Source organism: Paraburkholderia sp. BR14320, from assembly GCF_040948665.1.
GTDB lineage: Bacteria > Pseudomonadota > Gammaproteobacteria > Burkholderiales > Burkholderiaceae > Paraburkholderia > Paraburkholderia youngii.
This window is the reverse complement of sequence record NZ_JBFPKG010000008.1, coordinates 57,076-113,816: the sequence shown is the minus strand read 5'-3', so window position 1 is coordinate 113,816 and position 56,741 is coordinate 57,076. Positions and strand designations below refer to the sequence as shown.

Below are 56,741 nucleotides of genomic sequence, written 5' to 3'. Positions count from 1 at the left end.
GCCCGCGAAGCCCGATACGACCGTCGCGAGCGCGTCGCCGAGAAACGCGCGGCCGATGTAACGGTCGAGGTTCTGTCCCGTCATCGCGCTGACGGCCTTGATGTGGCCGAGGTTTTCGGCGACGAGGATCACCGCGATCGGCGCGAGCAGCGTCATCGCGTGCGGGTCGAACACCGGCGACATGAAGTGCGGCATGCCGAACCACGCGGCGTTCTGGACGATCGAGAAATCGATCGGCTTGCCCATGCCGAGGCCGTTCGTGACGATCGCGTAGATGACGTAGGCGAGCAGCAGGCCGATCAGGATGAGCAGACGCTGCAGCATGCCGCGCGTGAACACCGCGACCGCGCCGACGCACAGCACCGTGACGAGCGCCATCCACGATTCGAAATTGCTGCCGCTCACGCCATGCACGGCGATGGGCGCGAGGTTCAGACCGATCACGCAGACGATCGCGCCGGTCACGACCGGCGGCATCAGCGTTTCGATCCAGGCCGTGCCGACCGCCGACACGATCAGCCCGATCACCCCGTACGCAACACCGCACGCGATGATGCCGCCCAACGCGACCGGAATGTTCGGGTTCGCGCCGTGTCCACCGTAGCCGGTCACCGCGATCACGAGACCGATGAACGCGAAGCTCGAACCGAGGTAGCTCGGCACGCGCCCGCCGACGAGCACGAAGAACAGCAGCGTGCCGATGCCCGACATGAAGATGGCCAGGTTCGGATCGAAGCCCATCAGCAGCGGTGCGAGCACGGTCGAGCCGAACATTGCGACGACGTGCTGGACGCCCATCGCGAACATCTGCGGCCAGCCGAGCCGTTCGTCGATGCCGACGATGCCGCCCTCGGCGGCGGCAGGCTGGCGGCGCCAGCGGGGGAAATAGGATGCGGCCATCGCGGGGATTCTCCTCAGGGTCGGCGTGGTGTATGCCGATCACGCGCTGCGGCGTGGGTCCGGCGAAGTTACGCGCGAGTTTACGGAGAGCGATAAGGGCTGGCAAGCAGGCTATGAAGCGGGCCATGAAGCGGGCCATGAAGCAGGCCATGAAGCGGGTTGACAAGCACGGCTCGGGTGCGCGTCACTCCGCGCCGCGCGCGTCGATATCCGGCGTCACAGCGGCGCTGGCCGGCGAAGAGTCGCCCATCGTCGCGCCGTACGCCATCACCCGATTGCGACCGGCATCCTTCGCGCGATACAGCGCCTGGTCGGCGGCGTCGACCAGCGCGCGGCTGGTCGCGAACGCCGCGCCCTGAGCGGTGGCCGCTCCCGCGCTCACCGTCAGCACGTGATGCGTGCTCGCCACATGGCGGCATTGCAGCGCCTGCACCGCCGCGCGAATCTGCTCGGCGATCCGCTGCGCGCCCGCCGCATCCGTGTCCGGCAGCAGCACCGCGAACTCCTCGCCACCGAACCGCGCGGCCGTGTCGCCCGGACGCCGCACGTTCTGCGCGATGCAGCGCGCGACGCCGATCAGCGCTTCGTCGCCGGCCGAATGCCCGTACAGGTCGTTGAAGCCTTTGAAGTTGTCGACATCGATCAGCAGCAGCGACAGCGGCCTGCCGTTGCGCTGCGCGCGTCGCCATTCGTCGTTCACGTGCTCCTCGAACGTGCGGCGGTTGTTCAGGCCGGTCAGCCCGTCCGTGCGCGCCAGTTCGCGCAGCTCTTCCTCGGCCGCGCGGCGCAGACGCAACTGGCGTGAGAACAGGATCGCGAGCGCGATGATCGTCACGTCGAGTGCGACGATCAGCGTGCCGATGATCCATGCGCGCCGCCGCCATTGAACGTAGATGTCGCGCGTGGACAACGCGACGTCGAGGATCAGCGGAAAGCCGTCGATGTGGCGGAACGCGTACCAGCGCTCGACGCGGTCGATCGCCGCGGTGCCGAAGAAGTCGCCGCTCGGCTGCTTGACGAAGCGCGAGAAGTTGGCCGTGCCGGTCAGGTTGATGCCGATCGTTTTCGGATCGTAGGGACGGCGCATCAGCATCGTGCCGTCGCTGAGCATCAATGCCATCGAGCCGCTCGGCCCGAGCTTCATGCCGTCGAACAGCCGATGGAAATACGTGAGCCGCAGCGTGCCGACCACCACGCCGCCGAAGCTGCCGTCGGGTCTCGAGATGCGCCGGCTCAGCGCGATGCGCAGGTCCTCGTCGGTGCCGCTCTGGCTGAACGGGCGGCTGATGTACAGGCCGACGTCGGGCGAAGCGCGCTGAACCTTGAAGTAATCGCGGTCAGCGTGGCTGTGTTCGCGTGGCGGCCACGCGCGTGAATCGAAACGCACGTTGCCGTTCTCGTCGAGCACAAATACCGAGCCCATGTCCTGTGCGCTGATCGCGCCGTCGAACAGCACCATCTGGCGGATCGCCGGCGGCAGATCGAGCACGCCCGGCTGCTTGAGTCCGTCGATCACCGCGCGCAGCGACAGGTCGTAAATCTCGAGATTGCGCGACACGTCGCGTTGGACCAGCAGGGATATGTTGCCGATGGAGTCCTGCGCGCGCCGCAACGCGTCTTCGCGCATCTGTGCGAGCAGCGACACGGCGATCGCGAGGATCGCGCCGGCCAGCAAGACACTGATCGCAATCACGTTGTTCGGTCCGCGCGTCACCATGCGTTTTTGGTTTTTGACTTGCGCTGAAAGTCGCGCGTGAAGAGGTGGCCGCGTCCCGGCAATACCGTCAATTACGCGACCTACGAAAACGTTAGCGTAACAGACATGACGCATTGGCAAACGTTTGCATAGTCAGATTCTTGCCCGCGGGGGTCTGCGCCCGATCGCCAGATTATCCAGGCGCCATCCAGATTATTCGGATAGCAAATGCATATTGGCTGGATAGTTGGCCTCTTCACTTGGGTATTCAATCGAGCCTGTCACGTTCAAACGATTGGACACAAGGAGGGAGACACATCATGAGCGAGAAGCGCAGCGCCTCCGAATGGCGCGAATTCGTTAGCGGCTGTCTGGACTTTCGCCCGGCGGAAGGCGTGTACCGGATTGCCCGAGAGATGTTCACGGAGCCCGAGTTGTTCTCGCTTGAGATGGAGCACATCTTCGAGAAGGCCTGGATATATGCGTGCCACGAAAGCGAGATCGCCAACAAAAACGATTTTCTGACGATGCGCGCGGGCCGCCAGCCGCTGATCATCTCGCGCGACGGCGCCGGCAACCTGAACGCGATGATCAACGCGTGCCAGCACCGCGGCGCGACGCTCACGCGGATGAGCAAGGGCAACCAGTCGACCTTCACGTGCCCGTTCCACGCATGGTGCTACAAGAACGACGGCCGCCTCGTGAAGGTGAAGGCGCCGGGCGAATACTGCGACGACTTCGACAAGTCGGTGCGCGGCCTGAAAAAAGCGCGCATCGCGAGCTACAAGGGCTTCGTGTTCGTGAGCCTCGACGTCGACGGCACCGACACGCTCGAAGATTATCTCGGCGACGCGCGCATTTTCTTCGACATGATGGTCGCGCAGTCGCCGACCGGCGAGCTCGACGTACTGCCCGGCAAGTCGACCTATGCGTTCGACGGCAACTGGAAGCTGCAGAACGAGAACGGTCTCGATGGTTACCACGTGAGCACTGCGCACTACAACTACGTTGCGACCGTGCAGCATCGCAGCGAGTCGAATGCGAAGAAAGGCGATACCCCCGGCGGCACGCTCGACTACAGCAAGCTCGGCGCCGGCGACAGCGAAACCGACGACGGCCGGTTCGCTTTCGGGAATGGCCACAGCGTACTGTTCTGCGACATGCCGAATCCGCAGGTGCGTCCCGGCTACGAAAGCGTGATGCCGCGCCTCGTCGAAGCCTATGGTAAGGACAAGGCTGAATGGATGATGCACCGGCTGCGCAACCTGAACGTCTAACAGTCAGGTACTGAAGCCGTTTCACGATTCCGCCAATGACAATTTCGATGCGGGTTATCACGGTGTCTTCTATGCGACCGCACTTGAAGGGCTCTCATACGGGCGCGAAGTCGTTTTGTTGTGGCAACCGAATGGCCTGCAGTCGGGCCAGACGTTCTCGCCTCGAGGCTGGCAGCCGATGGGGCGCTCGCGTGAGATCTTTGAGTATCGTTGCAGCAGGTCGGCGAAGATAAGTCTCACCGAGTTCGTGAGCATCAAGGACGCGATCAGAACGTGCGTGCGCTAAAGCGTGTGAAGCAGTGACGTTGACGGAAGTTGTGGACACGGCTATCCCCTGCATCCCGAGGAAGGGGACTATCTGGTCAACGCGGTCATTCATAGCTGACTCCTTTGAGTGGAACCCGGCGCGCGAGGTGGCAAAGCATGGAGAGGTCTTCGTAGCGGTACGCCTCGAATCCGAAGTCGTTATGATCGCCGAGGCGCACGACGTCCGACGACACGTCGATGGCCGGCAAGAGGTAGTAGTCGCGGATCGATTTCGCATCTAGCTCCATCCGGACGGCAACAGTAATGTCGGGCCGCAGCGCATTGTCGAAGCGGATTATCCAGCGATTCGATCCGGCCTCGGTCGGGCGGCAGCGGGACAGGGCCAGCGATACCTTGAACTCTCCGTTTACCCAAAGCAGCCCGGACGCGGGGTCTTTTTCGATGTTAGCTCCCGTGTCGGCCATCGCCCGCTCGGTGAGTAATACGATCTCAGGATGGAGCTCCCGCAGGCGGCGGTTAATCTCGACGTAGTGATAGTCGCGAGCAGGCGTATAAATTTCTCGTCGCTGCTCGCTTACGTTTAGCGGCTGAACTTTCGACCTTGCCTCAGTCACAAGGTTGAGCAAGGCATTCTGCATTGTGACAATCCGGTCTAGGACGCCATGAATGAGCCGCCGCATGTGATCCGGGTCCTGAATGCCCAGCTTTTCGCTGTTCGTCAGCCACAGTTTCAACAGCCCACCAAGTCGGCCCTGATCGCCGTTGATCTTCGCGAGCGTGCCGACAAGCTCCGCGTCGATCACGCCTTGAATCTTGTAGCCAACTCCGACATTGCGCAGATAGCGCGAAACGCTCAGGCCGGCGGCCTGCGCGTTCGCCTCGATCTGCGCCTTTTCTTCCAGCGTGCACGACACCTTTAAACGGATCGTGCGCGCATTGTTTTTGTCGTCCTTCATGGCGTCCAATCGCCTCTTAAACGTCGGCGATAGCCGATTAGTCCCGAAGAGCAAGTCTGCCGTTGAGGGCGTAGCACGAATAACGGAAAGTGACGTGGGTCCGTTCGCCTGCGAATGGGCCCACGTCCTCTTCCTTGGATTGACGATAATGCTCGATGGGATGCGTTGAACTTGGACTGGGCAGGGGCCAACCAGGTGATCGCCGTCGCGGGCGGCTCAACTAACGCCGCGGGCAGCACGCCGTATCGTCGCAGTCGAAGGAGGTTATCGGCAGCTTCGGCCGAGGAGATTCTAACGAGCGCGCACTATAACAAGCGATCGCCGGGTCGACCTACCTTGTCTCCCCGTATCACACCTAGTACATCCGGGAGCAACGTTGTCCACATGCGATCTTGGGTAAAAGATAAGGTAGTAAGAAGGTAGCGGGCGATCACCTTTCCTTGGAGGCTTTGCCCAAAAGCGCTCCGCTCCATCTAGCGGAACGCTACCCCGTCCGTAGGGAACGCTACCCCGATAGGTCGGAATGCTACCCCGAGGCGAACGGAACGCTACCCCGATGGGAGTCCGGACGGAGACGGGTCCACACCGCCTGTTCAAAACCCTTGGTGCTGAGTGTAATATGCCCGCCCGCAATAATCTCCACCCGCTCTAACTCATCCATGGCGGCGGTCAATGAACACCTGAACTTTCGCATTGGGCTGCGATACTGCATCTTCTGCTTCAGCCACTCCAAGCGGAAACGCTGAACGGTCTCGTCCGAAGTTGCGACAAGACGCTGAAGGGTTTTCGCCATGTCTTGTCCCGGTCGAATCCGCAACCGTTGCTCCCAGTCAATGAAGCTAAACTCGCGATTCTCGTAGAGGTAGCGCCATCTCGGATCCACCCGGACGGTGTAGGATTTTCGCACCTCGTCGTAGTCAAACCCGTCCAGCATGTGGAGCGCTTTGGTGGTTCCGACGTGCATTTTCGGCTTACCGTCGTTGGTCACCTCGATTACAAGCATGGCAAAAGACAGTGCTTTCATCGTGCGATGAAGCCACGCGTATTCGTAATTGCCAGTTTGCCGTCCGATGGCACGGAGAAACCGGGCTCGGCAAATTGGAACGGGCTCGCCCAATGGGCGAGTCGTGGCCTCGTACATGATCTGCATCCAAACGTCGGCCTGAGACTCGTCCAGCTGCTCGCCCCAAAACTTGATTACGGCGTCCTTGCGCGTAACCAAGATGCTCTCGCGGTGCATCGCCTTCGCGCCCCTCGCGACTGGCGCAAACAGACTCGAACGGGCGATATGGTTCGGCATCGCTCGCCTTAGCTCATCAAGGCCAGGGAGAAAGAGTTGCTGCGGTTGAGCGATTGCGGATGCCTTCTCTGCGTCCGCAGTGGCACGATTCTTCATCAACCGTGCGACTGCCGCGCCCCCGGCGCCAGGCTGGCTCGCCCGCACTGCGGTGAGCGCCACGAATTAGCGGACCGATCGGCCAGTCAGATTGTCGGCCTCGGCCAGAGCATGGCATTCCCTTCGTTGCCGGGCGACCTGCTCAGCCTTCGTTGGGCGGCCCCGTCGCGGTGACGCCGGCTTCTCGAGAGGCGCGGATGTCAGGAAGCTCGCGGCCACCACATGCGCTACAAGCCAGCTTTCGACGTCTTCTACTCGCCAGAGCAGACGTTTCGTACCGGGTAAGCGGCAAACTGGAGGCAGGGACTGTGGATTCCGAGTCGCGTCGCTCCGAACGCTTGCGACTGACTTGCGAAGGCATTCCGCCAATTGATCGACCGTGAGTAGTGCCTGCATGCGTATGACCCCGTATGCGCCATGTCACATGTATGCACATGGCGGCGTTGGTAAGCTGATGCATGCAAGATTGAGTTCTGCGGTCGATGAAGTCTCGGTAGAGTCCGAACGCTTTTTTTACCAACCCGGACGCCTGAGACGGAGACACAGTTGGCGCCACAAATTTGCCACACACAATGTGCAAAAACCTGCGCCAGAATGCAAAACAACGCACTACATCGCATGACGTAGTGCGTTGTTTTTACTGCAACTTTTGGTGGAGAGGAGGAGGATCGAACTCCCGACCTTCGCATTGCGAACGCGACGCTCTCCCAGCTGAGCTACCCCCCCAACGAAAATAATTCTAGCACAGCCATTTTCCCTTTTGCCAAGCCTCCCGCTCCGGGAAAACCTCATCTGGACGGCGCGCCGGCGAGCACCCAATCAACCACCGTGCGAATATCTGCATCGCTCATCGATTGATGGGCCGGCATCGGAATCATGCCCCATACGCCGGAGCCGCCGTCCTTCACCTTGCGAGCGAGTTTGGCCGGCGCCTGCGCGTCGCCTTTGTACTTCGCGGCGATTTGCTGAAACGACGGACCAACCAACTTGCGATCCACCGCGTGACAGCCCATGCACGCATTCGCCGCGGCGACCTGCTGGCCGCGTAGTGCGGCCTCAGCCGCGCAAGCAACCGACGTCATCATGCCCGCCATCGCACCGACCACCAGCGCGAACACAACACCCCCGCGCGTCACACCCCGCATCAAGGCACGGCCTTCGGATTACCCGGCCGCACCGCCGTCGACGAATTGACTGGCGCGGGCGCCTGCTGATCGAGCGGCCGCGCGCTCACTCCCGAATCGGGAATCGCGCCGACAGTAGGCTCACTAACCTCGGGCTGCGAGGCGGGCACCGGCGCCGTCGCGGTAGCGGCAGCAGCGGCCTCCGCTTCCTGCGGCTGGATGTACTGGAACACCTTGACGACCTGCACGACCCCAGGCACGCGGCTCGTGACATCAGCGCCGATTTTGCCCTCATCCATCGTGACGAGGCCCATCAGATAGACGTTGCCGCGCTCGGCAACGACCTTGAAGTTGTTCGCCGAAATGTTCTTCTCGGCGATCAGCGCGGTCTTCACGCGCGTTTCGAGGTAGGTGTCGTTGGTGCGCGACGAGAATGAACTCGCCGGCATGATCGCCAGTTCATTGACGATCGTATTCACGTTGTTCAGGTTCCGCACGATGCTCTCGGCACGCTGCTTCGACACTTCGCCCGCGACCTCGCCGGTCAGCAGCACGCGGCGGTTGAACACCGTGACGTTCACGTGTGCGGAGTCCGGCAGATTCTGGCTGATCTGCGACAGCGCCTTCACCTGAATCTCGCGATCCTCGGTCTGCGCGCCGAGCGTGCGACGGTCGGTCGCCATCAGCGCGCCGCCACCCGCCGCGGCCCCGACGGCGAGAAAGCAGCCTTGCAGCGTGGCCGACAGTCCCGCCGCGAACCCGACCACGAGCACGGTTCTCACCAGTGTCTTCTTGATGCGGAATACGCTCATCAACTAGCTCTCCTTCGAAATCAGTCTCAGTCTTCGCCGAGCAACATGGCATCGATGCCGTCGCAAAGGCAATGGATGGTCAGCAGGTGCACTTCCTGGATGCGCGCGGTGCGCTCGGACGGCACGCATACGTGGATGTCGGTGTCGCTCAATACTTCCTGCGCGCGTCCGCCGCCCTTGCCGGTCAGTGCGACGACGATCATTTCGCGCTCGTGCGCCGCTTCGATCGCGGCGAGCACGTTCGCGGAATTGCCGGATGTGGTGATCGCGAGCAACACGTCGCCGGGCTGACCGAGGGCCCAGACTTGCTTCGCGTAAATCTGTTCGAACGAATAGTCGTTGGCGATCGCGGTGAGCACTGAGGTGTCGGTGCTGAGCGCAATGGCCGGCAGGCCTGGCCGCTCGCGCTCGAAGCGGCCGATCAGTTCGGCCGCGAAATGCTGCGCGTCAGCGGCCGAACCACCATTGCCGCACGCGAGGATGCGATTGCCGTTGGCGAGCGCGGCGAACATCGTATCGATCGCGGCGGCGATCGGCATCGACAGGGTTTCGAGGGCTTCGAGTTTGACTGCCGCGCTGTCGCGGAAGTGTTGTTGGATGCGTTCGACTGACATCGAGTCTCTATCTTCTACCGCGAATGGACCGCACTCTGCGGCCGTGTTGTGAAGTCATACTGCCAGGCTGTGGCCGCCGATGAGCTCGCGCGGCACGCGAGCGCAAGTTTATCGCACTCACGCGCGTTGTCCGCGTGAGCCGTCAGAGTTCGTCGGCGCGAAACGCATCGCGCAACCACACGAGCCTGCCGCTCTCGAACACGACGACGTCGAAACGGCACGCGGGTTCATCGCGCGGGGCGCGGTTCGTCGCGGCGCGAGTCGCGAGATAGTGGCGCGCCGCTCGCACGATGCGCTGCCGCTTCTGCCAACCGATGCTCGCAGCCGCACCGCCGTAATGCCGCTGCGCGCGCGCGCGAACTTCGACGAACACCAGCGCGCCGTCGCGATCGCTCATGACGAGATCGATCTCGCCGCCTCGACACGTCACGTTGCGTGCGACGAAGCGCAGACGCTGACGCTGCAAAAATTCTTGTGCGCGTGCTTCGAAAGCGGCGCCGACGGATTTGGACTGGTGCGCGCAGGAAAAGTTGTGGGCGGCTTTTGGGCTGGCGTTGATGGGCGTCTTTTGCGCAGTCCTCGCCGCGCCCTGCTCGCGCAAGCCCACATGGCACAATGTCGGCCTCGTTCCGTCTGTTTGTGTCTTCCGTGTCATGACTCCTCTCTCCGAACTCGCGCAAGGGCAGCAGTACCCCGCCGCCGCGCTGTATGTGGTGGCCACGCCGATCGGCAACATCGCCGACATCACGCTGCGCGCGCTGCACGTACTCGGACTCGCGGATCGCATCGCCGCCGAGGACACCCGCAACACCGGTCAGCTGCTCGCGCGCTACGGCATCTCGAAGCCGCTCGTCGCCGTGCATCAGCACAACGAGCGCGCCGCCGCGCAGCGCGTCATCGAGTATCTGCAGGCCGGCGAGCGCGTGGCCTACGTGTCGGACGCGGGGACGCCGGGCATCTCTGACCCGGGCGCCAAGCTCGTCGATGCGGTGCGCGAGGCCGGCTTCACGGTGGTCCCGCTGCCCGGCGCGAGCGCGCTCGCCACCGCGCTCAGCGCGACCGGCGACTGGGTCGCGACGTTCTCGTTCCTCGGCTTCCTCCCGCCGAAGCCGAAGGCGCGCGCCGCCGCCTTGCAGGCGCTCGCGCAACATCCTCACGCGATGGTGTTCTACGAAGCACCGCACCGAATCGTCGAGACGGTGCAGGCGCTCGCCGATGCGTTCGGCGGCACGCGCCGTCTGCTGATCGCGCGGGAACTGACGAAATTACACGAAGCGCTGCACCAGGGCACCCTGGCCGAAGGGCCAGCGTGGCTCGCCGCCGATGCGAACCGGCAACGGGGCGAATTCGTGCTGGTGGTCGAAGGCGCGTCGCCCGAAGCGTCCGGCGAGCACGATCACGACGCGCTGCTCGGCATCCTGCTGGAAGAATTGACGGTCAGCAGCGCCGCGAAGGTCGCGGCGGCGCTCACGGGCGCATCGCGCAATGCGCTGTACACGCGCGCGCTCGCACTGAAGGAAGACAAGCCCGACACCTGAAGGCCAGGCGGGCAAAGCGGAAGAAAAAGAAAAGGGCCGCATATCGCGGCCCTTCGCTTGTCTACAGACGGTTGGTTCTGCCGACGCGGCATCACCGGCGCGTCACGTCACATCACTTGTTCGAATCCGAGTTCGACGCGAGCGTCTCGTTCAGCTCGGCGCGCGCTTCCTGCTGCGTGAGCCCTTCGATCTTGACCCGCGCGGTGCCGCTGTGGCGCATGTCGAGCATGCCGGCGGCCGCCATCGACAGGTCGATCACGCGGCCGCGCGCGTACGGACCGCGGTCGTTGATCCGTACGATCACCGAGCGCGAATTGGCCGGATTGGTCACGCGCACGTACGAGCCGAGCGGCAGCGTACGATGCGCGGCCGTCAGGGCGTGCATGTCGTAACGCTCGCCGTTGGCGGTGCGGCGGCCGTGGAAGAAGCGCCCGTACCACGACGCGCGTCCAATCTGATGGAAGTCCGGCACATCGACGCCGTCGTCGGTGAGCGGCTTCGCATCAGCCAGCGACGGCGCAGGCGCGTTCGACGTGCTCGGGCTCGAGGCCGGCGCGCTACCGAACGATTGAGGTCCGAAAGAACTCAGGTGCACGTTCTTCGTACGTTGCGGCGTGTCGTTCGCGGACGTGTCGCTCGCGCCCGGAGGCGTGGCGCAACCGGCCAGTACAAAAAAGGCAAAAAGAGTCCCTAGACCACGGGATAGCCGAGTTTTCATAAGACGTGCAAACACATAGTCGAGCCGCGTCACCCGCGAAACTGCTGGGCATGTTGCTTGCGGCTCCGGCGGTAGGGACGACGACGCGCCGCGCGAAAAAGCGCAGTACGTCAAAGCCCGGATGCGGCTGACTCAGCCGCTACCGCACGGTTAATTTTCACGTCTGGCGCAACCTGTCCCCGGCAGCCTGACCAGACCCCACATGCCGCCAATTGAACGTGGCAAACACGTTCTTGCGCGCGCAACTCAGCGCGCAGGAACGGCGGCGTAGGCCCCACCCAGCGTCACGGAGGTTAATTCCGTAGCAGGCGCGCGGCGCCTGGCTGGGCAAGACGTGTGCATCGAACGCATCGATACTTGATGGCCGTCGGCATGCCGACAGCCCTTACTTGAATAGCGAGCGGCGTCCCCGTTTTGTGGGGATGCGTCGCCTTGTGGCTGCACAACTCTTGTGCATGGACTCCATTATACCCAAAAAAAAATTTTGGGATGGCGAGCGCCCCCAATCCTTGATCAATCTTCACATTTATCGCAAAAATGGGCCTACCACAGGCGCAACAGTGCCATGCGTAAGCCCCGTCGCATCGGCGACGGAGACTGTCGCGAGGCCGGTACAATCAACGTTTTTCCAGCGCGTCGTTCCAGCCATGAAAGTCACCCTGATCCCCGTCACGCCGTTCCAGCAGAACTGCTCGTTGCTCGTTTGCGAGACCACGGGGCGCGCGGCCGTCGTCGATCCGGGCGGCGACCTCGACGTGATCCAACGTGAGATCGCGCGGCAGAACGTGACCGTCGAGAAGGTCTTGCTGACCCATGGCCACATCGATCACTGCGCCGGCGCGAAGACGCTCGCCGGCCATTACGGCGTCCCGATCGAAGGTCCGCATCCCGACGAACGCTTCTGGCTCGACAAGCTGCCGGATCAAAGCACGCGCTTCGGCTTCCCGGCCGCCGATGCCTTCGTGCCGGACCGCTGGCTACAAGACGGCGACACCGTGCAGTTCGGCGACGAAACCTTCGAGGTCTACCACTGCCCCGGCCACACGCCGGGCCACGTGGTCTTCTTCAGCCGCGCGCACCGGCTTGCGCTGGTCGGCGACGTGCTGTTCGCCGGCTCGATCGGCCGCACGGATTTCCCGCGCGGCAACCACGCGGACCTGATCCGCTCGATCCGCGACAAACTTTGGCCGCTCGGCGACGACGTCACGTTCGTGCCGGGCCACGGCCCAACCTCGACGTTCGGCGCCGAGCGCCGCACGAATCCCTACGTCGCCGACGGAGTGGGCGCATGAGCAGCGAAATCTATGTCAGTACCGACGTCGAAGCGGACGGCCCCATTCCAGGCCCGCATTCGATGCTGAGCTTTGCATCCGCCGCGTACACAGAGGACAAGCGGCTGATCGCGACGTTCTCGGCGAATCTCGAACTACTCGAAGGCGCGGCGCCGCATCCAGTGCAGGAAGCGTGGTGGAAGACCCAGCCGGAAGCATGGGCGGCTTGCCGCCAGGATTTGCAGAAGCCCGAGGCCGCCCTGAGCGCCTATGTCGACTGGGTCGAGGCGCTGCCGGGCAAGCCGGTGTTCGTCGCGATGCCGGCTGGCTTCGACTTCACCTATATGTTCTGGTACATGATGCGCTTCGTCGGCCGCTGCCCGTTCTCGTGGTCGGCGCTCGATATCAAGACGCTCGCGTTCGCGATGACCGGCCTGCCGTACCGCAAGAACATCAAGCCGCGCTTTCCGAAACATTGGTTCGACGAGCATCCGCACACGCACGTCGCACTCGACGACGCCATCGAGCAGGGTGCCCTCTTTTGCAACATGCTGAAGGACTTGCGCGCGCGTCAGCCCGAGCTGCCGGGGGACGGCAAGGATGATGGGGACGGCTCAGGGCAAAACGCCGCTCCGGACCCGGTAAATTAGGCGATCTCGCTCGCGAGAGCCGTTTTACATTGCGTTTCGTTTTCGCGCCCTCTACCATTCGTTGATACGGCGACGCTAACGGAGGCGCAGTTGACACTCGATACGTTCTCACAGAAGATCCTGCGCCTGCTGCAGCTCGACGCACGCCGTTCCGTGCAGGAAATCTCCGACCAGGTCGGGTTGTCGAGCACACCGTGCTGGCGGCGCATCAAGGATATGGAACAGTCGGGCGTGATCCAGCGCTACACCGCGCTGCTCGATCGCGAAAAGCTCGGCTTGCACGTGTGTGCGCTCGCGCATATCCATCTGACACGTCACACCGAAGGCGGCGTCGAGCAGTTCGAGCGGGAAATCGCTACCTGCCCCGAAGTGACCGAGTGCTACAGCACGACCGGTGAATCCGATTACATCCTGAAGATCGTCGCGCCGGACATCAAGGCGTACGACAGCTTTCTGCACGAACGCATTTTCAAGATTCCGGCCGTTGCGCAGGTGCGCACGAGCGTGGTCCTGCGCGAAATCAAGTTCGATACGCAGTTGCCGTTGTGACGGATGCCGCTGCCGCGGGCGGCATGGAAGTTCGCGGTTTCGGGCGTCCGAAACTCGCCAAACTCAGTCGGCGTTGTGAGGCTCGCTGGCGGTTGACCGACCGGCGGGGGCCGCGCCGGTCTTGAGCTCCGCCGTCGAACCGCCTCGCGCGGCAGAGATATCCCGTTGCAGCAGCACGTCGAGCTTGCGTGCGCCGAGACGACGCTTGAGCGCCGCAAGATCGACGCGGCCGAGCGACTGCGCCTCGCTCTCCAGCAGACGAGCGGCTTCGGCGCCCTCCGCAGTACACCCTTCAGCAGACCCCGCCGCCGGCAACACAACCTCCACATCGAGCCCGGTGCTCAGGTAGTGCAGATTCACGGCAGCGGCCCGCAGGCCACCGGCAGCGAGCGCCGCGTCGACCTCTGCGGTCACGCGCTCACGCGGCGGCAGATCGACCGGTGGATGCGCGAGCGCGTCGTTTTCCGGGTCAACGTGGATCAGCGCGTCGAGCACGCGCTTGTCGGTCAGCACACGCAGACGCGCCGACTCCGCGATGTAATGACCTTCCGACACCGAAATCATCGGATCGACGAGGATATGCGCGTCGACGAGCGCGAAATCGCCCGTCTTGCGCGTGCGCATTTCGTGCACGTCACGCACGCCCGGGGTGGACATCAGCAGCGCGCGCATATCGGCGGCGGCGGTTTCGTCGAGCGCGCGGTCCGACAGATCCTGCAGCGCGTCCCAACCGAAGGTCCAGCCCATGCGCGCGACCATGAAGCCGACGATAGCCGCCGCGATCGGGTCGAGCAACCGCAAGCCGGCGAGACTGCCGACCACGCCGATCCCCACCACCAGCGACGACGCCGCGTCCGAGCGGGCGTGCCATGCGTTCGCGATCAGCATCGCGGAACGTACCCGATTCGCCTCGCTCAGCATGTAGCGAAACAGCGCTTCCTTCGAGACCAGTACGAGCGCCGCGACCGCGAGTGCGCTGATATGCACGGCGGGGATATTTTGTAGATCGGCGAGCCGCGTACCGGCGCGCCACAACATACCGACGCCGACCGAGATCAGCAGCGCGCCGAGAAATAAGGACGCCACCGTCTCATAACGGCTATGCCCGTAATTGTGATCGGCGTCGGGTTTTGCCCCGCTATGCCGATTGGCAATCAGCACGACAAAATCGGAAATCAGATCGGCGAGCGAATGGATACCGTCGGCAACCAGCGCCTGCGAGTGCGCGATCGTGCCGATGATGATTTGCAGCGTCATCAATACGGTATTGACCGCAATACTCGCAAAGGTACTCTTGCGTGCAACGCGTTGTTTCTCGGCGGTTTGGGCGATCGCGGCGGACGGCATGCTGAAAAGGCGGAAGGTTAATTGTTGTTATTGTACTCGCCACAATTCGCTTGCGCAGGAAGCCAAAGAAAAAAACCTTTTTAAATCAGTCGCTTATCGAAACGAAAAGCATTCGCGTTCCAGTTGCCTGAAGTGCATGCGCCAGAAAACGGGCGCCGCAAATGACAAAACCGCGCCCTGAACGGTGCGCGGCTTTCTGAGATTCAGCAGCAGGCTATAAACGCGGTGGATTGCCAGTATTCGCATTACGCGCAGGCAACCCTTACCGCCCACCAGATCGCGATTACTTCTGGATCAGAAACTTTTCGCGATCAAGCCCTGCGATCCAGCGCGGCGGTTTGCCGCGACCGGACCACGTGCTGCCGCTTTCGGGATCGCGATATTTAGGTGCGACGCCTGCGCGCGGCCGGCTCGCTTTAGCGCCCTTGGGTGCGCGGCCGCCGCCGAGTTCGCTCAGCGAAATGCCATAGTCGGCCATTTTCTGCTTGATTTCATTCAACACTTCCGCGTATTCGCGCGACTTCGCTTCTTCAATCTGCTTTTCGAGCTTCTCGCGCTGCGCGAGTAGTTCCTTGTAGGAAGACATAGGTTCCCTTGTGGTATGGATAAATGACGCCGGTCTTATGCCGACTCGCCTTTGAAGGTTTCATGCCTCGGAATTTGATGGCGAGATTAACACAAAATAGAAAGGCTGGATAAGCGCCTGGAAAAAATTAATTTAAATTCGTTTCAAAAAGTTTCCTGCGCCGCTTCTGGGTCGGACTACGGCCTTTCAAATCGCTGATTTCGCACACCGCTGAAAAAATCCCGCCGATTCGCATATTGATCCGATTCAACTATCAGAAAATGAGACCCGAGGCGCCCATTGCACATGAAACATTTCACGGCATGAAAGCTTTGACTGGAATAAGCACGCCTTTTGATACAAGTGTCCCTCCCTCGCGACTGGCGCAGGCTTGTTTTTCGATAAACGATAAATGCTTAATTCGCATGCCGCTCGATGCAGACTTCGAGCGCCGCATGCAATGTCCCGGAATCGGACCGCGCGTCATCGAATGCGAAACGGCGGCGCACGCCGTTGCGTTTCAGATCGGCGCCATAACGATCGACGCCCAGCAATTCGATGTCGCCCGCGCCACTGAGCCGGCGCCCGAACTCCGCGATCAGCGCGTCCTCCTCGCTGGCGGCAAGCGGTGACAGCGGATCGAGTTCCGCGCCGTCGAGCCAGCCCATCGCGCCGAAGCCGCCGATGTAGCGCAGCCGCTCGATCTCCATGATCCAGAAGGTGAAATCGCCCAACGCCAGATAGCGCTCCGCGTCCGGGTGATAGCGCAGGTAGCGCCGCAACAGTTCCGGGCTCGAGTCGACCGGCTCGAAACGGCCGAGCAGCGTCACGCGCTGGCCGCCCAGCACGTCGCCATCGGGTGCGTCGACGGCCAGGAAACCGGCGCGCGGATCGGCGTGGAGATTGTGCGTGTGCTCCGCGAGCCGGCTCACGAGGATCGTCGGACGATGCTGCGCGTCCGGCGCGAACGGCAGCACCGACGGATACGGAAAGCCCTCGGGCTGGCGAGCGTGCGTGGCGAGCGTGCCGACCGCGGCCGTGTGCAGCAGATGCAGCGGAGCGTGAGCGGGAATGTTCAACTGAGCGTTCCTCGGTGAAAGAAAAAACGAACGGACAGCGGTGAGCGGCGCAAAAGCCGTCACGCGCAGCATTGCAAAGACAACTGCGGCGCACCAAAGCATGACATCCAGCAATCCCGCTTCGTTGCATCCACTGCCCATCAATCGTATGCGCCCGATCCCACGGCTCCAAGCGTTAGCCACCACGCTTCGATAAAATCGGAGATCCGCTTTCAATGCGCTTTCTCGCGCCCTCCGCCCCGAGACCTCCGTGCCCGATCACCACGCCTCCGAATTCGCCGTCCTCCCGGCCGCCCATCGCGACCTGTCCGTCACTGCACGCCAACGCGCACGGATCGCCACGATGGCGCTGTTTTTCATCGCCGGCATGATGTACGCGTCGTGGGGCGTGCACGTGCCGACGGTGCGCGACCGCTTCCATCTGGATCCGGCGATGCTGTCGTTCGCGTTGTTCGCGGTGGCGGGCGGATCGATCGGCGCGATGGTGACCAACGCGTCGTGGATCGCGCGGGTCGGCACGCGCCGCGCCTGCCTGGCCGGCGGACTCGCGATGGCCGCCTGCGCGGCGCTGATTCTGGTCGTGCCGGCGTACTGGATTCTGCTGGTCGTGCTGGCCGTCTTCGGCGCCGGCATGGCCACGCTCGACGTCGCTATGAACGCCGAAGCGAGCGCCGTCGAAAAGGCGCTCGGCAAACCGATCATGTCGTCGCTGCACGGGATGTTCAGCCTTGGCGGCATGTTCGGCGCGGCGGTCGGCGGGGCGCTGCTGTCTCGCGGCATGGCGCCGGCGCTGCATCTCGCGCTCGCCGCGGCGGCCAGCGCGCTCGTGCTGGTGCTCGCATGCCCGTCGGTGCTGCCGCACGTGCCGCACGCCGAGCATCCCGATGCCGCGACGCCGCGTGCGAGCCGCTGGCGCTCGCCGGCGCTATGGGCGCTCGGCACGATGGCGCTGGTCGCACTGATTGCCGAAGGCGCGATGTACGACTGGGCCACGGTCTATATGCGCGATGTCGTGCTCTCGACGCCAGCGCTCGCCAGCGCCGCCTACGCGGCGTTCTCCGGCGGCATGGCGGCCGCCCGTTTTGCCGGCGACGCGGTGCGCGCCCGCTTCGGCGCACCGCAGCTCGTGATGATCAGCGCGACGCTCGCCTGCGCCGGGATGGTCGACGCGCTGCTGCTGCCGAATCCGGTGGCCGCGCTCGCCGGCTTTGCGCTGATCGGCCTGGGCCTCGCGAACATGATGCCGGTGCTGTTCGCGGCGGCGGCGAGCGTGAAGGGTATCCACGCGGCCGAGGGGCTCGCGCACGTCGCGGGACTGGCCTATTTCGGCTTGCTGCTCGGACCGGTGATCATCGGCGCCGTCGCGCAGGTGACCAATCTGACGATCGGGCTGTCGGTCGTCGCGGTGTGCGCCGCGATGATCGCCTTCGCCGGGCCGAAGGTGCTGCGGCGTTTGAAGATCTGACAGGCGCGGTGAACAAATGAAAAGGCACGCAAGCCTCGCGGCCCACGTGCCTCTCAAGCAGCGAATCGAAGTGCGGCGCAAACGCCGCCTTCGATCACACCGAATTTACATCTTGACGACGTCGAGCAGCGTCTTCTTGCCTTGCTTGTAGTTGTACAGCGAGATCACGCCGTGCTGCAGGTCGCCCTTCGAGTCGAACGTCGTTTCGCCGATCACGCCCTTGTAGTCGGTCGCCGGCATCGCTGCCAGGATCTTCGCCGGATCGGTCGAGTTAGCGCGCTTCATCGCGTCGACGATGATGTATACCGCGTCATACGTGAACGGCGCGTAAATCTGGATCGGCTGACCGAAGCGCTTCTCGTACTTCGTTTCGAACGCCTTGCCGCCCGCCATCTTTTCGAGCGCCATGCCGGCTTCCGAGCAGACGATGTTGTCGGTTGCGTCGCCGGCCAGGTCCGACAGCTTGTCGGTACACACGCCGTCACCTGCCAGCACCTTCGCGCGCAGGCCGAGCTGCTTCGCCTGCTTGGCGAACGGGCCACCGGTTGCGTCCATGCCGCCGTACATGATCGCGTCGGGATTTTCCCCCTTGATCTTCGTCAGAATCGCGCGGAAGTCGACGGCCTTGTCGTTCGTCGCGTCGTGCGACACGACGTTCAGACCGAGCGCCTTCGCCGTCTTCTCGAACTCGTTCGCCAGACCCTGGCCGTAAGCGGTCGAGTCGTCGACGATCGCGACGCTCTTCACCTTCATGCCCTTGGCCGCGTAGTTCGCGAGTGCCGGGCCTTGCTGAGCATCGGTCGCGACGACGCGGTAGGTCGTCTTGAAGCCTTGCTGCGTGTAGGCCGGGTTCGTTGCCGACGGCGAGATCTGCACGATGCCCGAATCGCTATAGATCTTCGATGCCGGGATCGAGGTGCCCGAGTTCAGGTGGCCGACCACGGCGACGACCTTGTCGTCGACGAGCTTCTGCGCAACCTGCGTAGCCGTGCGGGGGTCAGCCGCGTCGTCTTGCGCGTCGAGTTGCAGCGTGACCTTCTGGCCGCCGATCGTCAGACCCTTCGCGTTGATTTCCTCAACGGCCAGGCGCGCGCCGTTCTCGTTGTCCTTACCCAGGTGAGCGATACCGCCAGTCAACGGCGCAACGTGACCGATCTTGATGACCGTGTCGGCCGCGGCCGATGTTGCCAACGTCGCGAACAGCAGAGCGGCAGCGCTGATCGGCAACAGCTTTTGAATTTTGATGCTCATGTAAGTCTCCAGTTTCGGTCAAAACAACGTAATCGCCCTGTGCCCCGCTTCCCCTACACGTGTCGCTCAGTCCCGTGGACGACCACGCCGGTTGCATCGTTCATGCACTTGGCCAGTACGTTTACCGGACTGTTTGTGACAGTTGGCAAACCGTACTTGCGCGCAAGTGTAGGCCAACAAATTAATTTGCGGGAATTTTTTGAGAAAGTGGGAACAACACTAATAGCGCAGTTCGTACGCGAGCCGCTCGCGGCTTGGGTGAGCGAGCCGAAAAGCCCCAGCCCATGCGGGTTTCCGCTAATTGGGAAGTTTCTCCGCAGGCGCGGATTTAGTCTTTTCCCGGCTTCTGTCACATAAGATTCGAAGGGTTTTTCAACTCAAAAATGTGGCGAGCAGCACAGGAATGTGACAGCGGTAAAAAACTTAAATCAGCCTTAAATCGGCCACGCAATCAACGCATGAACTCGGCGATTCGCGCGGAGGCCGCCCGGCATTCCCGCTCGAGCTGCGTCATCAGTTCAGTCGCGCCGATTGCTTCGGCGCGCCGCGCTTTGCCGCTGCGCCTGCGTCAACGCGTTTTGCACCGGATACGGCGCGGTGCTTTCCGCCGATTCGCGCAAACGTTGCATCAACGGATTGCGGATGCCGCGCGCGTGACGCCCCGTGATCGCGCGCGGCATCGTGGTCGGCGTATCGGACATGCCGCGCACGCGGGTTTTCCATACCTCGGCGATCGCGTTCTCGCGGGTGGTCAGAAATGCGATGCCCATCATCGCGGTTTGCGCGCCGAGCGCGCGTGCCGCGACGATGCCGCGACCGTCCATAATGCCGCCGGCCGCGAGCACCGGCAGCCCGGTCGCGTCGACCAGTTGCGGCACGAGCGCCATCGTGCCGACCAGCGCATCTTCGAATACGCCGATGAACGTGCCGCGATGCGCGCCTGCCTCTGCGCCCTGCGCGCGCGACGGCATCGGCGCCCGCATCGCGCCACGCGACACCTTCGGCACATGCGTCGCAGTCCCAACTACATGGCTGCCGCTTTGCGTGCAGACGCTCGACGTCAGCCGCCGATAACGGCCCGAACGTAAAGCCGGCGACCGCCCCACGCAATTCGATCAGTGCCTCCAGTTGTGCGCGAAAGTCAGGCGCATAGTGCGCGAGCGGCTGTCGCATCGGCCGCGAAGTCCCCGTCCCGCCTCACTGCAAGCCGGTTCTTTTGATGGCAAACTAATCGCCCGTTGCAGGGCCGCGTGGCCTTGAGCGTTTCGTACACACCGACCTCGCGCGGCGTTCGCGCGAGTCAATGGAGAACAACATGAGCACGACTTCCCGATGGATCGACATCCCGGCCGGCAACGACACTTTCGGCGGCTACCTCGCGCTGCCGAAGGGCGGCAAGGGGCCGGCCGTCATCATCATTCAGGAAATCTTCGGCGTGAACAGCCATATTCGCTCGGTCGCCGATCAGTACGCGCAGGACGGCTATGTCGCGCTCGCCCCGGACGTGTTCTGGCGCGTGCAGCCGCGCGTCGAGTTGACGTATGAGGGCAAGGATCGCGAAAAGGGCATCGAACTGATGCAGAAGACCAAAGTCGACGACGCGGTCGCCGACATCGGCGCCGCCGCGGCCGCCTTGCGCGCACTGCCGGAAGTGACCGGCAAGGTCGCGGCGATCGGCTACTGCTTCGGCGGCCGTCTCGCCTATCTCGCCGCGGCGGCCGGTTCGGTCGACGCCGCTGTCGCCTACTACGGGGGCGGCATCCACAACCATCTCGACAAGGCCGCGAACGTCAAAGTGCCGATGCAGTTCCACTACGGCGAGCTCGACGCGCATATTCTGCCGTCGGACATCGGCCAGATTCAGGAGCGCTTCGCGGGTCGCGCCGACGTGCAATTCAACATCTACCCGAACGCGGATCACGGCTTCAACTGCTCGGATCGTGCGTCCTACAACCAGCACGCATCGGCATTGGCGCATGGCCGCACGCTGACGTTCCTCGGCGAGCGGATGTAATTCGCGAAGCTCACGCATATAGAGTGAGCATCCGAATTCACATCAGTCACGTCGGCGCTCAACTCAGGTACTCTGTGGAAGACAGCGTGTCAGCCGACACGCCGTCTTTTCACATGCGCGACGCCCGGGCGGAGCAACGCGAAATCGAGCGAAACCGCGAGGGCTCAACCGACGTGCTATCAGACTATCTCGCTCATGACGCCATCGGCCTCGCCGAACTCGTGCGCACACGCCAGGTTAGCGCGCGCGAACTGATCGACGTTGCGATCTCGCGCACCGAGGCCGTCAATCCGGCCATCAACGCAGTCGTCCTGAAGGACTACGATGCGGCCCGCCAGCGCGCGTCACGCGACGACGCAAATCGCGCGAATAGCGTCGACGGTGTGAACGGAACGGAGAACTCCTCCGCTCACGCCGCGCTCGCCGGCGTGCCGTTTCTGATCAAGGATCTCGGCGCGCCCGTGGCGGGGCTGCGCATGGCCATGGGCAGCCGACACTACCGCCACTTCATTCCGACGCAGGACGCGCCGGTCGTCGCGCTCGCGAAAGCGGCGGGTCTGAACATCTTCGCGAAGACCAGCACCTCAGAGCTCGGCCAGATGCCTTATACGGAGCCCGAACTATTCGGCGCGTGCCGCAATCCGTGGAATCTCGATCACACGCCGGGCGGTTCGAGCGGCGGCGCCGCGGCGGCGGTCGCCGCCGGCGTGGTGCCGCTCGCGCATGCGTCGGACGGCGGCGGCTCGATCCGGATTCCGGCGTCATGCTGCGGACTGTTCGGCCTGAAGCCGTCTCGCGGTCGCGTGCCGCGCGCGGCGCAGGCCAGTGCCGGCGAACTCGGCATCGATCACGCCGTATCGCGCAGCGTGCGCGACAGCGCATTGCTGCTCGACCTGCTGGCGGGCAACGCCGAACGGCCGGCCGGCGCCCCCGGCACCTTTCTCGGCGCGACCCGCGAGCCATGTAAGCCGCTGACGATCGCCTACGTGACCGAGCCGATGCTCGCGCCGTCGTTATCGGCCGATGCCCGCGCCGCGCTCGACGACGCCGCGCAACTCGCGAGTTCACTCGGCCATCGTCTGGAGCCGGTGACGCTCGGCGTCGATTTCGCGGCGGTCCGTCATGCGTTCCTGACGCTGTGGTCGGTGACCGCCGAAGACCTCGTGCTGAACGCGGAGCGCATCACAGGGCACAAGCCGGCGCGCGCCGAGTTCGAAATTTCGACGTGGGCGATGGCGCATGTCGGCCGCAAGATCGGCGAACAGGGTTTGCCGGCCGCGCTCGAAGAACAGCGGCGCATCACTGCGCGTCTGACCGATCTGCTGAACCGCTACGACGTGCTGTTGTGCGCGACGCTCGCGTCCGCGCCGATCAAGATCGGCGAGATGCGGCCGAGCTCGGTCGAGCGCATGCAGATGCGCGCGGTCACCACGATGCCGCTGGAACGATTGATGAAGAAACTGCTGTTCGAAGCGTCGAACAAGGCATTCGCGTGGGCCGGCTGCACGGAGCTGTTCAACCTGAGTGGCCAGCCGGCGATGTCGGTGCCCTTGTACTGGAACGCGCGCGGGCTGCCGATCGGTGTGCAGTTCGCCGCGCGTGTCGGCGGCGAAGCGACGCTGTTCAGACTCGCCGCGCAACTCGAGGCGGCACGGCCGTGGTTCGACAGGCGCCCGCCATTGATGAAAGCGCGCCGCTAAAATATCCAGCGGCGCGCTGCAATCCGCATGCGGCGCAAAACGCCACGATGCACGCAGTCGCGGGATGCGCAGCAATGTCGCCGCGCATCCCGCGCAAAGCCTGCGAGCACATCGAACACAGGCTCGATCAGGTCTTCTTGTTATAGGCGCTGCACCAGCCCGTGGCCGCGACCTGTTTGCCCGCGAACATCGGGCAGCCGCCGTAGGCATCGCCCGCCTTGCCCTGGAAGAAGCTGCAGTTGCTGCATTGCTGGCCCGGCTGGAATTTGGCGAATTTCGCCTTGTCGACCTTGCTCGCGTCCGCCTTGTAGCCAAGCGCCTGCGCGGTCGGATCGGTTTCGGAGACTTTCGGCGCGTCGGCGAACGCCTGGCGCGACAGTGCGAGTGTCGATGCCACACCGATGCTGGTGATCAAAAACGTACGACGGGAAGATCTCATGGGGACTCACTCCATTTATATTGGAATCAACGCCGTTCTGATGACAGCGTTCGCCAAGGATAGCAACGAAGCCGTCTCCGGTGATATTCCAAATGCTGGAGATAAGCAGTTCGGTACGGTGTAACCGCGGCTTTACGCGCGCCCCGCCAGCTCGCAGACCCGCTGCGCGATCGCCAGCGATGCCGTCAGACCCGGCGACTCGATGCCGAACAGATTGACGAGCCCGCGCACGCCATGCGCGGCCGGCCCCTGAATCACGAAATCGGCGGCGGGTTCACCAGGACCTGAAAGCTTCGGACGAATCCCCGCGTAAGCCGGCTGCAATGCGTTATCGGGCAAGGCCGGCCAGTACGCGCGAATCGCCGCATAAAACGACTCCGCGCGACGTGGATCGACGTCGTAATTGATCGCGTCGACCCACTCGACGTCGGGACCGAAACGCGCCTGGCCGCCGAGATCGAGCGTCAGATGCACGCCGAGGCCGGCCTCGTTCGGCATCGGATAAATCAGGCGGCTGAACGGCGCGCGCCCCGAGATGCTGAAGTAATTGCCGCGCGCGAAGTAAAGCGGCGGCACGTGGCGCGGGTCGAGCCCGCGAATCTTGCGCGCGAGCGCGTTCGCATGCAGACCCGCGCTGTTGATCACGCAGGCGGCGCTGATCGTGGTCGGCGCCGCACCGCCGACCGCGATCGTGAAGCGGCCGTTGTGAGCCTCGATCGCCTCGACCGGCGCATGAAACGCGTACACGGCGCCGTCGCGCTCGGCATCGCCTTGCAGCGCGAGCATGTACTGATGACTATCGACGATCCCCGTCTGCGGCGAAAACACCGCCTCCACGCATTCGAGCGCCGGTTCGAGCGCCTGCGCCTGATCGCCGGTGATGCGCATCAGGTCGAGCACGCCGTTGTCGCGCCCTTTGGCCATGATGCTTTCGAGTTGCGGAATCTGGTTGCGCGACGTCGCGACGAGCAGCTTGCCGCAGCGCGAATGCGGCACGTTGCGCTCGGCGCAGTAGTCATACAGCATTTCGCGGCCGCGCACGCACAGCGTCGCCTTCAGCGATCCGCGCGGATAGTAGATGCCCGCGTGAATCACTTCGCTGTTGCGTGAACTCGTGCCCACGCCGATCGCGTCGGCGGCCTCCAGCACGATCACTTCGCGCCCGCGCGCCGCGAGAGCGCGCGCCGTCGCGAGGCCGATCACGCCGGCACCGATCACTACACATTCGATTTGATCCATATCCGTTGACGCGGCGCATCGCGCCGCGCGCTGCCTCGTTCAGCCGATGGAAGGAAGACAGGAACGGCACCTCGCCGCCGCGTTCCGTTCATTGTCGAACGTATCTGTCCGCTGGGTCTGCTTATGTCTTTTTATCACCCCCACGGAAAATTGTACGACTCGGTACAGACAGAACTGACAAACGCTCGTGCGCATCGACCAGGTGATGGCGGCCCAAACTGGCTTGATCCGACGATCCACGTCGAAAACAGCAACAATTGCCGTTGCATTCACCACACACATTGTACGAATTGCCGCGACAGCCACCCGAATGACGAAAAGCGGGAGTTTGGTGCAAAAAACCGGCCGAAAACGTCAAAATCCGATCGGTTTTCGCCGGTTTCCGTAGCCGAGCCGGATATCGGCGGGTTCGATCCGGTCGCGTCCCGCGATGCGCGCCGCGCCGAAGCCGTTCAGGATCGCGCGGCGCATCTCGCGCGGCGATGCCCGCTTGAGCGCATCGAGCGTCGCGTCGCCGAGCGTCTCAGGAAAGCGCAGGCCCCAGTTGTGCGCGCCGCGGATTTCGTCGTAGATCGACTGCGCGATGCGTCGCGCGCCGGCGTGGTCCGGCGGCGGGATCTCGTAGACGTTCATGCGGTTCAGGATCGGCTCGGGGATCGCGCGTTCGTCGTTGGCGGTCGCGATCCAGATCACGTTGCCCGCGTTGATCGGAATCTCGGCGAACTCGTCGACGAAGCTCTGGGCGGTGTCGTGTTCGAGTAGCGCGTAGAGCGCACCGAGCGGGTCGTATTGCGAATCGCCGGTCGCCTTGTCGATCTCGTCGACGGCGATCACCGGGTTCGCATAACTGCCGTTCACGAGCGCATCGAACACCTTGCCCGGCTTCGCGTTCTTCCATTGCGACGACGCGCCCGACAAAATCCAGCCCGCCGTCAGCGAACTCATCGCGACGTAGTGGTACGCGGTGCCGAGCAGGCGCGCCAACTGCTTCGCGAAATGCGTCTTGCCGATGCCGGGTTCGCCAAGCAGCAGGATCGGCATCAGTTCGAGCCGATCCTCGGTTTCGAGGCACAGCGCGACCTGCTTGCGAATGTCGTCGAGCGGTGAGGAAAAATTGGGCAGCGCATCGATCAGATCGTCGATCGATGGCATCCGGTTCGGTTTCACGCAGAAGCGCAGATTGCCGGTTTTCAGCATCTTTTCGTAGGTGGCGCGCAGCGCCTCGTTCGCGCCCTCGCCGAGACCGTTCAGCGCGCTTTCGACCTCATCGAGGTCATACACCCGGCTGAACGAGGCCACGGCGATTTCCTGTTTGACCATTGCTGTCGTCATCGCTCACCCCGTCTGGCTGATCCTGCAGCGGCGGCGCCTTGTGAGCGCCGATTCCAGTCCAGTGTAGCGAGGACACAAACGCGTGCAAGCCAGCAGTCGCGCGGCTCTGCTGCTAACCATCGCTGGCATTCCGCGCCTTATCTGGAATGGATTGTTGCTGAACCGGCCCTCGTCGACCGTGTCAGAAATCGTTGCGGCCATCGGGGGTAAGATTGCTCTCTGACCTGCTGCGGCGAGAGGCAAGGCAACCCCGCAACCGACGCGTGAGCGGAGAACCTTTTATGTGGAAAACCAGTATCGTGGCCATGCTGCTTGGCGCTTCGTTGCTCGCCCACGCGCAACAACGGCCGGCGCAGCAGGTCGTGCAATGGCAATTGCAGGTAGTGAAAGATGGCCAGCAGATCGATTCGTTCGACGGCACCACTACCGTCGGCCAGGCGCGCACGGATACGCATCACCAGGTCGTGCAACACAATGTCGGCTGCAAGGACCAGCCGGCCGGCAGCATCGATCTGTCGCGCACGATCACGGTGTCGCCGCTGCGCGTCGATCCCGAGGGCGTGATGTTTTCGATCGACACGCAGGAAACGCTCGAGGACAACAGCGCGGCGCGCACCGACATCGGCTGCAAGCTGCCGCCGCAGCCGCGCCAGGTGAGCGCGAGCCATCCCGGTCTCGTTGTTCCGCCGGATCAATGGGCGAGCTGGACGATCGTCGATCGCAATCCGAACCTCGTGTACCGCGTGCGCGCAAGCGTCGTGAGCAACGGTGCGAATGCCAACGGTACGAATGGCGGCACGAGCGGCAATGGCGCCGCGACTGGCGGCAACAATCCAAACTGACAGGAACCGCGCGCCTGACCAGCGCGCTCAAACAGAACACGTGGATAACGCGGCATGCGAAACCCAGAAGAATTGATCCGCGAGAGCCTCGCGCCGAACGATTTCGTCGCTGTGAGCTGGAACCTGCACAAGGGCCGCACCCCGCTCGGTTTTCAGGCCTGGCAGGCGATGCAGCGCTGGGTTCAATCGACTCACGCGGACGCGTACTTCCTGCAGGAAGCGATGGCGCGGCGCATGCCGTCGCCGGTATTGGCAAGCAGTTTCGGCGCACCGATGGACGATCCACTGACCGACGTCTGGCACTGTCAGGCAACCGAAATCGCGCGCGCGCTCGAACTCGAAGTCGCGCTCGGCCCGAACGTGTTCAAGCCTTCGTGGCGGCACGGCAATGCAATTCTTTCGCCGCATCCGCTGGATCTCGGCGGCCGCTGGGACATTTCCGCGCATCGCTTCGAGAAGCGCGGCCTGCTGGTCGCGCGTGCGACGTTCGGCGGGCGGCTCGTCACGCTGCTGTGCGCGCATCTCGCGCTGACGCGTCCGGCTCGCTTGCGGCAGATGAACTGGATCGCGCACTGGATCGCGAAGGAAGCCCCGGACGGTCCGCTCGTGCTGGCCGGCGACTTCAACGATTGGCGCAACGACTCGGTGCCGCTCTTTCGCGAGCACGGCTTGCAGGAAGTCGCGACGCTGCTTGGCGAACCGGCGCGCACGTTCCCGGCGTTCTCGCCCGCGCTGTCGCTCGACAAGATGTTCGTGCGCGGCATGCAGCCGGTCGAATGGATCCAGCCGACGCAGGAGACCGCGTGGCTGTCGGATCATTTGCCGTATATGGCGAAGTTGCGGCTGGAGTAAACGTTTTCGGTCATTGCGCTTTCGCCGACGGAAAGCGCGTGCCCCCATCACTCGCGATGCGGTGTCCAGCTCAACGCCGCTTCGATCTCTTCCCCCGGCTGCAACACGCAGCCGCCGACGTGCTCTTGTGTACCAACTGCATTGAAGCAATCGGTCGTATTCGTGACCGGCTCCACGCATAGCTGCGGATCGTTGGCCGGCGCGAACACGACCAGGTGATCGAACGGCGCTTCGGCACGCATCGTCAGCTTGCGGCGCTCGTCGGGCCACGCGATCGTCGCCACGCGCGACCAGTTCGAAAAGTTGTTGTCGAGAGCGAACGCGTCGGGCGCCATGCCCGCGCGCAGCGCGTCGACGGCCGGATGCGGGCCGAGGTGCGTCGGCAGCACATCGGTGTCGGCGTGCCACATCGCCTGCACGTCGGCATGGATGCGCGTCGCCGCGGTGCGCGGATAGTACGGGTGATGGCCCATGCCGAACGGCATCGGCCGATCGGCGAGATTCCGCGCGGACATCGTGATGTGGAGCGCGCCGCCGCGCAACTCGATACGCTGCCGCGCGCGATAGCGAAACGGCCAGTCGCCGGTCACGCTCGCATCGGGCTCGTGCTCGAAGTGCAAGTCCACCGCGCTTTCACTGCGCGCGCCGACGCGCCACGGACGACGCCACGCGTTGCCATGCAGCGCGTGGGCAAAATGCGGATCGTTGCCGCCGAGATCGATGGTCGCGCCGTCGAACGCGAAGCGCGAATCGCGAATCCGGTTGCAGTAGGGGAATAGCGGGAAGCTCGCCATGCGCAGCGGATCGCGCGCTTCGAACGCTTCCGGCAGCGCCGGCCGCAGCCAGTGCAACGGACCTTCCGGCGTGACCTCGTAGAACGCCGCGAGCGCGCCGCCAATGTCCGGCGCGAGCACCGCGCGCAATGCGCCGGCGGACAATGTAACGAGGCGCGCGGCGATCGCGGGATCGTCGAGCCACGACAGCTGCGCCGCCGATCGGGTCACGGCATATGCCTCGCGCGGCGGGGCAGGATTCAGGGAAACGTCGCGCATAGTCAGACGAGGCGAAACCGCGAGCGGAAAGCGGCAACAGGAACGTGCATTCATATCTCCTTTGATGTGCCGCGCACCCCGCGGCCGGCGCACTACGGCAGTCGCCCCGAGCGAGAATCGCACGACACCACACCAATGGTCAATATTATTAGTAATAACGTCGCTCAAAAACGGCCGGTAACGGAGCGTAAGCTCAATTCCCAAATGGCGGGTTAGCGCGCGTTGCCGCGCGCATATTATTAGTGGTACCGTCAGCAGCATGATGCCACTGGCATTCCCCTGCTTCAGCGCCGCCTCAACGCGGCCCGCACAATGAAAAAATCGACTCAACGCCGTCCCACCATGACCGACATCGCCAAGCTCACCGGCGTGTCGCAATCCACCGTCTCGCTCGTGCTCAACAACGCGGCCGGCGCGAAATTCTCCGAGACAACCCGCAACAAGGTGCTGAAAGCCGCGCACGACCTCGGCTATCGGCTGTCGCTGCGCGAACCGGTCGCGGCATCGAGCGACGAGCGCAATCTGATCGTCTATCTGGCCGACGAAATCTCGACGAGCCCTCATCCTGTCGTCAACATCGACGGCGCGCGCGACGCTGCATACGCGAGCGGCAAGATGCTCGCGGTCTACTCGACGCACGGCAACGCCGACATCGAAAAGCAGGTACTCGATACTGTTCTCACCAATCCGCACGTATTCGGCGTGATCTACGCGACCGTCTATACGCGCAAGGTCGCGCCGCCGGCCGCGCTGTCGCAGGTGCCGACCGTGCTGCTGAACTGCTACACCGGCGACACCACGTTTTCGTCGGTGGTGCCGGCCGAGGTCGCGGGCGGCCATCTGGCGACCGAGTATCTGCTGCAAGCCGGCCACCGGCGCATCGGCTACATCAACGGCGAGCCGTGGCAGGACGCCGCGAAAGACCGGCTGAAGGGCTACCGCACCGCGCTCGCGACCGCCGATCTGCCGTTCGCGCCCGAGTTGGTGCGCGACGGCGACTGGAGCTCGGGCCTCGGCTTCGAGCTAACGCTGTCGCTGATGCGCGAAGCCAATCCACCCACCGCGATCTTCTGCGCGAACGACCTGACCGCGATCGGCGCGATCGAGGCGCTCAAGCAGCTCGGTCTGCGCGTGCCCGAGGACGTGTCGGTGCTCGGCTACGACGACCAGGAAATCGCGCGTCACACACACCCGCCGCTGTCGACGGTGGTGCTGCCCAACTACGAACTCGGCCGCTGGGCCGTCGAGACGCTGCGGCAGGAAGAGCACAACCGCGCGGCCGGCGCACCGGTGCGCCATCGCACGGTGAAGCTCGACGGACCACTGGTCGAACGCGCCTCGGTCAGGGTAATTACCGAGGCGAAACCGGCGACAATTAATATTATTAGTGATTGACCGATAATAATTCCGAGTGGAATAATCGGCACGTCGGGTCGGGAAGAACGCGCACCGGTGGGTCATAGCCAACCGCATCCTCGCCGTCGAAACAGCGCCGGGTCCCCGGCTGGGCAAAAGACAATCCCGAGCAGCACAAAAAATACACCGTCCACCGGTTACTGGAGGAAGACATGGCGTCGCTCATTACGCAGTCGCGCATGCACGCGCGCAAGCAGCAGATTCGTCCGCTCGCAGCTTCGCTGCTGGCTCTGGCAATCGGTGTCGGCGCGGTGGCCGCGCATGCCGACGACGCGTTGCCGAAGCTCGCGACCAAGACCCCGTTGAAGGTCGGCTTCGCGCAGACCGAAAGCAACAACCCGTGGCGTCTCGCGGAAACCAGGAGCTTCAAGGACATCGCCGCGAAGTGCGGCTGGCAGATCGTGATGACCGACGCCAACGGCTCCAACTCCAAACAGGTCTCCGACATTCAAAGCATGATCGCCCAGCACGTCGATCTGCTGGTATTCCCGCCTCGTGAAGAAAAACCGCTCGCGCCGGTCGTGCTGCAGGCGAAGAAGGCCGGCATTCCGGTGATCCTCGTCGACCGCAACGTCGACCAGTCAGTCGCGAAGGCGGGCCGCGACTACATCACGTTCATCGGCTCGGACTTCATCGATCAGGGTCACCGCGCCGCCGAATGGCTGGTCAAGGCGACGGGCGGCAAGGCGAAGATCATCGAACTGGAAGGCACGACGGGTGCGTCGGCCGCGAACGATCGTAAGAAGGGCTTCGACGAAGTGATCGCGAAGAATCCCGGCATGACGATCATCGCGTCGCAAAGCGGCGACTTCGCGCGCGACACCGGCCGCAAGGTGATGGAAACGCTGTTGCAGGCGCATCCGGACGTGACCGCCGTGTACGCGCACAACGACGAAATGGCGCTCGGCGCGATCGCCGCGATCAAGGCGGCCGGCAAGCAGCCGGGCAAGGACATCCAGATCGTCACGATCGACGGCACCAAGGGCGGCATGGACGCGATCGCGGCGGGCGAGCTCGGCGCGAGCGTGCAGTCGAGCCCGTTCTTCGGTCCGCTCGCGTGCGACGTCGCGCAGCGCTATGCGAAGGGCGAAAAAATCCCGACCTGGGTCAAGGTATCCGACCGCTTCTACGACAAGGAAAACGTGCAGCAGAACATGCAGTACGGCTATTGATCGCAAGCATCGGGATGTGCCCCGGGGCGGTATGTTCCCGGGCACTCCCTTCAGCGTTGTAGCAGGAAGTCACCCGCCTTCTATGAATGTCTCCTCGTCGGGCGGGTGGCCGGAAGGCTTCGAAGCGACGCGCCCGTGACCGACGGACCGTCGCTTCGCTTTTATGCGGGCGTAACATGGGCCGGGCGCGCTGGAGCGGCTTGACCGCGTCGCCAGCAACAGCGCAGTCGGCAATATCGGCAGCATCCGCATCAGGAGAACTCCCGTGACGGAATCTGGCAAAGAGACGCCACCCTCCCCCCATTCCCGTTCGCCGCTGCTCGAGATGCAGGACATCGGCATCAGCTTCGGCGGCGTGCCCGCGTTGCGCGGCGCGAATCTGAGCGTGGCAGCCGGCGAAGTGCACGCACTGATCGGCCAGAACGGCGCCGGCAAATCGACAATGATCAAGATCCTGACCGGCGCCTATCGGCGCGGCTCGGGCAGCGTGCGGTTCGAAGGCCGCGAGGTCGATTTCCGCACGCCGAAGCAGGCGCGCGAAGCGGGCATCAGCACGATCTACCAGGAGATCAACCTGGTGCCGTTCCGCTCGGTCGCGGAAAACATCTTTCTGGGCCGCGAGCCGCGCCGCTTCGGTCTGATCGACTGGCGCACGGTGCAGCAGCGCGCGGCCGCGCTGCTCGATTCGTTCGGTTTGCAGATCGACGTGAAAAAGCCGGTCGGCCGATACTCGACCGCGATCCAGCAGATGGTGGCGCTTGCGCGCGCGGTTTCGTCGGACGCGAAGATGGTGATCATGGATGAGTCGACGTCGTCGCTCGACGAGCGCGAAGTCGAGCTGCTGTTTACCGTCGTGCGCAAGCTGCGCGACGACGGCCGCGCGGTGATCTTCGTGTCGCACCGGCTCGACGAGTTGTACGCGCTGTGCGATCGCGTGACCGTGATGCGCGACGGCCAGACGGTCGCGCAAAGCACGATGGCCGAGATGGACAAGCTGCAGCTCGTCACCACGATGCTCGGCCGCTCGCTCGCCGCGGTCGTGCAGGACGAGCCGGCCGCGCGCGAAGCGAATCTCGCGAAGCGCGGCAAGCAGGTGATCGGCGCTACGCAGCTCGGCGCGCCGCCAAAGGTCAACCGCGTATCGCTCGACGTGCACGCGGGCGAGGCGGTGGGTCTGGCCGGCCTGCTTGGCTCGGGCCGCACCGAAACGATGCGGCTGATGTTCGGCGCCGATCCGCTGGCGCAAGGCTCGCTCGCGATCGACGGCGAGACGGTCGCGCTGAAATCGCCGCAGGACGCTATCGCGCGCGGCCTCGCGTACCTGACCGAAGACCGCAAGGGCGAAGGCATCGTCCCCGAACTGTCGGTGCGCGACAACCTGACGCTGGTCTGCCTGCGCACGCTTGCGAAAAACGGCATCGTCGACGTGAAGAAGCAGCAGGCGATCGTCGATCGCTTCATCGCGTCGCTCGGCATCAAGCTGCGCTCGGCCGATCAGCCGATCCGCGAACTGTCAGGCGGCAATCAGCAGAAAGTGCTGCTCGCGCGCTGGCTTGCGGCCGAACCCGCGCTGCTGCTGCTCGACGAGCCGACGCGCGGCATCGACGTCGGCGCGAAAGCCGACGTCGCGAAGATCGTGCGCGAGTTGCGCGACGCGGGGCTCGCGGTGCTGCTGTCGGCCTCCGAGCTCGAAGAGCTGACCGCGGTCGCCGACCGTGCGGTGGTGATCCGCGACGGCCGCACGGTCGCCGAACTGAACGGAGCCGAGATGAGCGAGACCGCGATCATGGATGCGATCGCCTACGGCAGCGAGGGCCAATCGGCGCTCGCGCAAGCCGCGCGATCGGCACACATCGAAGACGCGCTGGAGGGCGACCGTCATGGCGCTTAAGCTGCATTCCAATCCGCTGCGCGGCGAGGCGCCGGGCGCCGCTGCGTCGGGCGCCGACACCAACATGATGCAATCGACCGATACGCCGCCCGCACGGTCCGCGAGCACCGTGCAGAAGTGGCGCCATCTCGCGATGCAGCGCGAAGTGATCGTGCTGCTCGCGATGGTGCTGTTCAACCTGATCTTCACTCCGCACTTCTGGTCGCTGCAGACCTTCAACGTGAACATGACGCAGGTCGTGACGATCGTGATCGTCGGCATCGGCATGACGCTGGTCGTGGCGACCGGCGGCATCGATTTGTCGGTGGGCGCGTCGATGGCGATTGCGGGCGCGCTCGCGCCGATGCTGTTCCTCAACATCGCGGGACCGCTCGGCATCGCGCTCGCGTTCGTGCTGCCGGTGTTGGCGGCCGCCCTGTGCGGTGTGTTCAACGGCCTGCTCATCACGCGATTATCGGTGCAGCCGATCGTCGCGACGCTCGTGCTGTTCATCGCCGGACGCGGCATCGCGCAGGTCGTCACCGACGGCAGCCTGCAAGCGTTCAACACGCCAGCCTTTCAATGGATCGCGCTCGGCAAGATCGCGGGCGTGCCGTTCCAGGTGCTGCTGATGCTCGCGCTGGTCGGCGTATTCGTGTGGGTCGTGCGCAAGACGCTGTTCGGCCAGTATCTGCTGATCACCGGCGGCAACGAGAAAGCCGCGTATCTGTGCGGCGTGCCGACCGCTGCCGTCAAGATGATCGCGTACACGCTGTGCGCGGCGCTCGCGGGCCTCGCGGGGCTGATCTCGATCTCGGTGAATTCGTCGTCGGACGCGAACGTCGTGGGGCTGGGCGTCGAACTCGATGCGATCGCGGCGGTCGCGGTCGGCGGTACCGCGCTGACGGGTGGCAAGGCGTATATCGGCGGCACGCTGATCGGCGCGCTGATCATCCAGTTGCTGCGCTATACGCTGCTCGCGCACGGCATTCCCGATGCGGCCGCGCTCGTCGTGAAGGCCGGCATCATCGTCGCGGCGGTTTATGTCCAGCGGCGCTCGCGCTGACAACCTTTTGCGGATCCGATGCGATGAAAAAGAATCTTCCCATCCTGCTCGCGCTCGCGGCGCTCGTCGTCTTTGGCCTCGTGCGCTATGACCACTTCGGCTCGGCGTACAACATCACATCGTTCTGGCGCTACAACTCGATGTTCGCGCTGATCTCGATCGGCATGGCCTTCGTGATCATCACGGGCGGTATCGATCTGTCGGTTGGCACGGTCGCAGCGCTCGCGAGCGTGGTCGCCGCGCTGACGAGCGTCTACGGCGGCTGGGTCGCGGTGCTGGCGGGCTGCGTGGCCGGCCTCGCGGTCGGCGTGCTGAACGGCATCATCATCACGCGGCTCAAGATCCTGCCGTTCATCGTCACGCTCGCGACGAGCCTCGGCGCGCACGGCGTCGCGCTGTTGCTGGGCAAGAACGACGCGGTCTCGATCGCGGCCGATTCGAACTTCGGCAACTTCGGTCAGGGCGACCTGTTTGGATTACCGATTCCGGGACTGGTCGCACTGGTCGCCGCGGTGGCCGGCTGGCTCGCGCTGCGCAGCACGCGCTTCGGGCGGCACTCGCTCGCGATCGGCGGCAGCGAAGAGGCCGCGCGGCTGATGGGGCTGAACGTCGACCGCACGCTGGTGATGGCCTATGCGGTCAGCGGGCTGCTCGCCGGCATGGCGGGCGTGATTCTCGCCGCGCAGTTCGGCGCGGGGCAGCCGAACGAAGGCGTCGGCTGGGAGCTGTTCGCGATCTCGGCGGTCGTGCTCGGTGGCACGCTGCTGACCGGCGGCGAAGGTTCCGTCGCGATGACGATCGCCGGCGTGCTGCTGCTCGGCCTCGTGTTCAATCTGCTGAACTTCGAGAACGGGCTCGGCTTCATCAGTCTATCCGCGTACTGGCAATCGGTGATTCGCGGCGTGTTCCTGCTCCTCGTGATCGTGCTGCAGGCGCGCGTGTTGAAACAGCGTGGAAAAAGGCGGGCGGCGGCGGCGTGAGCAAGCGGCACCCGCGAATTGGCGTCATCGATGCCATCGGACAGATTTTCCTTATTTGACTGAGGCTTGCCGCTACAATCGCCGCCCCCGACTTATATCTGTGTACCGATAGACCCGCCGTGAAACCGTGTGACCGTGACGTGTCCCCGACGCGTCAGGACGTCCCCGATCGTCGTCCTCGGTTTCCTTATTGATTGTTCGTGCGCAACGTCCAGACCGTCGCGGTGTTGGTGGCGTCGTCCACCGCCGTGAACTGCAGGTGGCGGTTGCTATCGAGGCCGAAGGCGAGGCCGAACGCCGAGCCCGGCGAAGGATCGACCTGCAATTGGGCGACGAATTGTCCGTCGACGGTGAACTCGACGATTTCGCTGGGCTGATTCGGGTCGGGGTTGACCGCGTCGCCGTTTGCGGTGACGAGATGCCCGTTGGGTGCGAGTGCCAGCGCAAGCGGACCGTGCAGGTGCTTGTTGTCCTGGTAAATCATCCGGCCGACGCCGCCATCGTGATTCGCGCCCGCGGCGCCATAGATGGCGAACACCGCGTTGTCACCTGTCGAGGCGACGTACAGCACGTCATGCGTTGGGTCGTATGCCAGTCCGGTCGGGCCGACCACCAGTGCCGCCGGATCGGTGCGGTGCAGATAGCCTGACGCGATGATGGTGGAGCTGGGCAGCATCTGAACGCCGTTCTCCCCGATCGCAAGATCGATCCGCGCGACCTTTCCGTTCAGCACATCGGAGACGAAGACCCGGACGAATTGCCCCCCGTCGATCACGGTGAGATCCCAGGGGCCGTCCAGCAGCTTCTTATCTTTCAGTTCCGTGACGAGCCCGCCTTGCGGATTGATGACGAGCAGCGAGCCCGGTGGGACGACGTTCTTGCCATCCGTTGTCGGCACATTGCCCACCAGCACGAAGCCACTTCGAAGCACCGCGAGCGCCGTCGTGAGACCGAGATTGCTTCCCTGAAAGAAGGTCACCGGATTGCTATTGGACACGAGCTTGACGATCGTCGTGCCGGTTCCCTGCAGGTTCGACTGCGCATTGAAGTTCGACACCACCACATCGCCGGGTTTGAGCGTGCTCCAGGACGGCACGCCGAACGGCACGAACGCCATGCCATACGGATTGACATCCCCGTTGGACGGAACGGTCGACGAGGTCACGGACTGCGGCGGCAAAATCACCTGCTGCGCCTCGGCCCTGACCGCCCCCAACGATAAAACCAGCAGACCGGCTCGACACACCGCACGACGTAAGCGGCGCGATGCGCGTGCCCGTATCACCAATCCGGTGAAGTCTGCATATGAACCGAATGCAGACATCGCACGAGAAGTTTCCATTTGACACCTCCTACTCGCAGGGGCGGTCGCAGCCGCCAGGACGAGTCGCGCAGCCCACCGCACTGCCTTGCTTCGCGCGACTCGCGTCCTGCGTAAACGAGGTGACGTCAGGCGTATTCCCCCAAAAATCGCGCCGTGCAACCGGTAGCCGAACGCGAGGCGATCCCGATGGCGCCGGGACGGTTCCGCCCCATTTGCCAGCCTTACTAGCAAGGTCAATGCTGCAGCGCACGCCGCGTTTGGGTATCATCTTGAAATTGTTGCCCACGCGGCGCGTTGCTTTCACGCCTGCCGGACAGCCAATGGCAGCCGCCCTGCGCGGCGTTCGCCGAATCGCCGTACCCCGCTGAAGCACGGCCGCACTCACGCCAACGTACTTCGCGGCGCCAGCAAGCCGGCGCCGCCGCTTCCCGGTTTGGCAACCCGCTTTACCACGCTCGAGCGCCGCGCTGCGGCCCCGCCCGGCGGGCACGGTAAAATGCTGGATTGCGCGGGAGTCCCGACCACGGATCAGCGCAGCATCGCCCTTGCCGTGCCGGCCGGCTCAGACGACTGGCCGCCTTTGTTTTCGCACTATCCAAGAAGCCATGAGCAACCTGAATTCACAAACCGTCCTGAGCGTCCATCACTGGACCGATACGCTTTTCAGCTTCACCTGCACGCGCGATCCGTCGTTCCGCTTCGAAAACGGCCAGTTCACGATGGTCGGCCTGCAGGTCGACGGCAAGCCGCTGCTGCGCGCCTACAGCCTCGCGAGTGCGAACTACGAAGAACACCTCGAATTTCTCAGCATCAAGGTGCAGGATGGTCCGCTCACGTCGCGTCTGCAGCATCTGAAGGTCGGCGACGAAGTGCTGATCGGCAAGAAGCCGGTCGGCACGCTGGTGGCCGATAACCTGCTGCCGGGCAAGACGCTGTGGCTGCTGTCCACGGGCACGGGCCTCGCGCCGTTCATGTCGATCATCAAGGATCCGGACATTTACGACCGCTACGAGCGCGTGGTGCTCACGCACACCTGCCGTTTCGTCGACGAACTCGCGTACAAGGAATACATCACCGAGCACCTGCCGGCGCATGAACACCTCGGCGAGCTCGTGCAGGAAAAGCTGCTGTACTACCCGACCGTCACGCGCGAAGCGTTCCAGAACCGCGGCCGCATCACCGAGCTGATCGAAACCGAAAAGCTGTTCGCCGACCTCGGCGTGCCGGGTTTCTCGCTCGAGAACGACCGCGTCATGCTGTGCGGCAGCCCGCACATGCTGCGCGACACGCGCAAGCTGCTCGAAGACGCCGGTTTCAAGGAAGGCAGCAACAACGAGCCTGGTCATTACGTGGTCGAAAAGGCCTTCGTCGGCTAAACCGTCATTCCCTCTCGCGGCCCACGCGCCGCGAATTCCACAAAAGGAGCCTCCGGGCTCCTTTTTTGTTGCTCCGTTACAAATTGCCCCCCGCTAAATCACCTTCGCTGTCAGAATTCCTCTGACACGGCGGGCGCATGACAAACATCAAGTAATTTCTACAAACCGCGCGCTAACCCTTGGTGCGACTGCTTTTTTAATCTTTTTGGGATATCATCGCGCCGCGAGATCAGGCGAATTCATGCACTGAACATCGTCAACCCGAGTTGTTACTGAATGTAAATTTCGTTACGTTGGGCCATCGTGTTTCGTCCGACGCGAAACCTCGTGATTCGCAGGCGCTGATTTCGTCTGCGCGCCCGCTTCGCTGTCCACTCCGCTTCCTGAGAGGGAAATTCATGGATACGTCGACTGCCGTCCCGTTCAACGCTGCGCTGGCCTCGGCCGCCCAGCGTGATGGCTTCGACATGCCGTCGCACGCCGCGCGCGAGATCGAGCGGCTGCGCGCGCGGGTGCGCGAGCTGTCGGCCGAACTGGTCGACGCGCAGGAAAGCGTACGCCGCCACGTCGCGCGCGAGTTGCACGACGGCGTCGGCGCCGAGCTGACCGCGACGCGCTTCGCGCTCGCCGGCATCGAAACCTGGCTGCCCGCCGACGCGCCGCCGCAATGCGCGGCCGCGCTGGCAGTCGCGAACCGTTCGCTCGACGCCGTGCACGCGGCGAGCCGCGAGGCCATCGCGCAACTGCACGCGCCGTCGTTCGAGACGGGCCTCGCCGGCGCACTGAAGTGCTGGGTGCGCGACTTCTCCACGCGCACCGGCTTGCGCACCACCTTCGCCTGCACCGACGACGCGCGCCTTGCGCGCCTGCCCGCCGATGCCGCGCTCGCCGTGTTCCGCGCCGCGCAGGAAGCACTGAACAACGTCGCGAAGCACGCACGCGCGAGTTGCGCCGATGTGCGCATCGAAACGGGTACGCGTCATCTGAGGCTCATCGTCAGCGACGACGGCATCGGCCTGCCGCGCGGCGCGCGCGAACGCGGTGGCCAGAAAGAACCAGGCGCTCATTTCGGCCTCGCCGGCATGCAGGCGCGCTGCGCCGCATTCGACGGCACGTTGCGGGTCGGCGCGCGGCGCGCGCGGGTTGGTCGCGGCGAGGACGGCGGCACTCGCAGCAACGGCGCCGTCGCCCCGCGCGGCACCTTGATCCAGGCCCGCTTCGCGTGGCACGCGCTGTTGGCAGCCACCGCCTCGCGCGCCGCCCGGCGCGCGCTGCAATCGTGAGCACGCGACCATGAGCCTGCGCATCCTGATCGTCGAAGATCACGCGGTGGTCCGCCAGGGCGTTCGCCAGCTGCTGCTCGATCGCGGAGTCGCGCGCGAGGTCGCCGAGGCGCAAAGCGGCTCCGAAGCGCTCGACTCGGTCGTCCATCACAGCTTCGACGTAGTGCTGCTCGACATCTCGCTGCCCGACATGAATGGCGTCGAGGTGCTCAAGCGCCTGAAACGCAAGGCGCCGCGCGTCGCGGTGCTGATGTTCTCGATGTACCGCGAGGACCAGTACGCGGTGCGCGCGCTCAAGGCCGGCGCGTCCGGCTATCTGTCGAAGACGGTCGACGCCGCGCAGATGATCGGCGCAATCCAGCAGGTCGCCGCGGGCCGCAAGTACGTGAGCCCCGAGATGGCCGAGGCGCTCGCCGACTACGTGTCGTTCGACGGCGAGCAGTTGCCGCACGAAAAGCTGTCCGATCGCGAGTACCAGACGCTGTGCATGCTCGCGTCGGGCAAACGGCTCACCGATATCGCGGCCACGCTGTCGCTGTCGGTGAAGACGGTCAGCGTGTACCGCACGCGGCTGCTGGACAAGATGAAGCTGCGCAACAACGCCGAGCTCACGTTCTATGTGATGAGCAACCGCCTCGTCGATCTGAATCCCGCGATGGCCGGCTAGGCCAGCAAGCGCCGCCTCCCGTGCCTGCGGCCTTGTGCCGCAGTCGCCCGACCCGACCGCGGCGCCGGCGCAAACGAAGAAATTCCGTCCCCGTCCATCGGCTATTCAGTAAAAGCTTGACTGCCGCCCCGCTCGCGGCACCGCAAGACCACGCCGAAGCCCCCTCCTGGCGGGAGTTTCCGCCCATCGCCCTAATCCACGAAGTGCCGCCTTGAACCGGCCCAGTGGCACGCATCCGCTAGAATTGCGGGTTTTCCCGACATTCGGCGCGCAACACGCGTGCACCACTGGAGACCCACGCCAATGTCCCTGTTTCGCAAAAAGAGCGTCGAGCACATGCTTGCGGCGAGCGCTCAGACCGCCGGCCTGAAAAAGGCGCTCGGCGCGCTCGACCTGACTTTCCTCGGCGTCGGCGCGATCATCGGCACCGGCATCTTCGTGCTGACCGGCACGGGCGCCTTGCAGGCCGGCCCCGCGCTGATGATCTCGTTCCTGATCGCGGCGATCGCCTGCGGCTTCGCCGCGCTCGCCTATGCCGAATTCGCATCGACGATTCCGGTCGCCGGTTCGATCTACACGTACTCGTACGCGACGCTCGGCGAGCTGGCCGCGTGGATCATCGGCTGGGACCTGATGCTCGAGTACGGCCTCGCGACCTCGGCGGTGTCGGTCGGCTGGTCCGGCTATCTGCAGTCGCTGCTGTCGGGCTTCGGCGTGTCGCTGCCGATGGCGCTGACCGCGGCCCCCGGCGCCGTCCCCGGACAGGAAACGCTGTTCAACCTGCCCGCCTTCCTCGTGATGATGGCGATCACCACGCTGCTGTCGGTCGGTGTGCGCGAATCCGCGCGCATCAACAACATCATGGTGGCGATCAAGGTCGTGGTCGTTCTGCTGGTGATCGGCGTCGGCGTGTTTCACGTCGCGCCGGCCAACTGGCACCCGTTCATGCCGCACGGCTGGAGCGGCGTGTTCGGCGCGGCCGCCGTGATGTTCTTCGCGTTCATCGGCTTCGACTCGGTGTCGTCGGCGGCGGAAGAGGTGAAGAACCCGAAGCGCGATCTGCCGATCGGCATCATCGCGTCGCTCGGCGTGTGCGCGGTGCTGTACGTGGCCGTGGCCGCGGTCGTCACCGGCATCGTGCCGTCCGAGAAGTTCATGGGCATTTCGCATCCGGTGTCGTACGCGCTGCAGCTCGCGGGGCAAAACTGGGTCGCGGGCTTCATCGACCTCGGCGCCGTGCTCGGCATGCTGACCGTGATTCTCGTGATGGCCTACGGTCAGACGCGCGTGATCTTCGCGATGTCGCGCGACGGCCTGCTGCCCGCGAAGCTGTCGAAAGTGCATGCGCGCTTCGCGACGCCGTTCTTCACAACGTGGCTCGTCGGCATCTTCTTCGGCCTGATCGGCGCGCTGGTGCCGCTCAATGTGTTGGCTGAACTGATCAACATCGGCACGCTCGCGGCATTCTCGATGGTGTCGATCGCGGTGCTCGTGCTGCGCAAGACCCACCCCGAGCTGCCGCGCGCGTTCCGTTGCCCGGGCGTACCGGTCGTGCCGGTGCTCGCGGTCGCATCGTGCCTGTTCCTGATGCTGAACCTGCAAGGCATCACGTGGGGCGCGTTCCTGATCTGGCTCGCGATCGGCATGGTCGTCTATATCGGCTACTCGCGCCGTCATTCGAAACTGGCAAAGTAAAGCGCCGTTTTCGACGAGGCCGCGCCAATGAGCTGAATGCTCGCGAGCGCGGCATCGCTTTCCGCTGATCTATCGAAGCGCCCCGTCATGCCCTGCAGACGGGGCGCTTGTCTTTGCGGCGTCCCGTTCCGTGGCCCCCATCTTCTCTACGTGCGCTCGCGCGCGCCGACACACTTCCCCTCATAGCGCGTCCGCGCGATTTGTGCTTTACTTTTCGGCAGACTTGTAAAACCCGCAGCACCCTCATCGGACCTCGCGAACCGCAGTCACTCGCAGTCGAAGCAAAAGCAGGGGCAACAACAATCACAGGTCCGGTCTCACCCACAGCAACTATCTTGCATGGGATCGTGGTCAGCGTGGAGGCGGGGATCGATACGCCGAAGCGCTCGCTCCGATCAATCGCGTTTAAACCGCATGGGACCGCGGTAAGCGCTAAAGCGCTAACCGCGGTCGACAAAGGAGACAGCTTCATGGCGATCAGCATCAGTCTGACGGTCAATGGCGCACCCGTGAGCGCCTCAGTCGACCCTGGCACCCTGCTTGTCCAGTTCCTGCGCGATCAACTCCGTCTGACCGGCACCCACGTCGGCTGTGATACCGCGCAATGCGGCGCCTGCACCGTGCATCTAAACGGCCGCGCGATCAAGTCCTGCAACATCCTCGCCGCGCAAGCCGATGGCGCCGAAGTCACGACCATCGAAGGGCTCGCGCCCAATGGCGCGCTGCATCCGATGCAGGCCGCGTTCAAACACTGCCACGGTCTGCAATGCGGCTTCTGCACGCCGGGCATGGTGATGAGCGCGGTGTCGCTGGTGCAGCGTCAACCCGATCTGACCGGCGACGAAGTGCGCGAACAGCTCGACGGCAATCTGTGCCGCTGTACCGGTTATCACAACATCGTCAAGGCCGTGCTCGAAGGCGCCGCGGGTATGAAGGCGTCCGCAGCATCGAGCGCAAATGCCGGCGCGAATGCCACCGGCGCAACCGCCTGAGGAGCCGACGATGAACGCACCCGATACACAGAGCCTGATCGGCGCCGCCGTCGAACGCAAGGAAGACTATCGCTTCCTGACCGGCAAAGGCCAGTACACCGACGACATCGTGCTGCCGCAGCAAACCTACGCGGTCTTCCTGCGCTCGCCGCACGCGCACGCGAAGATCAACAGCATCGACACGAGCGCGGCCAGACAGTCGCCGGGCGTGGTCGCGATCTTCACCGGCGCGGACCTCGCGGCGGAGAAGGTCGGCGGACTGCCGTGCGGCTGGCTGATCCACAGCACCGACGGCAAGCCGATGAACGAGCCGCCGCATCCGGTGATCGCGCATACAAAGGCGCGGCATGTGGGCGACCAGATCGCGCTCGTGATCGCCGAATCGATCAAGGCCGCCAAAGATGCGGCCGAATTGATCGAGGTCGATTACGAAGAACTGCCGGCCGTCGTCGATACCGCGCATGCGGCCGACCCGGGTCAGGCGGCAGTGCACGACGAAGTGCCCGACAACGTCTGCTACAACTGGGGCCACGGCGACAAGGCCGCGACCGACGCCGCGTTCGCGAAAGCCGCGCACGTGACCACGCTCGACATCGTCAACAACCGCCTCGTGCCTAACGCGATCGAACCGCGCGCGGTCAACGCGAGCTATTCGGCGCAGGACGACAGCTACACACTGTACGTTGCGAATCAGAATCCTCACGTCGAGCGGCTGCTGATGGCCGCGTTCGTGCTGTCGCTGCCGGAATCGAAGCTGCGCGTGATCGCACCGGACGTCGGCGGCGGCTTCGGCTCGAAGATCTTCCTGTACGCGGAAGACGTCGCGCTCACGTGGGCATCGAAGAAGATCGGCCGGCCGGTCAAATGGACAGCCGAGCGCTCCGAGGCGTTCCTCTCCGACGCGCACGGCCGCGATCACGTGACCAAGGCGGAGCTCGCGATGGACGCCGACGGCAAGTTCCTCGCGATGCGCGTGCATACGATCGCCAACATGGGCGCATATCTGTCGACGTTCGCGTCGAGCGTGCCGACAATCCTGTACGCGACGCTGCTCGCCGGCCAATATGCAACGCCCGCGATCTACGCCGAAGTGAAGGCGGTCTTCACCAACACCGTTCCCGTCGATGCGTATCGCGGTGCGGGCCGGCCGGAAGCGACGTTCGTCGTCGAGCGTCTGGTCGAAGCCGCGGCGCGCGAGATGAAGCTCGACCCCGCGGAAATTCGCCGCCGCAACTTCATCACGCAGTTCCCGTACGCGACCCCGGTCGGCCTCACCTATGACACCGGCGACTACAACGCGATTCTGTCGCGCGCGCTGACGCTCGCGGACGTCGAAGGCTTCGCCGCGCGCCGGCAGGAATCGGAAAAGAACGGCAAGCGCCGCGGCCTCGGCTACTCGTGCTACATCGAGGCATGCGGTCTCGCGCCGTCGAACATCGCGGGCGCGCTCGGCGCGCGCGCGGGCCTGTTCGAGGTCGGCCAGATTCGCGTGCACCCGACCGGTTCGGTCACCGTGTTCACGGGTTCGCACAGTCATGGCCAAGGCCATGAGACGACCTTCGCGCAAGTGGTCGCAGATCGCCTCGGCATTCCGCTCGACAGCGTCGAAATCGTGCACGGCGATACGGGTCGCATCGCGTTCGGCATGGGCACGTATGGCTCGCGTTCGATCGCAGTCGGCGGCTCGGCAATCTCGAAGGCGCTCGACAAGATCGAAGCGAAGGCGAAGAAAATCGCCGCGCATCTGCTCGAAGCGTCGGCGGAAGACATCGAGTTCAAGAACGGCATGTTCCGCGTCGCGGGTACCGACCGCACGAAGGCGTTCGCGGAAATTTCACTCGCCGCCTACGTGCCGCACAACTATCCGCTCGACGTGCTCGAACCGGGCCTCGAAGAAAGCGCGTTCTACGATCCGACCAACTTCACGTATCCATCGGGCGCGTACATCTGCGAGATCGAAGTCGATCCGGACACCGGCGAGAGCCGCATCCAGAAGTTCACCGCGGTCGACGATTTCGGCAACGTGATCAATCCGATGATCGTCGAAGGCCAGGTGCATGGCGGGCTCGGGCAAGGCATCGGCCAGGCGATGCTCGAGCGCTGCGTGTACGACAACGACAGCGGCCAGCTGCTGTCCGGCTCGTACATGGACTACGCGATGCCGCATGCGTCCGATCTGCCCGACTTCACGGTCGAGACCTCGAAGGGCACGCCGTGCACGCACAACCCGCTCGGCGTCAAAGGCTGCGGCGAAGCGGGCGCGATCGGCTCACCGCCGGCCGTGATCAACGCGATCATCGACGCGCTCGCGCCGCTTGGCGTGACCAATCTGCAGATGCCGGCCACACCGCATCGCGTGTGGTCCGCGATTCAAGCGGCGAAGCAAGCCTGACCCAACGATCCTGAGCGGAGCATTCGACATGTATTCATTCGAGTATCAACGCGCGACGGATCCGCAAGCGGCCGCCGCAGCCCTCACCGCCGACAGCGAAGCGAAGTTCCTCGCCGGCGGCCAGAGCCTTCTGCCGACCATGCGCCTGCGTCTCGCGCAGCCGTCGCAGCTGATCGACGTCACACGCATTCCCGCGCTCAAGACGATCAGCGTCGACGCGAACAAAGTGACGATCGGCGCGGCCGTCTGTCACGCCGACGTCGCCGACCACGCGGACGTGCGGCGCGTGTTGCCCGCTCTCGCGGAGCTGGCTTCGAACATCGGCGATCGCCAGGTGCGCGCGCTCGGCACGATCGGCGGCTCGCTCGCGAACAACGATCCGGCCGCGTGTTACCCGGCCGCGGCGATGGGCCTGGATGCGACGATCGTCACGGACCGGCGGCGCATCGCCTCGGGCGATTTCTTCGTCGGCATGTACGAGACCGCGCTCGCGCCCGACGAGCTGATCGTCGCCGTCGAGTTTCCGGTGCCCGAGCGTGCCGCGTACGAGAAATTCCGCAATCCGGCCTCGCACTTCGCGCTGGTCGGCGTATTCGTCGCGAAGTCCGCAGGCGGTGTGCGGGTCGCGGTGACGGGCGCGGCGTCGTCGGTGTTTCGCGTGCCCGAGCTCGAAAGCGCGCTGTCGGCAAACTTCACGCCCGAGGCGGCACGCGCGGTCAGCGTGTCGCCCGACGAGCTCAATGAGGACATGCACGCGAGCGCCGCGTATCGCGCACATCTGATTCCGCTGCTCGCCGCGCGCGCGGTCACGAAGGCAAATGCCTAGCGATACTCGCTAGGCGGCTAGGCTTGCGTTCGTGCGCATCACGGCGCGCGCAAGCCGGCTTCGTTCCTTTCGCGAGCCGGCGCCAGAGTTCGACGCCGAGTTCGCGTCCATTGCGTTCTTCACTCGCGCCGCGCCGTGTCATGGCCTGTCGCGCAGACTCAGGACCATCATGCAGCCGGTTTCGATCGACGACACCCTCGCCCAACTCGCCGCCCAGCGCTATTTCGCGAGCCGCGAACTCGCGACCGCGCTGTATCTCGCGCTGCGCATGGAGCGGCCGCTGTTCGTCGAAGGCGAGCCGGGGGTCGGCAAGACCGAGCTCGCGAAAGCGGCGGCCGGCATGCTCGGCACCACGCTGCTGCGGCTGCAATGCTATGAAGGCCTCGACACCGCGAGCGCGCTTTATGAGTGGGACTACCCGCGCCAGATCATGGCGCTGCGGCTCGCCGAAGCGAGCGGCGAACGCCCCGACAACGACACGCTGTATCGCGGTGAATTCCTGCTGAAGCGTCCGCTTCTACAGGCACTGATGCCCGACGAAAACCATCCCGGCGCGCGACGCGTGCTGCTGATCGACGAAATCGACCGCGCCGACGAACCGTTCGAGGCCTTCCTGCTCGAACTGCTTTCGGATTTCCAGGTATCGATTCCCGAGTACGGCACCGTGCGCGCCGCACAGCCGCCGCTCGTCATCATGACGTCGAACCGCACGCGCGAAGTGCACGACGCGTTGAAGCGCCGCTGTCTGTATCAATGGATCGGCTATCCGGATCGCGAGCGCGAACTCGAGATCGTGGCCGCGCGCGCGCCGCAAACGTCGGCGCAATTGCAGCGGCGCGCGGTCGACTTCGTGCATCGGCTGCGCGGCATGGACCTGTTCAAGGCGCCCGGCATCGCCGAAGCGATCGACTGGTGCCGCGCGCTCGAAGCGCTGTCGGTCACGGAGCTCGATCCGCAATCGGTGCAGAACACGCTCGGGGTGCTGCTCAAGTATCAGGACGATCTCGCGCGCGTGGATGCCGCGCAGATCGCGCAGTGTCTGGCCGGGTGAGGGTCGTCGGCAATGGCGAACGACATCGGCATAGGCAGACACGACGGCGCGAACCAGCAGTCCGCGCCCATGCTCGCGCGCAACGTCGTTCATTTCGTGCGCGTGCTGCGCGGCGCCGGTTTGCCGATGTCGCCCGCACAAGCCGTCGACGCGCTCGCCGCGTTGCAGTGGATCGATCTCGGCCGCCGCGATGACGTGCGCGCCGCGCTTGCCGCGCTGCTCGTCACCGCGCCCGACGAACGCGAGCTCTTCAATGCCGCATTCGATCTGTTCTGGCGCGACCCCGATTGGGAAGGCAAGCTGCGCGCGCTGCTGCTGCCGAAAGTGCGCGACGGGCTGCCGCCGCCGAAGCGCAACAACCGTCTCGCCGATGCGCTCGCGGTACGCATGCCGCCGTCGCCGCATCTGAATGCGCCGCAGGAAACCGAGCAGCACGAGTTGCATGCACAGCTGACGTTCAGCGCGGAGGAGCGGCTGCGTCATCGCGATTTCGACACACTGAGCGCCGACGAATGGCGCACGCTGCGTCATCTGATCCGCGGCCAGCGGCTGCCGCTCGCCATGGAACCGACGCGGCGCCTGAAGGCGGCCTCGCACGGCACCCATGCGGACCTGCGCGCGAGCGCGCGGCACGCGGTGCGCGCCGGTGGCGACTGGACCGTGTGGAAGTATCGCGCGAGGGTCGAGCGCAAGCCGCCGCTCGTGCTGCTGCTCGACATTTCCGGCTCGATGAGCAACTACTCGCGCGCGGTGCTGTACTTCTGCCACGCGTTGTTGCAGTCGCGCGAACGTCTGCAGGTGTTTCTGTTCGGCACGCGGCTCACGAACGCGACGCGCGCATTGCGCGAACGCGATCCCGACGTCGCGATCGCGACGCTCAGCGATCAGGTGGTCGACTGGTCGGGCGGCACGCGCATCGGCGCGGCGCTCGCCGAATTCAACCGACGCTGGGCGCGCCGCGTGCTCACCGGTCGTGCAACGGTGCTGCTCGTCACCGACGGTCTCGATCACGAAGCGATCGACGTGCTCGATGCCGAAATGGCACGTCTCGCACGTTTCGCGCATCGCATCGTCTGGCTCAATCCGCTGCTGCGGTTCAGCGGTTTTACTCCCAAGGCGCGCGGCGTGCAGGCGATCCTGCCGTATGTCGACGCGCATCGTCCGGTTCATAATCTAGACAGTCTCGCAGCGTTCGGCCGCGATCTCGCGCAATTGACGCGCACGCCTCGCCACGCCGTCGCCGCGACGACACTCGCAGGAGCAACGTCATGGAATTGAGCGAAACTCATACGCTGCCGGTCGCGCAGCAGCAAACGTGGGACGCGTTGAACGACACCGAAATTCTGCGCGCGTGCATCCCCGGTTGCGAAAGCATCGACCCGGACGGCGAAAACGCGTACCTGGTCACGCTGAGCGCGGCGGTCGGCCCGGTCAAGGCGCGCTTCAAGGGGCGCATGCAACTGACCGACATCGACGCACCGAACGCCTACACGATCGTGTTCGAAGGCCAGGGTGGAGCGGCCGGCTTCGCGAAGGGCAATACGCAGGTCACGCTCGAAGCCGACGGCGATGCCGCGACGAAGCTCTCCTACACCGCCAACGCGCAGGTCGGCGGCAAGCTCGCGCAGATCGGCTCGCGGCTCGTCGACGGTGCGGCGCGCAAGATTGCCGGGGAGTTTTTCAAGCGCTTCAGCGCCCAGCTCTCGGGTGAGAATAGCGCTGGTGAAGCAACGGACGGCGACGCTTCGGTGGCTACCGAAGCGGAAGCCGCGTCAGCGTCTGCGCAAGCGGAATCGAACGACGCCGCGGACGGAGAGTCCGGCGACGAAGCAAAGAAGGGGAAGAAATCATGGACAGCGTGGATCTCGAAGTTCTGAAAACCAGCGCCCGCTGGCTGGAGGACGGACATCGCGCGCTCCTCGTGACGGTCGTGAAGACGTGGGGCTCGTCGCCGCGTCCCGAGGGCGCGATGCTCGCAGTGCGCGACGACGGCCTCGTGGTGGGGTCGGTGTCGGGAGGCTGCATCGAAGACGATCTGATCGACCGCGTACGGCAGCGGGGCATCGAGCAGACGCATCCGGAAGCGGTGAAGTACGGCATCACGGCCGAGGAGGCGCATCGCTTCGGGCTGCCGTGCGGCGGCACGATCCAGCTCGTGCTCGAACCGTTGACACGGCAAAGCGGCATCGCCGAGCTGTGTCATGCGGTCGAAAACGGCCGGCTCGTCGCCCGCGAACTCGACATGGCGACGGGCGCGGTGCGGCTCGACAACGCGCAGGCGACCGACGGCGTGCATTTCGACGGTGAGCGTCTGCTGACGATCCACGGTCCGCGCTATCGGATGCTCGTGATCGGCGCCGGGCAGTTGTCGCGCTACTTGTGCCACATCGCGGTGGGGCTCGATTATCAGGTGACGGTCTGCGATCCGCGCGAGGAATACACCGAGGAATGGGACGTGCCGGGCACGAAGATCGTCCGCACGATGCCGGACGATACCGTGATCGACATGAAGCTCGACGAGCGCTGCGCGGTGATCGCGCTCACGCACGATCCGAAGCTCGACGATCTCGCGCTGATGGAAGCATTGAAGACGCCGGCGTTTTATGTCGGCGCGCTCGGTTCACGCCGCAACAATCAAGCGCGACGCGAGCGCCTGAAGGAGTTCGATCTGAAGGAAGCCGAACTGGCCCGTTTGCATGGGCCCGTCGGCATTTATATCGGCAGCAGGACGCCGCCTGAAATTGCGGTGTCGATTCTGGCGGAGGTGACGGCGGCCAAGAATGGCGTGTCGCTGCCGACGCTATTGCAGGTCGAAGGGGCGAAGGCTGCGCGGGAGATTGCGGCGTCGGGTGGCGCCGCCTGCAGCGTGTAGCCTGCCGCGTTCAACGAACCAGGCGGAGGGAACCCGACGTGCCTTCCGCGCTCACATCAAGCCGCAAACCACTGCCGCGATCACCGAGCCGCTCACCAGTACCACGCCCACCACGCGGCGTTTATTCAATTCGGTCCACAGCAGCACGCCGGTCAGCGACAGCAGAATCAGGCTGCCCGCGATCGTGTCGATCAACAGCACCCACCCGACGCTGAGACCCACGCCCTTGTGCAGATTGCTCAGCGTCGCGAAAAACGAGTTGCGCGTGTGCTTCACCGTCACGAAGCCGTTGCCGACCCAGTACTCGGCCTGCACGGTCTGCCCCGGGCCCATGATGCCGACCTGCCATTGCTCAGGCTGAATGGTGCGGTGATCGCCCCATGCGACCGGATGCGCGGGCTCGCGCTTCGCGCGCCCCGGCTTGCCGTCGATCTTCAACTCGCGTTGCAGCCACTTCGCCATCTCTGCCGGCGAGTGCAGCGGCTTCTCAGGCACCGCGATCTGCATTTCCTCGACCTGCGGCGCCCCCGTCGAAATTTTCAGCGGACCGGCGCGATGATTGAGCAGGAAGCCGGTCACGCCGAACATCAGCCCGAGCACCGCGCCCCACAAGCCGATCCAGCCATGCACGTTGCGCAGCCCCTTGATGAAGGTCGCACGACGCGAACGCTGCCGCCGCGGCGCCTGTTGCGCGGTGGCGCCCGGCCTGGGGACGCCCGGCGCGGCGACGGTAGGTTTCAGATCGATCGATTCAGGCGCGTTCAAAACGGACTCCAGGCTAGAGCGGTAGGAAGAATTCGAGTGAGAACAGGCGGACCGGCCGGCTTGTGATCCGGGCGATCCGCGCGAAGGGCTGGCTGGCGAGTCACAGGGGAGTAGCGTGACAAAAAGCTTGCGATGCCTTTCAATTGAGAAACATTATCATTACACAATTAAGTGTTTGACTCAATGTCGTGACGCCGTGGGCGCGCAGTGCATACCCGCCGGGCAATCTTCGAGTCGCCTCCCAATGCGCGCCAGCCGCTTGACATCCGCGCGGCGCGAAACGACGCTAGCTGGCGATGCCGTCAACGCCGCCGTCCGGGGATACCTGCCGTCATGCGACTCTGCTTCGTGGTCCTTGCCACCGCCGGCTGGCTGGCCGGCATCGATGCCGCGAGCGCGAGCGCGCCGGTCAAACTGGACGACCCCTATACCAACGAGGGCGAGACGCAGACCTTCACCATCAACGCGGACGGCTCGTATGCGAAGCTCGATTCGATGACGCTGCGCGTGAACAACGAAGCCGGTGTCGAGCGGGTCGCGCAGCAATACGTCTGGTTCAACCGCAACATGGCCGACGTGCAGATCCTCGAGGCCTACACGGTCACCGCCGACGGCAAACGTCACGACGTAGCACCCGAGCAGATCCGCGACGTGCAGGAAGTCCGCTCTTTCGACGCGCCGATGTTCCAGGACATCCAGGAAAAGGTGATCGTGTTCCCCGCGGTCGAACCCGGCGCGCGCGTGCATCTGACGTACCGCAAGACGCAGCATCAGCCGATCGTGCCGGGCGAATTCAGCGACTTCACGCCGCCCGATCTCGCGCCGACCCGCAACTTCCGCCTGATCTACGACCTGCCCGCCGACAAGCCGCTGTACGCGGACGCCCGTGGCTTCAGCGCGGTGACGCCCATCACGCGCGACGGCCGCACGCGCTACGAATTCCGCTACGACAAGGCGCATTTCGACCGGCTCGAACGCGGCTCGATTGCATACGTGTCGTACGGGGATCGGCTGATGGTGTCGACCTTTCCGAGCTATGCCGCGTTCGCCGCGTCCTATCGCAGTTCCGCAGCCGACCCGGGCACGCACGACGCCGCGATCACCCAGCTCGCGCAAAAGTTGACCGCGCACGATCACACCCCGCGCGACAAAGCCAAAACGCTATACGACTGGGTGCGCCGCAACATCCGCTAAGTCGCGATCTACGTCGGACGCGGCTCCGTCGTGCCGCACAGCGCGAGCGCCATCCTCGCGAACCGCTATGGCGATTGCAAGGACCACGTCGCGCTCTACGGCGCGCTGCTCGACACGGTCGGCGTGCGCAACGAGCCGGCGCTGATCAGCAGCGGCACGATCTACACGCTGCCGAGTGTACCCGGCTACGGCGTCATCAATCATGCGATCACGTGGCTGCCCGATTTGCAGATGTACGCGGATTCGACCGCGTCGAACGTCGAGTTCGGTTTTCTGCCTTCGTCCGATATGGACCGTCCTACCGTGTTGATCGACGACGGCGTACTCGCGCAAACACCGGCCACCGCGCAGATGTCGCGCAGCACCGATCTCGCGATCAAGATCGAACCTGACGGCTCGGCGAGCTTCACGTATCGGCTGCAAGATGCCGGACCGTACGCCGAGCAGGCCCGCGCGCGGCTGCGCACGCAAACGCCCGCGCAACGAGAGGAATCGATTCAGGCCGAGCTGCGCAACGCGAATCTGCGCGGCACCGCGACGCTGATGACGAGCGACCTCAGCGCGGCCGACGGCCCGCTCACGCTGACGATGAAAGGCACACTGGAAAGTCTTGTGGTGACCGGCATGACCGCATCGATCCCGGCCCTGACGAGCCTCGGCGGCGGCGTCGAGGCTGATACGCGCTACTGGCTCGGCGAACGCAAGCGCACGCAGCCGTTCGTGTGTCACAACCTCGCGATCCACGAACGCGCGCGCATCGAGCTGCCGGCCAACTTCCGCGTGCTCGACATGCCGGAGGCGCAACGCACGCAGGACCGCTTCGTCGATTTCACGTCGGAGTACGCGTTCGATCCGCTCAGCAACGTGGTCACGATGACGCGCGACGGCGCCACCCATTTCGACAGCGACGTCTGCACGCCCGATGATTTCACGCGCATGCGTCCCGCGATCGAAGCGATCGGACGGGACGTGCGCGCGGAGGTGATCGTCAGGTCGACGCTGGTGGAGTCGTCGAACGTGGCGTCGCAGGCGCCTTGAACATCAACGCGTCAACGCGTCAACGCGTCAAACCGGCCACAACGGCCCTTCCTGCATCGCGCCGATCTGCTCGCGCATCTCGAGGATGCGATCCTCCCAGTAGCGCTGCGTGTTGAACCATGGAAACGCGGCCGGAAACGCCGGATCGTTCCAGCGGCGCGCGGGCCACGCCTGATAGTGAATCAGCCGCAACGTGCGCAGCGCTTCGATCAGATGCAGTTCGCGCGGCTCGAACTCGCAGAAATCCTCGTAGCCGGCGAGCAGATCGGCGAGCGCGCGCGACGCCTCCGCGCGTTCGCCCGGCAACAGCAGCCACAGGTCCTGAATCGCGGGACCCATGCGGCTGTCGTCGAAATCGACGAAATGCGGGCCCGCATCGGTCCACAACACGTTGCTCGGATGACAGTCGCCGTGCAGACGCAACGTGCGAATCTCGCCGGCCCGCTCGAACGCACGCGCGACACCTTCGAGCGCGAGATTCACGACGGTTTCCCACGCGGTGCGCAAGTCGTCGGGCACGAAACGATGCGCGAGCAGGAAGTCGCGCGGCTCGTAGCCGAACGTGTCGATGTTCAGCGTGGGACGTTCCGCGTAGTCCTGGGTCTGTCCGATCGCATGAATGCGCCCGATGAAACGTCCGAGCCATTCGAGCGTGTCGCGCCGGTCGAGGTCCGGCGCGCGGCCGCCGCGTCGCTCGAAGACCGAGAAGCGGAAACCGTCGAAGCTATGCAGTGTGCGGCCATCGAGCACGCGCGCGGTCACGGCCGGGATCTCGCGCGCGGCGAGTTCGGCGACGAACGCGTGCTCTTCGAGAATCGCCGCGTCGCTCCAGCGCTCGGGACGATAGAACTTCGCGACCACGGGCGGACCGTCTTCGACGCCGACCTGATACACGCGATTTTCGTAGCTGTTGAGCGGCAGCAGACGGCCGTCGGTCCGCACGCCGGTCGTTGCGAGAACGCCGTCGATCGCGTCCAGCACGGTTTCCGGCGTGAGCCGCGCGAACGGCACGGCGCCATCGGCGCCGGCCTCAGGATGGGGATTATCGGGAATGGTGTCGTTCATGCCCCGCATTGTGCGCCGCGCCGCGGCTAAAGACGAGGGCGACGGCTCGTAATACGTGCGGGGCATCGCTAGAAATACGGGCTGATTTGCGGCGCGCCGTGGATCGACGCGCGCATCGACCCGCAGCGATGCCGGCGAGCCGATCTCACCTTACAACATCACTACAGCCCGCTCCTGCGTGTCACACAACGACAATGAGCAACAGATAAGCCTCTCGTTCAATGCGTCTGCGCGCCGGCCGGACGTATCAGGTCGCCGGTATCGATCAGATCTTCGAGGAAAAAGGGTTCGGTGTTGAGCTGCCGCGATGCGCCGGGCTCGCCGGCGTACCACGCCACCATCGCCATGTCGCCAAGAATGCGCATGACGATTCCGCGCGCGCCTTGCGGCACGGCGATATGTACCGATCGGACAATGGAACCGACTTCCATGATAATTCCCCGCTTCCCTTAGCCGGCTTTATGATTTCACGCCGGTCGAGGTGATGATAAAAACGCCGCTTCGCATTGGACGTTGCGTGCGCACTTAATCTGTCGCGCGCATGGCGCGTGAGAGGTTCGAGTCATTGTTCCCGCTTTGCGGGGCTTTGGGAAGGCGAATAGAAGGCTTTTACCAGTCGTTTCGCCCTATTCCCATTGCGCTGCGCACGGCCGATGATCTCGGCGTCAGACGTCGTAATGAAGACCATCATAAACCCTGTCGGGGGGAGACATCAAAAACGTGCATTACCAGAACGATCTGCAAGATGCGGCTAACGCGCAGCTTCGCACCTGCCTTCGCGCCGACGGGCGCGCCTGCGTTTCCGATCCGCGCGGCGCGGCCGCCGCTGATTTCATTAGTCTGCGCTAGTCATGTGGATCGTTCGTCTCGCGCTACGGCGCCCCTATACGTTCGTCGTGCTGGCGTTGCTATTGCTGATCGTCGGGCCACTGACGATTCTGCGCACACCCACCGACATCTTTCCGAACATCGATATTCCGGTGCTGTCGGTGATCTGGTCGTACAACGGCCTGCCCGCCGACGAAATGGAGCGGCGCATCGCGCTGAACTACGAGCGCGGCTTGTCGGTGGCGGTCAACGATATCGAACACACGGAATCGACGTCGCTGAACGGCATCACGGTCATCAAGATCTTTTTCCAGCCGGGCGCGAATATCGACGAAGCGCTCGCGCAGGTCACCGCGCTGTCGCAGTCGCAAGTGCGCTCGCTGCCGCCCGGCATCACGCCGCCGTTCATCCTGCGCTACAACGCGTCGACGGTACCGATTCTGCGGCTCGCGTTGTCGTCCGCGTCGCTGACCGAGCAGGAGCTGTTCGACTTCGGCAATAACTTCCTGAAGACGCAGCTCGCCACCGTGCCCGGTGCATCCGCGCCGCTGCCGTATGGCGGCAAGCAACGGCAGATCATGATCGATATCGATTCGCGCAAGTTGCAGGAGCGCAATCTGTCGCCGATGGACGTGGTCAGCGCGGTCTCCGCGCAGAACCTGATTCTGCCTTCGGGCACCGCGAAGATCGGCTCGACCGAGTACTCTGTGGTAATGAACGGCAGCCCCGATTCGCTCGCCGGGCTGAACAACATTCCGATCCGCACCACCGCAAACGGCACCGTCTATATCCGCGACGTCGCACACGTGCGCGACGGCTACCAGCCGCAGACCAACATCGTGCGCGTGAACGGCCAGCGCGCCGCGCTGCTGACGATCAACAAAAGCGGCAACACGTCCACGCTCGATATCGTCGACCGTATCAAGACGATGATGCCGACGCTGCGCAATCTGGTGCCGCCGTCGCTGAATATCGACCCTGTCGCCGACCAGTCGCTGTTCGTGCGTGCATCGGTGGAGGGCGTGCTGCGTGAAGCGCTGATCGCCGCGTGTCTGACGGGCCTGATGATTCTGCTGTTCCTCGGCAACTGGCGCGCAACGCTGATCATCGCGGTATCGATTCCGTTGTCGATGATCACGTCGATCATCGCGTTGTCCGCGCTCGGCCAGACGATCAACATCATGACGCTCGGCGGGCTCGCGCTCGCGGTCGGGATTCTGGTCGACGATGCGACCGTCGCGATCGAGAACATCAGCCATCAGCTCGAACAGGGCAAGACGCTAGAACAGGCGATTCTCGACGGCGCGCATCAGATCGCGATTCCGACGCTGGTGTCGACGTTGTCGATCTGCATCGTGTTCGTGCCGATGTTTCTGCTCACCGGTGTCGCGCACTACCTGTTCATTCCGCTCGCCGAAGCGGTGGTGTTCGCGATGCTCGCGTCGTACTTCTTCTCGCGTACGCTCGTGCCGACGCTCGCGAAGTATCTGCTGCGCTATCACCACAAGCCCGCTGATCTGCATCACGCGCCGGCGCAAACGCGCAATCCGTTCATGCGCGTGCACTACGCGTTCGAACGCGGTTTCTCGCGTTTGCGCGAGCGCTATCGCGTGTTTCTCGAAGCGCGCGTGGCGCGGCCGGGCCTGTTCGTTACGCTGTTTCTCGTGTGCTGTGGCGCGTCGCTGCTGTTGTTGCCGTTTATCGGCCGCGACTTTTTCCCCGCCGTCGATGCCGGCACGATCGCACTGCACATGCGCGCGAAAACCGGCATGCGGGTCGAGGAAACGGCGGTGCTGACCGATCGTGTCGATGCGCGCATCCGTCAGCTGATTCCGGCCGGCGAACTGCATTCGATCATCGACAACATCGGCCTGCCGGTGTCGGGTATCAACCTGTCGTACAGCAACACGGGCACGATCGGCAC

At 64.3% G+C, this 56,741-nt stretch carries 50 protein-coding genes, 1 tRNA gene and 2 pseudogenes (2 of these 53 only partly in view); 30 read left to right on the top strand and 23 right to left on the bottom strand.

The features are described 5' to 3' along the window. Together AB3X89_RS11000 and AB3X89_RS10995 are read right to left on the bottom strand one after the other, a co-directional pair. Positions 1 to 900, bottom strand: partial view of a solute carrier family 23 protein gene (locus AB3X89_RS11000; protein ID WP_368583284.1) — the 5' portion only. 408 nt of this gene lie to the left of the window's left edge; the window shows 900 of its 1,308 coding nt (coding positions 1–900); its start codon is at positions 898 to 900; the stop codon falls past the left edge of the window. A 184-nt stretch (positions 901 to 1,084) separates the two neighbouring features. After that, on the bottom strand, positions 1,085 to 2,617 hold the full coding sequence (locus AB3X89_RS10995; protein ID WP_368583283.1) for a diguanylate cyclase: 1,533 nt from the start codon (positions 2,615 to 2,617) through the stop codon (positions 1,085 to 1,087). 299 nt (positions 2,618 to 2,916) lie between these two features. Here AB3X89_RS10995 and AB3X89_RS10990 point away from each other — a divergent pair. Then, a pseudogene (locus AB3X89_RS10990) lies at positions 2,917 to 3,870 on the top strand (Rieske 2Fe-2S domain-containing protein); the annotation flags it as partial. A 983-nt stretch (positions 3,871 to 4,853) separates the two neighbouring features. Here AB3X89_RS10990 and AB3X89_RS10985 read toward each other — a convergent pair. From AB3X89_RS10985 to AB3X89_RS10955, 7 genes and pseudogenes are all read right to left on the bottom strand, one after another. Beyond that, positions 4,854 to 5,096 (bottom strand): annotated as a pseudogene (locus AB3X89_RS10985) (conjugal transfer protein TraJ); the annotation flags it as partial. 526 nt (positions 5,097 to 5,622) lie between these two features. Beyond that, positions 5,623 to 6,492 carry a plasmid replication initiator TrfA gene (trfA, locus tag AB3X89_RS10980; RefSeq protein WP_368583282.1) on the bottom strand — a complete coding sequence of 290 codons (870 nt, stop codon included), beginning with the start codon at positions 6,490 to 6,492 and terminating at the stop codon, positions 5,623 to 5,625. A 650-nt stretch (positions 6,493 to 7,142) separates the two neighbouring features. Continuing rightward, a tRNA-Ala gene (locus tag AB3X89_RS10975) sits at positions 7,143 to 7,218 on the bottom strand. A gap of 62 nt (positions 7,219 to 7,280) precedes the next feature. Then, positions 7,281 to 7,637, bottom strand: coding sequence for a c-type cytochrome (locus AB3X89_RS10970; protein WP_368583281.1), 357 nt, complete (start codon positions 7,635 to 7,637; stop codon positions 7,281 to 7,283). Further along, entirely contained in the window at positions 7,637 to 8,428 is a 792-nt protein-coding gene (locus tag AB3X89_RS10965) for a BON domain-containing protein (protein ID WP_368583280.1), read from the bottom strand. Before AB3X89_RS10965 ends, AB3X89_RS10970 begins: the two co-directional genes overlap by 1 nt. 26 nt (positions 8,429 to 8,454) lie before the next feature. Further along, positions 8,455 to 9,042 carry a phosphoheptose isomerase gene (locus AB3X89_RS10960; protein WP_176122307.1) on the bottom strand — a complete coding sequence of 196 codons (588 nt, stop codon included), beginning with the start codon at positions 9,040 to 9,042 and terminating at the stop codon, positions 8,455 to 8,457. 142 nt (positions 9,043 to 9,184) lie between these two features. Next, the gene (locus AB3X89_RS10955; protein ID WP_368583279.1) at positions 9,185 to 9,697 is read right to left on the bottom strand and encodes a YraN family protein; all 513 of its coding nucleotides are present in this window, start codon (positions 9,695 to 9,697) and stop codon (positions 9,185 to 9,187) included. Here AB3X89_RS10955 and rsmI point away from each other — a divergent pair. Further along, complete coding sequence (gene rsmI, locus AB3X89_RS10950) at positions 9,696 to 10,580, top strand: 16S rRNA (cytidine(1402)-2'-O)-methyltransferase (RefSeq protein WP_368583278.1); 885 nt, start codon at positions 9,696 to 9,698, stop codon at positions 10,578 to 10,580. The genes AB3X89_RS10955 and rsmI overlap by 2 nt on opposite strands. A gap of 112 nt (positions 10,581 to 10,692) precedes the next feature. Here rsmI and AB3X89_RS10945 read toward each other — a convergent pair whose 3' ends face one another. Continuing rightward, positions 10,693 to 11,298 (bottom strand): septal ring lytic transglycosylase RlpA family protein, encoded by a 606-nt coding sequence (locus tag AB3X89_RS10945; protein WP_368583277.1) that lies wholly within the window; start codon positions 11,296 to 11,298, stop codon positions 10,693 to 10,695. 647 nt (positions 11,299 to 11,945) lie between these two features. Here AB3X89_RS10945 and AB3X89_RS10940 point away from each other — a divergent pair. From AB3X89_RS10940 to AB3X89_RS10930, 3 genes are all read left to right on the top strand, one after another. Continuing rightward, entirely contained in the window at positions 11,946 to 12,590 is a 645-nt protein-coding gene (locus AB3X89_RS10940) for an MBL fold metallo-hydrolase (RefSeq protein ID WP_368583276.1), read from the top strand. Next, a complete protein-coding gene (locus tag AB3X89_RS10935) occupies positions 12,587 to 13,219 on the top strand; it encodes an exonuclease (protein WP_368583275.1) in 633 nt (210 codons plus the stop codon). The genes AB3X89_RS10940 and AB3X89_RS10935 overlap by 4 nt, the downstream gene beginning before the upstream one ends. 90 nt (positions 13,220 to 13,309) lie before the next feature. Beyond that, positions 13,310 to 13,768: an Lrp/AsnC family transcriptional regulator gene (locus AB3X89_RS10930; RefSeq protein ID WP_012431468.1), complete on the top strand. Its 459-nt coding sequence runs from the start codon at positions 13,310 to 13,312 to the stop codon at positions 13,766 to 13,768. A gap of 63 nt (positions 13,769 to 13,831) precedes the next feature. On the opposite strand, the gene AB3X89_RS10925 is transcribed toward AB3X89_RS10930, so the two are convergent. From AB3X89_RS10925 to AB3X89_RS10915, 3 genes are all read right to left on the bottom strand, one after another. Further along, the gene (locus AB3X89_RS10925; protein ID WP_368583274.1) at positions 13,832 to 15,115 is read right to left on the bottom strand and encodes a cation diffusion facilitator family transporter; all 1,284 of its coding nucleotides are present in this window, start codon (positions 15,113 to 15,115) and stop codon (positions 13,832 to 13,834) included. 283 nt (positions 15,116 to 15,398) lie between these two features. Further along, positions 15,399 to 15,701 (bottom strand): H-NS family nucleoid-associated regulatory protein, encoded by a 303-nt coding sequence (locus AB3X89_RS10920; RefSeq protein ID WP_008921239.1) that lies wholly within the window; start codon positions 15,699 to 15,701, stop codon positions 15,399 to 15,401. Positions 15,702 to 16,096: 395 nt separating this feature from the next. Next, positions 16,097 to 16,759: a HugZ family protein gene (locus AB3X89_RS10915; protein ID WP_368583273.1), complete on the bottom strand. Its 663-nt coding sequence runs from the start codon at positions 16,757 to 16,759 to the stop codon at positions 16,097 to 16,099. Between the two features lie 250 nt (positions 16,760 to 17,009). Between AB3X89_RS10915 and AB3X89_RS10910 the strand changes: the two genes are divergently transcribed. Further along, a complete protein-coding gene (locus AB3X89_RS10910; protein ID WP_368583272.1) occupies positions 17,010 to 18,224 on the top strand; it encodes an MFS transporter in 1,215 nt (404 codons plus the stop codon). 105 nt (positions 18,225 to 18,329) lie between these two features. Here AB3X89_RS10910 and AB3X89_RS10905 read toward each other — a convergent pair whose 3' ends face one another. Both AB3X89_RS10905 and AB3X89_RS10900 read right to left on the bottom strand, forming a co-directional pair. Beyond that, complete coding sequence (locus AB3X89_RS10905; protein ID WP_368583271.1) at positions 18,330 to 19,475, bottom strand: branched-chain amino acid ABC transporter substrate-binding protein; 1,146 nt, start codon at positions 19,473 to 19,475, stop codon at positions 18,330 to 18,332. A gap of 518 nt (positions 19,476 to 19,993) precedes the next feature. Further along, on the bottom strand, positions 19,994 to 20,482 hold the full coding sequence (locus AB3X89_RS10900; RefSeq protein ID WP_368583270.1) for an NAD(P)H-dependent flavin oxidoreductase: 489 nt from the start codon (positions 20,480 to 20,482) through the stop codon (positions 19,994 to 19,996). A gap of 308 nt (positions 20,483 to 20,790) precedes the next feature. On the opposite strand from AB3X89_RS10900, the gene AB3X89_RS10895 reads away from it, so the two are divergent. Together AB3X89_RS10895 and AB3X89_RS10890 are read left to right on the top strand one after the other, a co-directional pair. Then, entirely contained in the window at positions 20,791 to 21,489 is a 699-nt protein-coding gene (locus tag AB3X89_RS10895) for a dienelactone hydrolase family protein (protein ID WP_013088117.1), read from the top strand. A 173-nt stretch (positions 21,490 to 21,662) separates the two neighbouring features. Beyond that, positions 21,663 to 23,189 (top strand): amidase, encoded by a 1,527-nt coding sequence (locus tag AB3X89_RS10890; RefSeq protein ID WP_368583358.1) that lies wholly within the window; start codon positions 21,663 to 21,665, stop codon positions 23,187 to 23,189. Between the two features lie 127 nt (positions 23,190 to 23,316). Here the strand turns inward: AB3X89_RS10890 and AB3X89_RS10885 are convergent, their stop codons facing one another. Continuing rightward, positions 23,317 to 23,628 (bottom strand): high-potential iron-sulfur protein, encoded by a 312-nt coding sequence (locus AB3X89_RS10885; protein ID WP_368583269.1) that lies wholly within the window; start codon positions 23,626 to 23,628, stop codon positions 23,317 to 23,319. On the opposite strand from AB3X89_RS10885, the gene AB3X89_RS10880 reads away from it, so the two are divergent. Continuing rightward, on the top strand, positions 23,627 to 23,752 hold the full coding sequence (locus AB3X89_RS10880; RefSeq protein WP_368583268.1) for a hypothetical protein: 126 nt from the start codon (positions 23,627 to 23,629) through the stop codon (positions 23,750 to 23,752). The genes AB3X89_RS10885 and AB3X89_RS10880 overlap by 2 nt on opposite strands. Before the next feature lie 8 nt (positions 23,753 to 23,760). Here the strand turns inward: AB3X89_RS10880 and AB3X89_RS10875 are convergent, their stop codons facing one another. Further along, positions 23,761 to 24,867 (bottom strand): NAD(P)/FAD-dependent oxidoreductase, encoded by a 1,107-nt coding sequence (locus AB3X89_RS10875; RefSeq protein ID WP_368583267.1) that lies wholly within the window; start codon positions 24,865 to 24,867, stop codon positions 23,761 to 23,763. Positions 24,868 to 25,221: 354 nt separating this feature from the next. Further along, complete coding sequence (locus AB3X89_RS10870; protein ID WP_368583266.1) at positions 25,222 to 26,199, bottom strand: AAA family ATPase; 978 nt, start codon at positions 26,197 to 26,199, stop codon at positions 25,222 to 25,224. Positions 26,200 to 26,480: 281 nt separating this feature from the next. On the opposite strand from AB3X89_RS10870, the gene AB3X89_RS10865 reads away from it, so the two are divergent. Both AB3X89_RS10865 and AB3X89_RS10860 read left to right on the top strand, forming a co-directional pair. Further along, entirely contained in the window at positions 26,481 to 27,041 is a 561-nt protein-coding gene (locus AB3X89_RS10865; protein ID WP_368583265.1) for a hypothetical protein, read from the top strand. Between the two features lie 54 nt (positions 27,042 to 27,095). Beyond that, positions 27,096 to 27,893 carry an endonuclease/exonuclease/phosphatase family protein gene (locus AB3X89_RS10860; protein ID WP_176109779.1) on the top strand — a complete coding sequence of 266 codons (798 nt, stop codon included), beginning with the start codon at positions 27,096 to 27,098 and terminating at the stop codon, positions 27,891 to 27,893. Between the two features lie 47 nt (positions 27,894 to 27,940). Here the strand turns inward: AB3X89_RS10860 and AB3X89_RS10855 are convergent, their stop codons facing one another. Then, positions 27,941 to 28,897 (bottom strand): aldose 1-epimerase, encoded by a 957-nt coding sequence (locus tag AB3X89_RS10855; RefSeq protein WP_368583264.1) that lies wholly within the window; start codon positions 28,895 to 28,897, stop codon positions 27,941 to 27,943. A 390-nt stretch (positions 28,898 to 29,287) separates the two neighbouring features. Between AB3X89_RS10855 and AB3X89_RS10850 the strand changes: the two genes are divergently transcribed. From AB3X89_RS10850 to AB3X89_RS10830, 5 genes are all read left to right on the top strand, one after another. Then, positions 29,288 to 30,340, top strand: a complete 1,053-nt coding sequence (locus AB3X89_RS10850) for a LacI family DNA-binding transcriptional regulator (protein ID WP_368583263.1) — start codon at positions 29,288 to 29,290, stop codon at positions 30,338 to 30,340. 173 nt (positions 30,341 to 30,513) lie between these two features. Then, a complete protein-coding gene (locus AB3X89_RS10845; RefSeq protein WP_368583262.1) occupies positions 30,514 to 31,533 on the top strand; it encodes an ABC transporter substrate-binding protein in 1,020 nt (339 codons plus the stop codon). 325 nt (positions 31,534 to 31,858) lie between these two features. Beyond that, a complete protein-coding gene (locus tag AB3X89_RS10840) occupies positions 31,859 to 33,424 on the top strand; it encodes a sugar ABC transporter ATP-binding protein (RefSeq protein ID WP_368583357.1) in 1,566 nt (521 codons plus the stop codon). Between the two features lie 64 nt (positions 33,425 to 33,488). Next, complete coding sequence (locus AB3X89_RS10835) at positions 33,489 to 34,469, top strand: ABC transporter permease (RefSeq protein WP_368583356.1); 981 nt, start codon at positions 33,489 to 33,491, stop codon at positions 34,467 to 34,469. A 23-nt stretch (positions 34,470 to 34,492) separates the two neighbouring features. Beyond that, positions 34,493 to 35,449 (top strand): ABC transporter permease, encoded by a 957-nt coding sequence (locus AB3X89_RS10830; RefSeq protein ID WP_368583261.1) that lies wholly within the window; start codon positions 34,493 to 34,495, stop codon positions 35,447 to 35,449. Between the two features lie 187 nt (positions 35,450 to 35,636). Here AB3X89_RS10830 and AB3X89_RS10825 read toward each other — a convergent pair whose 3' ends face one another. Then, positions 35,637 to 36,773, bottom strand: coding sequence for a hypothetical protein (locus tag AB3X89_RS10825; RefSeq protein ID WP_368583355.1), 1,137 nt, complete (start codon positions 36,771 to 36,773; stop codon positions 35,637 to 35,639). A 605-nt stretch (positions 36,774 to 37,378) separates the two neighbouring features. On the opposite strand from AB3X89_RS10825, the gene AB3X89_RS10820 reads away from it, so the two are divergent. From AB3X89_RS10820 to AB3X89_RS10770, 11 genes are all read left to right on the top strand, one after another. After that, positions 37,379 to 38,149 carry a ferredoxin--NADP reductase gene (locus AB3X89_RS10820; RefSeq protein WP_018436901.1) on the top strand — a complete coding sequence of 257 codons (771 nt, stop codon included), beginning with the start codon at positions 37,379 to 37,381 and terminating at the stop codon, positions 38,147 to 38,149. Positions 38,150 to 38,547: 398 nt separating this feature from the next. Beyond that, a complete protein-coding gene (locus AB3X89_RS10815; RefSeq protein WP_368583260.1) occupies positions 38,548 to 39,432 on the top strand; it encodes a sensor histidine kinase in 885 nt (294 codons plus the stop codon). A 10-nt stretch (positions 39,433 to 39,442) separates the two neighbouring features. Then, the gene (rqpR, locus tag AB3X89_RS10810; RefSeq protein WP_176109785.1) at positions 39,443 to 40,099 is read left to right on the top strand and encodes a response regulator transcription factor RqpR; all 657 of its coding nucleotides are present in this window, start codon (positions 39,443 to 39,445) and stop codon (positions 40,097 to 40,099) included. Between the two features lie 303 nt (positions 40,100 to 40,402). Continuing rightward, positions 40,403 to 41,794 carry an amino acid permease gene (locus tag AB3X89_RS10805; RefSeq protein ID WP_368583259.1) on the top strand — a complete coding sequence of 464 codons (1,392 nt, stop codon included), beginning with the start codon at positions 40,403 to 40,405 and terminating at the stop codon, positions 41,792 to 41,794. A 470-nt stretch (positions 41,795 to 42,264) separates the two neighbouring features. Next, positions 42,265 to 42,786 (top strand): (2Fe-2S)-binding protein, encoded by a 522-nt coding sequence (locus tag AB3X89_RS10800; protein WP_368583258.1) that lies wholly within the window; start codon positions 42,265 to 42,267, stop codon positions 42,784 to 42,786. A 10-nt stretch (positions 42,787 to 42,796) separates the two neighbouring features. After that, positions 42,797 to 45,178, top strand: coding sequence for a xanthine dehydrogenase family protein molybdopterin-binding subunit (locus AB3X89_RS10795; protein ID WP_368583257.1), 2,382 nt, complete (start codon positions 42,797 to 42,799; stop codon positions 45,176 to 45,178). A gap of 28 nt (positions 45,179 to 45,206) precedes the next feature. Next, positions 45,207 to 46,004, top strand: coding sequence for a xanthine dehydrogenase family protein subunit M (locus tag AB3X89_RS10790; protein ID WP_368583256.1), 798 nt, complete (start codon positions 45,207 to 45,209; stop codon positions 46,002 to 46,004). Between the two features lie 169 nt (positions 46,005 to 46,173). Continuing rightward, positions 46,174 to 47,055: an AAA family ATPase gene (locus AB3X89_RS10785; protein WP_368583255.1), complete on the top strand. Its 882-nt coding sequence runs from the start codon at positions 46,174 to 46,176 to the stop codon at positions 47,053 to 47,055. Positions 47,056 to 47,067: 12 nt separating this feature from the next. Then, positions 47,068 to 48,333, top strand: coding sequence for a VWA domain-containing protein (locus tag AB3X89_RS10780; RefSeq protein WP_368583254.1), 1,266 nt, complete (start codon positions 47,068 to 47,070; stop codon positions 48,331 to 48,333). After that, positions 48,324 to 48,932 carry a CoxG family protein gene (locus tag AB3X89_RS10775; protein ID WP_368583253.1) on the top strand — a complete coding sequence of 203 codons (609 nt, stop codon included), beginning with the start codon at positions 48,324 to 48,326 and terminating at the stop codon, positions 48,930 to 48,932. Before AB3X89_RS10780 ends, AB3X89_RS10775 begins: the two co-directional genes overlap by 10 nt. Then, a complete protein-coding gene (locus AB3X89_RS10770; protein WP_368583252.1) occupies positions 48,905 to 49,927 on the top strand; it encodes an XdhC family protein in 1,023 nt (340 codons plus the stop codon). Before AB3X89_RS10775 ends, AB3X89_RS10770 begins: the two co-directional genes overlap by 28 nt. A 51-nt stretch (positions 49,928 to 49,978) precedes the next feature. Here AB3X89_RS10770 and AB3X89_RS10765 read toward each other — a convergent pair whose 3' ends face one another. Then, positions 49,979 to 50,692 carry a PepSY-associated TM helix domain-containing protein gene (locus tag AB3X89_RS10765; RefSeq protein ID WP_368583251.1) on the bottom strand — a complete coding sequence of 238 codons (714 nt, stop codon included), beginning with the start codon at positions 50,690 to 50,692 and terminating at the stop codon, positions 49,979 to 49,981. A 333-nt stretch (positions 50,693 to 51,025) separates the two neighbouring features. Here AB3X89_RS10765 and AB3X89_RS10760 point away from each other — a divergent pair, with 333 nt between their 5' ends. Together AB3X89_RS10760 and AB3X89_RS10755 are read left to right on the top strand one after the other, a co-directional pair. Further along, positions 51,026 to 51,886, top strand: a complete 861-nt coding sequence (locus AB3X89_RS10760) for a DUF3857 domain-containing protein (protein ID WP_368583250.1) — start codon at positions 51,026 to 51,028, stop codon at positions 51,884 to 51,886. A gap of 30 nt (positions 51,887 to 51,916) precedes the next feature. Then, complete coding sequence (locus AB3X89_RS10755) at positions 51,917 to 52,924, top strand: hypothetical protein (protein ID WP_368583249.1); 1,008 nt, start codon at positions 51,917 to 51,919, stop codon at positions 52,922 to 52,924. A gap of 27 nt (positions 52,925 to 52,951) precedes the next feature. Here the strand turns inward: AB3X89_RS10755 and AB3X89_RS10750 are convergent, their stop codons facing one another. Both AB3X89_RS10750 and AB3X89_RS10745 read right to left on the bottom strand, forming a co-directional pair. Next, positions 52,952 to 53,989, bottom strand: coding sequence for a serine/threonine protein kinase (locus AB3X89_RS10750; protein WP_368583248.1), 1,038 nt, complete (start codon positions 53,987 to 53,989; stop codon positions 52,952 to 52,954). Between the two features lie 218 nt (positions 53,990 to 54,207). Beyond that, complete coding sequence (locus AB3X89_RS10745; protein ID WP_176109797.1) at positions 54,208 to 54,420, bottom strand: hypothetical protein; 213 nt, start codon at positions 54,418 to 54,420, stop codon at positions 54,208 to 54,210. 420 nt (positions 54,421 to 54,840) lie between these two features. On the opposite strand from AB3X89_RS10745, the gene AB3X89_RS10740 reads away from it, so the two are divergent. Next, positions 54,841 to 56,741, top strand: partial view of an efflux RND transporter permease subunit gene (locus tag AB3X89_RS10740; RefSeq protein ID WP_368583247.1) — the 5' portion only. 1,282 nt of this gene lie beyond the right edge of the window; only the first 1,901 of its 3,183 coding nucleotides appear in the window; it begins with the start codon at positions 54,841 to 54,843; its stop codon lies off the right edge, out of view.

Excerpts from the sequence above, each read along its gene's own strand:
- AB3X89_RS10995 (WP_368583283.1), bottom strand. The coding sequence starts at position 2,617 with ATGGTGACGCGCGGACCGAACAACGTGATTGCGATCAGTGTCTTGCTG.
- trfA (WP_368583282.1), bottom strand. The coding sequence starts at position 6,492 with ATGAAGAATCGTGCCACTGCGGACGCAGAGAAGGCATCCGCAATCGCT.
- AB3X89_RS10970 (WP_368583281.1), bottom strand. The coding sequence starts at position 7,637 with ATGCGGGGTGTGACGCGCGGGGGTGTTGTGTTCGCGCTGGTGGTCGGT.
- AB3X89_RS10965 (WP_368583280.1), bottom strand. The coding sequence starts at position 8,428 with ATGAGCGTATTCCGCATCAAGAAGACACTGGTGAGAACCGTGCTCGTG.
- AB3X89_RS10960 (WP_176122307.1), bottom strand. The coding sequence starts at position 9,042 with ATGTCAGTCGAACGCATCCAACAACACTTCCGCGACAGCGCGGCAGTC.
- rsmI (WP_368583278.1), top strand. The coding sequence starts at position 9,696 with ATGACTCCTCTCTCCGAACTCGCGCAAGGGCAGCAGTACCCCGCCGCC.
- AB3X89_RS10955 (WP_368583279.1), bottom strand. The coding sequence starts at position 9,697 with ATGACACGGAAGACACAAACAGACGGAACGAGGCCGACATTGTGCCAT.
- AB3X89_RS10945 (WP_368583277.1), bottom strand. The coding sequence starts at position 11,298 with ATGAAAACTCGGCTATCCCGTGGTCTAGGGACTCTTTTTGCCTTTTTT.
- AB3X89_RS10940 (WP_368583276.1), top strand. The coding sequence starts at position 11,946 with ATGAAAGTCACCCTGATCCCCGTCACGCCGTTCCAGCAGAACTGCTCG.
- AB3X89_RS10935 (WP_368583275.1), top strand. The coding sequence starts at position 12,587 with ATGAGCAGCGAAATCTATGTCAGTACCGACGTCGAAGCGGACGGCCCC.
- AB3X89_RS10925 (WP_368583274.1), bottom strand. The coding sequence starts at position 15,115 with ATGCCGTCCGCCGCGATCGCCCAAACCGCCGAGAAACAACGCGTTGCA.
- AB3X89_RS10920 (WP_008921239.1), bottom strand. The coding sequence starts at position 15,701 with ATGTCTTCCTACAAGGAACTACTCGCGCAGCGCGAGAAGCTCGAAAAG.
- AB3X89_RS10905 (WP_368583271.1), bottom strand. The coding sequence starts at position 19,475 with ATGAGCATCAAAATTCAAAAGCTGTTGCCGATCAGCGCTGCCGCTCTG.
- AB3X89_RS10895 (WP_013088117.1), top strand. The coding sequence starts at position 20,791 with ATGAGCACGACTTCCCGATGGATCGACATCCCGGCCGGCAACGACACT.
- AB3X89_RS10880 (WP_368583268.1), top strand. The coding sequence starts at position 23,627 with ATGGGGACTCACTCCATTTATATTGGAATCAACGCCGTTCTGATGACA.
- AB3X89_RS10885 (WP_368583269.1), bottom strand. The coding sequence starts at position 23,628 with ATGAGATCTTCCCGTCGTACGTTTTTGATCACCAGCATCGGTGTGGCA.
- AB3X89_RS10875 (WP_368583267.1), bottom strand. The coding sequence starts at position 24,867 with ATGGATCAAATCGAATGTGTAGTGATCGGTGCCGGCGTGATCGGCCTC.
- AB3X89_RS10870 (WP_368583266.1), bottom strand. The coding sequence starts at position 26,199 with ATGACGACAGCAATGGTCAAACAGGAAATCGCCGTGGCCTCGTTCAGC.
- AB3X89_RS10865 (WP_368583265.1), top strand. The coding sequence starts at position 26,481 with ATGTGGAAAACCAGTATCGTGGCCATGCTGCTTGGCGCTTCGTTGCTC.
- AB3X89_RS10860 (WP_176109779.1), top strand. The coding sequence starts at position 27,096 with ATGCGAAACCCAGAAGAATTGATCCGCGAGAGCCTCGCGCCGAACGAT.
- AB3X89_RS10850 (WP_368583263.1), top strand. The coding sequence starts at position 29,288 with ATGACCGACATCGCCAAGCTCACCGGCGTGTCGCAATCCACCGTCTCG.
- AB3X89_RS10845 (WP_368583262.1), top strand. The coding sequence starts at position 30,514 with ATGGCGTCGCTCATTACGCAGTCGCGCATGCACGCGCGCAAGCAGCAG.
- AB3X89_RS10840 (WP_368583357.1), top strand. The coding sequence starts at position 31,859 with ATGCAGGACATCGGCATCAGCTTCGGCGGCGTGCCCGCGTTGCGCGGC.
- AB3X89_RS10835 (WP_368583356.1), top strand. The coding sequence starts at position 33,489 with ATGATGCAATCGACCGATACGCCGCCCGCACGGTCCGCGAGCACCGTG.
- AB3X89_RS10830 (WP_368583261.1), top strand. The coding sequence starts at position 34,493 with ATGAAAAAGAATCTTCCCATCCTGCTCGCGCTCGCGGCGCTCGTCGTC.
- AB3X89_RS10825 (WP_368583355.1), bottom strand. The coding sequence starts at position 36,773 with ATGTCTGCATTCGGTTCATATGCAGACTTCACCGGATTGGTGATACGG.
- AB3X89_RS10820 (WP_018436901.1), top strand. The coding sequence starts at position 37,379 with ATGAGCAACCTGAATTCACAAACCGTCCTGAGCGTCCATCACTGGACC.
- AB3X89_RS10815 (WP_368583260.1), top strand. The coding sequence starts at position 38,548 with ATGGATACGTCGACTGCCGTCCCGTTCAACGCTGCGCTGGCCTCGGCC.
- rqpR (WP_176109785.1), top strand. The coding sequence starts at position 39,443 with ATGAGCCTGCGCATCCTGATCGTCGAAGATCACGCGGTGGTCCGCCAG.
- AB3X89_RS10805 (WP_368583259.1), top strand. The coding sequence starts at position 40,403 with ATGTCCCTGTTTCGCAAAAAGAGCGTCGAGCACATGCTTGCGGCGAGC.
- AB3X89_RS10800 (WP_368583258.1), top strand. The coding sequence starts at position 42,265 with ATGGCGATCAGCATCAGTCTGACGGTCAATGGCGCACCCGTGAGCGCC.
- AB3X89_RS10795 (WP_368583257.1), top strand. The coding sequence starts at position 42,797 with ATGAACGCACCCGATACACAGAGCCTGATCGGCGCCGCCGTCGAACGC.
- AB3X89_RS10790 (WP_368583256.1), top strand. The coding sequence starts at position 45,207 with ATGTATTCATTCGAGTATCAACGCGCGACGGATCCGCAAGCGGCCGCC.
- AB3X89_RS10785 (WP_368583255.1), top strand. The coding sequence starts at position 46,174 with ATGCAGCCGGTTTCGATCGACGACACCCTCGCCCAACTCGCCGCCCAG.
- AB3X89_RS10780 (WP_368583254.1), top strand. The coding sequence starts at position 47,068 with ATGGCGAACGACATCGGCATAGGCAGACACGACGGCGCGAACCAGCAG.
- AB3X89_RS10775 (WP_368583253.1), top strand. The coding sequence starts at position 48,324 with ATGGAATTGAGCGAAACTCATACGCTGCCGGTCGCGCAGCAGCAAACG.
- AB3X89_RS10770 (WP_368583252.1), top strand. The coding sequence starts at position 48,905 with ATGGACAGCGTGGATCTCGAAGTTCTGAAAACCAGCGCCCGCTGGCTG.
- AB3X89_RS10760 (WP_368583250.1), top strand. The coding sequence starts at position 51,026 with ATGCGACTCTGCTTCGTGGTCCTTGCCACCGCCGGCTGGCTGGCCGGC.
- AB3X89_RS10750 (WP_368583248.1), bottom strand. The coding sequence starts at position 53,989 with ATGAACGACACCATTCCCGATAATCCCCATCCTGAGGCCGGCGCCGAT.
- AB3X89_RS10745 (WP_176109797.1), bottom strand. The coding sequence starts at position 54,420 with ATGGAAGTCGGTTCCATTGTCCGATCGGTACATATCGCCGTGCCGCAA.